Genomic DNA, 57,671 nt, shown 5'->3' with positions numbered 1-57,671 from the left:
CGGAAACACTGGGCGATTCTGGCTGTCGTTGGCGTGCTGCTGATCGTCGGCGGCCGTGTTGCCGCCACGCGGTTCGCCGCGACCGATCACCTCGCTGACGTCCAGCGGATCCAGCGCGCTGTCTCCGCCGTTCCGGGCGTGCTCCAGAGCGGTGTCTGGATCGGCAACATGCGCGCGGCTACACCGGCGGGCGACACGTCGACCACCCTCACCACCATCACCGTGAGCGCGAGCACGCCAACGCTGCTGAACAAGACCGGCACCACCGCCGTCGCGCATGCGGCGCTTGCCGCATCGCCATGGCTGAAGACGCAGGATCGGGTCACCGTGGTGAGCGTGCGCGCGGTCAGCCTCGGTATCGCGACGTGGCGAAAGCAGTTTTTCATGAGCCGGTCACCTGCCGAATGGGCCGCGACGCCCGGCGCCGCTGAGGAGCCCGCCCAATGAGCGACATCAGCATCGACCTGCCGTTCTGGATCTTCCCGGTGATCTATGGCGCCATCTACTGGCCACTGACGCTTTTTTTCGGATTGCTCTGCCTGTATGTCGGCGCGATGCGCGTGCGCGGCATCGGTCGCGCCGCGTTTATCGTCATCGGGCTCCTGCTCGTCAGCGATGCGGCCATCGGGATCTACCACGCCTTTTTCGTCAGTTGAGCAGCGTCGGTGCTGCCGTACCCGCGGCCGGCATTGCATGCCATCCGGTCCGCGGGTCCGCCGTCGCTCCTGCACGGTGACGGCAAACTCGTGCGGCTGCGTTGTCTGCCGCATTGAGAGCGGCATCGGCGCGCATGCCGGACGCCGCGGCATGACCGTCAGCCGCAAGCGTCCGAAGGTTAAATGAAAGAAAAGGAAGCGGTTCGCTGTATCGCCATCACGCTGTCTGCCCGACCTCGGCCCGGCGCATGGTTACGATTCGCGCGGGCGGAATGTTGGCCCACACGATGCGGCTGTCGGCGGCGGCCAAGCCCGAATTGCCCAGCGGGTGGCGATCGGGCGGTCGCAAGTCGTAGGTGAACTGGATCATCGCACCGTCGTCCGACAGCACGCGCCGGCACTGCTCGACGATCGCCGTCACGGCGTCACGCGGCAGCGTGCGCAACGGCAGGCACGATACGATCGCGTCGACCCGCGCGGCCGGCGGCAGCAGCCGCTCGAGCTGCCGCGCATCGCCCGACACGATCGTGATGCCCGGAAAGCGCGTGCGCAGGTGCCGCACGAACGCGGGCGACCGCTCGACCACGACCAGCCGCCTCGGCGCGATGCCGCGTTCGAGCAACGCGGCCGTCACCGCGCCGGTTCCGCCGCCGAGTTCGACGACGAGCCCGTCGCCGTCCGGCACGGCATCGGCCATCTCGCGCGCAAGATGCCGCGAACTGGGACATAACGCGCCCACCGAGGCAGGACGGCCAACCCACTCGCGCACGAACAGCGCCGAGACACGCAACGCGTTCGGCCAGGTCATCGAACCTCCGTGCCCTGTCGCGCGTCCTGCGTCGACGTGCCGACGACTTCGCCGCGCCATGCAACGGCCATACGGGTCTTCTTCATGCGCATCCTCCCGACGAATCGTTCCGCCGCAGGAAGCGCGACGATGAAACGATTCTAGGAAACGCGAACTTAAGATGACGTGAAGATTGCCGGCCGATCCGGCCCGCCGCCCGCTGCGGGCCGCACCGCCGCCGACTCAGCGATCGACGCGCTGCTGAAAATGCGCGGGGTAGCGCTCGCCGACGATCGTGATCTGCCGCAGCGTCACCTCGATCGCCGACAACTCGTCGGTCGTCAGCGCAACCGCGGCCGCACCCACGTTCTCGTCGAGCCGATGCAGCTTCGTCGTGCCCGGAATCGGCACGATCCACGGCTTGCGGGTCAGCAGCCACGCGAGCGCGATCTGCGCACGCGTCACGCCCTTGTCGGCGGCGATCCGGCCGAGCAGGTCGACGAGGCCCGCATTGGCCTTGCGGTTTTCCTCCGAGAAGCGCGGCACGACGTTGCGGAAGTCGGTCGCGTCGAACGTGGTGTTCGCATCGATCGCCCCCGTCAGGAAGCCCTTGCCGAGCGGGCTGAACGGCACGAAGCCGATGCCGAGTTCCTCGAGCGTCGGCAGGATCCGCTCTTCGGGCTCGCGCCACCACAGCGAGTACTCGCTTTGCAGCGCCGCCACCGGCTGCACCGCATGTGCGCGGCGAATCGTCTTCTCGCCGGCCTCCGACAGCCCGAAGTGAGCGACCTTGCCCTCGCCGATCAGATCCTTGACCGTGCCCGCGACGTCCTCGATCGGCACGTTCGGATCGACGCGATGCTGGTAGAACAGGTCGATGCGATCGACCTTCAATCGCTTGAGCGCCGCATCGGCCACTTCGCGGATATGCGACGGACGGCTATCGACGCCCTTCATCGCCTCGCCGTTCTCGAAACCGAACTTGGTCGCAATCACGACCTGGTCGCGAAACGGTGCAACCGCCTCGCCGACCAGTTCCTCGTTGACGAACGGGCCATACGCTTCGGCCGTATCGAAGAACGTCACGCCGCGCTCGAACGCCGCGCGAATCAGTGCGATGCCGCTCGCCTTGTCGGTCGCCGGGCCGTAGCCGTAGCTCAATCCCATGCAGCCGAGCCCGATTGCCGAGACTTCGAGGCCGCTCTTCCCGAGCTTGCGTGTTTGCATGAATCTCTCCTGCTGAAAGTGAATGACGATCGACGGATGCTGTGGAAACCAGTGTAGGTCGATGTATTCCACTCAACAATCGGCGTACAATTTCATGCGTTACTGAGGAAATTTCATCAATGTTGCGCACTGGCCTCGGCGAACTGACCACCTTCATCACGATCGCGGAACAGCGCAGCTTCAGCGGCGCCGCCCGCATCCTCGGCGTGTCGCCGTCGGCGCTCAGTCATGCGATCCGCCATCTCGAAGCGCGGCTCGGCGTGCGCCTGTTCAATCGCACGACCCGCTCGGTCGCGCTGACCGAAGCCGGCGAGCAATTGCTGCTGCGCGTACGGCCTGCCGTCGCCGATCTCGAAGACGCGATGAACGACGCCGCGACCGCCCGCAACCGGCCGTCAGGCCAGATCCGGATCAGCGCGTCGGAATCCGCGGCGCGGCCGCTGATCCGCCATGTGCTGCCCGGTTTCGTCGCGCGCTACCCGGACATTCACGTCGAGTTCGTCGTCGACTCGCGGCTGATCGACATCGTCGAACACGGTTTCGACGCGGGCATCCGCGTACGCGAGGATGTGCCGCGCGACATGATCGCGGTGCGCTACGGCGACGCGGTCCGCTTCGTCGCCGTAGCGTCACCCGACTACCTGGCCCGGCACGCGGCGCCGGCCACCCCGCAGGACCTGACGCACCATCGATGCATCCGGTTCCGGTTCGAAAGCGGCGCGCTCTATCGATGGGACCTGACGCGCGACGGCAAGCGCGTCAGCGTCGACGTCGACGGGCCGATGACGCTCGGCAACCTGAGCCTGATGGTCGAAGCGGCGCTCGCCGGCATCGGGATTGCATGGGTCACGCAATCGCGGGTCGCCGAACATCTGGCCGCCGGCCGGCTGGTGCGCGTGCTGCCGGAATGGGCGCAGGCATTCGACAGCCTGTGTCTGTACTATCCGGCGAACCGGCATCCGCCGACCGCGCTGCGGCTGTTCGTGGAAGCCGTGCGCGAATGGGCGGCCGGCGCAGGCGACGCGTTGCACGACTGACGCGCCGCCGCCCTGCTATCTCACCGCAGATTGGTCTTCGCCAGTTCGACGATCTCGTCGCCGCGCCCGCTCAGGATCGCGCGCAGCATGAACAGGCTGAAGCCCTTCGCGTGCGCGATCTCGATCTTCGGCGGCATCGCGAGTTCGTACTTCGACGTGACGACGTCGACGACCGCCGGCCCGTCATGCGCGAACGCGGTACGCAATGCCTGTTCGACGTTCTCCGAATGCTCGACGCGCACGCTGAAAATCCCCGCGCCCTTCGCGATTGCCGCGAAATCGGTCGGGCTCAGGTCGACGTTCGTGTCGAGATAGCCGGCCGCCTTCAGCTCCATCGACACGAAGCCGAGCAGGCTGTTGTTGTAGACGACGATCTTGATCGGCAGGTTGAGCTGGCGTGCGCTCAGCAGATCGCCGAGCAGCATCGACAGGCCGCCGTCGCCCGACAGCGACACGACCTGGCGCCCCGGGTGCGCGCCTTGCGCACCGAGCGCCTGCGGCATCGCGTTCGCCATCGAGCCGTGATTGAACGAGCCGTGCAACTGGCGCTTGCCGTTCATCGTCAGGTAGCGCGCGGCCCATAGCGTCGGCGTGCCGACGTCCGCCGTGAAGATCGCATCCTCCGCCGCGACTTCGTCGACGATCTTCGTCAGGTACTGCGGATGAATTGCGCGGCCGGGCGGCGCGGCCACCGCGAGATCGTCGAGTCCCTTGCGGGCGGCGGCATAGTGCTTCAGCGCGTTCTCCAGGAAGCGCCGCTGCGTCTTGCGCGTGAGGCGCGGCAGCAGCGCCGCGATCGTTTCCTTCACGGTGCCGACGAGCCCGAGCGCGAGCGGCGCGCGATGGCCGAGCTGCGACCCCTTCCAGTCGATCTGCGCGACCTTCGCATTGGCTGGATAGAACGGCCGGTACGGGAAGTCCGTGCCGAGCATCAGCAGCGTATCGCACGACTCCATCGCGTGATAGCCCGAGCTGAAGCCGATCAGCCCGGTCATCCCGACGTCGAACGGGTTGTCCCATTCGACGAACTGCTTGCCGCGCAGCGCATGCACGACCGGCGCGCCGAGCGTGTCGGCCAGCGCGACCACTTCGTCGTGCGCGCCCTGCGTGCCGCTGCCGCACAGCAGCGTGACCGCATCGGAACCGTTGAGCAGCGCCGCGAGCCGGTCGAGGTCGGCATCCGCCGGCAGGATCGACGGCGGCGCCGATTCGCTCCACGCCGGCGTTTCTTCCGGGCCGTCGCCGAGCGCAATGTCGCCCGGCAGCACGATCACCGCGACGCCACGCGCCTCGATCGCGGTGCGCATCGCGCGCGCGAGCACGCGCGGAAATTGCGACGCGTTGGTCACGAGTTCCGCGAAATGGCTGCATTCGCGGAACAGCGCCTGCGGATGGGTTTCCTGGAAATAGCCGAGGCCGATCTCGGTCGACGGGATGTGCGCGGCGATCGCGAGCACCGGCTGGTGATTGCGGTGACAGTCGTACAGCCCGTTGATCAGGTGCAGGTTGCCGGGGCCGCAGCTGCCCGCGCATACGGCGAGCCGCCCGGTCGATGCGGCATCCGCGCCGGCCGCGAACGCAGCGCTTTCCTCATGCCGCGTATGCATCCAGCGGATCGTGCCGAGCTGGCTCAGGCTGAACGACAGGCCGTTCAGGCTGTCGCCCGTCACGCCCCAGATCCGTTCGATGCCCGCTGCCGCCAGCGTCTTCGCCAGGTATTCCGCCATCGTCTGTCGTGCCATGATGCCCTCGCTCGTCGATGCGTCGTCACGCGACTGATCCGGCAACGGCCGCCGCCGCCGCCGCCGCCGCTGACGGGACGAGCATACGCGATCGCGCCGCGCGGTGTCGCGACGACGCAGACATCATGTGCCGCCATGCGGTCGCGCCCCGCCGCGCGACCGTTTGCCCCTTACGCTCCTTTCGGCACTGTCGGGCAATCGTCGCCGTTTCGTCGGCGCTTGGTCCGAAATCTGAAACCCGCCCGCCGTTCAGCTCCAGTCGGACGCCGACTCGTCCGGGTCGACCAGCGTGAGCCCCGCCGCCGGCAGCGGCAGCGCGGTCTTGTAGCGCACCTGTTTCAGCGCGAAGCTCGACCGGATGTTCGACACGCCGGGAATCGTCGTCAGCCGCTCGATGATGAAGCGCTCGAGCGTGCGCATGTCGGGCATCACGACGCGCAGCAGGTAGTCGGCGTCGCCCGACATCAGGTAGCACTCCATCACCTCGGGACGCTGCGAGATCGCTTCCTCGAACCGCTGCAGCGCGTCCTCGACCTGTTTCTCGAGGCTGACCTGGATGAACACGTTGATCCGCAGCCCGAGTGGCTCGGGATCCAGCAGCGTGACCTGCTGGCGGAACAGCCCGAGCTTCTCCAGCGCGCGCACGCGGTTGAAGCACGGCGTGGCCGACAGGTTCACCGCGCGCGCGAGTTCCGCGTTCGTGATCCGCGCGTTCTGCTGAAGCTGGTTCAGGATGCCGATGTCGATGCGGTCGAGCCGCCTGGGGTTGCTGCTCATGGTCGAAATATTCCGCAAGAGTGGCCACAACCGGAATATTTACACTATCCACGCACAAAATACCAATGAAATCAGACGCATATTTTGCAGATCGGCGGGTAACATGATTCGACCGATTGCCACTGATTGCGCGCCGCCCCGAAGCGGTGTGCGGGAGACCTGCGATGACGGACCTGTCCAACGGTATCGATGCCACGCGGCGCGCGGGCCTCGCCCACGCCCACGCCCACGCCGACGCCGACCCGGAAGAAACCGCCGAATGGCTGGAGTCGCTCGACGCCGTCGTCGCGCACGTGGGCAAGGAACGCGCGCAATACCTGCTCGACCGGCTCGCCGCGCATGCGCGCGGCCGCGGGCTCGCGGCGCCGCGCGGCCCCGTCACGCCGTACGTGAACACGATCGCCGCGCACGAACAGCCGCCCTATCCGGGCGACGTCGAGCTCGAAGAGCGGCTGTCCGCCGCGCTGCGCTGGAACGCGCTCGCGATGGTCGTGCGCGCGAACCGCGCGTATGGCGAACTGGGCGGCCACATTGCGAGCTATGCATCCGCGTCCGACCTGTTCGAAACCGGCTTCAACCATTTCTTCCGCGCGGCAACGGCCGACAGCCACGATGCAGGCGGCTCGGGCGGCGACCTCGTGTACTTCCAGCCGCATTCGTCGCCGGGCGTCTATGCGCGTGCGTTTCTCGAAGGCTTTCTCGACGAAGCGCATCTCACGCACTACCGCCGCGAAATCGCCGGCCCCGGGCTGTGTTCGTATCCGCATCCGTGGCTGATGCCCGACTTCTGGCAGTTCCCGACCGGCTCGATGGGCATCGGCCCGATCAACGCGATCTATCAGGCGCGCTTCATGCGCTACCTGCAGCATCGCGGGCTCGCGAACACCGGCGGTCGCACCGTGTGGGGCTTTTTCGGCGACGGCGAAATGGACGAACCCGAGTCGCTCGGCGCGCTGTCGCTCGCCGCGCGCGACGGGCTCGACAATCTCGTGTTCGTGATCAACTGCAACCTGCAGCGGCTCGACGGCCCCGTGCGCGGCAACGGCCGCGTGATCGACGAGCTCGAGGCGCTGTTCGCCGGCGCCGGCTGGAACACGATCAAGGTGCTGTGGGGCTCCGACTGGGATCCGCTGTTCGCGCACGACCACGCCGGCGCGCTCGCGCGCGCGTTCGCCGGCACCGTCGACGGCCAGTTCCAGACTTTCTCCGCGAACGACGGCGCATACAACCGCGCGCGCTTCTTCAGCCGCGACCCGGCGCTCGAAGCGCTCGCCGCGCAGCTCACCGACGCTCAGATCGACCGCCTGCGCCGCGGCGGCCACGACGCACGCAAGCTGCACGCCGCGTATGCACGCGCGCTCGCGCATCGCGGCCAGCCGACCGTGATCCTCGCGAAAACGATGAAGGGTTACGGGATGGGCGCGGCCGGTCAGGGGCGGATGACGACCCATCAGCAGAAGAAGCTCGACGTCGACGACCTGAAGGCGTTCCGCGACCGCTTCCGGTTGCCGCTGTCGGATCTCGACGTCGAGCAGCTAACGTTCTACAAACCAGCCGAAGACAGTCCGGAGATGCGTTACCTGCATGCTCGCCGGGCTGCCCTGGGCGGCTATCTGCCCAGAAGGCGGATGGCGGCGTCGAAGGGGCTGACCGTCCCGCCGACGCCTGCCTGGGGTGCGTTCGCGCTGGACGCGGCGGGCCGCGAGATGTCGACGACGATGGCGCTGGTGCGCATGCTCGGTGCGCTACTGAAGGATCCCGAGCTCGGCCCGCGCGTCGTGCCGATCGTCGCAGACGAAGCGCGCACGTTCGGGATGGCGAACCTGTTCCGGCAGGTCGGCATCTACTCGCCGGTCGGACAGCGCTACGAACCCGAGGATCTCGGCTCGATGCTCTACTACCGCGAGGACACGCGCGGGCAGATTCTCGAGGAAGGGATTTCGGAAGCGGGCGCGGTGTCGTCGTGGATCGCCGCCGCGACCGCGTACAGCGTGCACGACCTGCCGATGCTGCCGTTCTACATCTACTACTCGATGTTCGGCTTCCAGCGCATCGGCGACCTGATCTGGGCCGCCGCCGACCAGCGCTCGCGCGGCTTTCTCGTCGGCGCGACGTCGGGCCGCACGACGCTCGGCGGCGAGGGCCTGCAGCATCAGGACGGCAGCAGCCATCTCGCCGCATCGACGATTCCGAACTGCCGCGCGTACGATCCGGCGTTTGCCTACGAAGTCGCGACCATCGTCGATGCCGGCATGCGCGAGATGGTCGAGCAGCAGCACGACGTGTTCTATTACGTGACCGTCATGAACGAGAACTACGCGCAGCCGTCGATGCCCGACGACGATCCGGCCGCACGACGCGCCGGTATCCTGAAGGGCATGCACCGGCTGCCGTCCACGTCGAGCGCGACCGCACACGTGCAGTTGCTCGGCGCGGGCGCGATCCTCGGCGAAGTGCTTGCCGCGCAGCGGATGCTGAAGGACGACTGGGGCATCGATGCAGACGTGTGGAGCGTCACGAGCTTCAGCGAACTGCAGCGCGACGGGATGGAAGCCGAGCGGCTGTCACGGCTCGGTGCGACGGCGGAGGCGTCGTACGTCACACGGCTGCTTGAAGCAACGCAAGGCCCGGTGATCGCCGCGACCGACTATGTTCGCGCGGTGCCCGAACTGATCCGCGCGTACGTGCCGCGCCGCTACGTGACGCTCGGCACCGACGGGTTCGGCCGCAGCGACACGCGCGATGCACTGCGCGCGTTCTTCGAAGTGGATCGCGCGAGCATCGTGCTCACCGCGCTGAAGGCGCTCGCGGATGACGGCGAACTCGATGCGGCCATCCTGCGCACAGCGCGCGAGCGGCTCGGCAAGACGGCGCAGCAGCAGCCGGGGGCGGCGCCGTGGCAACGTTGACGGCGCGCCAGGCGCTGCTTGCATCCTGTCTTTTGCGTATACGGGATGGGACGATTCGAACACGGCGACGCGCGGGGCCATGCCTGTACTGCCGCATTCGAACGCGTTGAGACTCGCGCCGGATCACACCGACGCGCCCCGCTTGCCGATCGCGCGAAGCCGTTGCGCGAAGCCGTTGCGCGAAGCCGTTGCGCGAATCCTGTGCGATGAGTCGTCGACAAAGCGCCCGGATCCTGTTGCGAGCGCCGCCCGCGCGGCACATGCGGAAGGTTGGCGCAATACCGCCTTCGCATGTGGTAAATAAAACTACACGAGTCATCACGGGCCGCGCCGCCCACCACGTCTAACACGCTCTGCTCCATCACCATGCGCTACAACGGCAGCGCATGCGTCGACAGAATCTCCTTGAGCACCATGAACGAACGCACCTGCCGCACCCCGGGCAGGTACAGCAGTTGATCGGCGTGCAGCCGGTTGAAGCTCTCGTTGTCGCGCGTGCGCACCAGCATGAAGTAGTCGAACTCGCCGGTCACCACGTGGCATTCGACGCACCCCGACACTTTCTGCGCGGCCTTCTCGAATTCGGCGAACGCCTCCGGCGTCGAACGATCGAGCACGAAGCCGATCACGACCAGCATCCCCGCACCGAGCGGCTTCGGATCGAGCAGCGCGACGATGCCGCGGATCAACCCTATTTCCTTCAATCGCTCGACGCGCCTCAGGCACGCCGGCGCGCTCAGCTTCACCTTCGCGGCGAGACTCACGTTCGAGATCGACGCGTCCTGCTGCAACTGCCGCAGGATCGCACGGTCGATGCGATCGAGCGCCGGCGCGGCGTCGACCGGCACTGCGTTACCGCGATCTAATTTCATTGCGTCTCCTGTTGATTTCACGAATCAAAATTATTTCAATCATTCATATCTCATCGATAACGTAGGTCTTCACGATTTATTTCGCAAGCTCATTTCTCGCGGTCCTGCCTATCATTTTTCCATCGGGACACGGGCCGCGCACCGCGCCCCACCGATCCGGTTTCCCGCCCACCGCCCTTCGGAGCTTGTCGATGAATCTGCACCGTTTTCCCCGTTATCCGCTCACGTTCGGCCCGACGCCGATCCAGCCGCTCAAGCGCCTGAGCGCGCATCTCGGCGGCAAGGTCGAGCTGTATGCGAAGCGCGAGGACTGCAACAGCGGCCTCGCGTTCGGCGGCAACAAGACGCGCAAGCTCGAATACCTCGTCCCCGACGCGCTCGCGCAAGGCGCCGACACGCTCGTGTCGATCGGCGGCGTGCAGTCGAACCAGACCCGCCAGGTCGCGGCCGTCGCCGCCCATCTCGGGATGAAGTGCGTGCTCGTGCAGGAGCACTGGGTCAACTACGAAGATCCGGTGTACGACCGCGTCGGCAATATCCAGTTGTCGCGGATGATGGGCGCCGACGTACGGCTCGTGTCGGACGGCTTCGACATCGGCATTCGCCGCAGCTGGGAAGAAGCGATGGAGAGCGTGCGGCAGGCCGGCGGCAAGCCGTATCCGGTTCCGGCCGGGTGTTCCGAACATCCGCTCGGCGGCCTCGGGTTCGTCGGCTTCGCGGAAGAAGTACGCGAGCAGGAAGCGCAACTCGGGTTCAGGTTCGATTACGTCGTGGTCTGCTCGGTCACGGGCAGCACGCAAGCAGGGATGGTCGTCGGCTTCGCTGCCGACGGGCGCGCGGATCGCGTGATCGGCATCGACGCGTCGGCAACCCCCGAGCGCACGCACGAACAGATCACGCGCATCGCACGGCATACGGCCGAACTGGTGAGCCTCGGTCGCGATATCGACGAAAAGGATGTGGTACTCGACACGCGCTATGCCGGACCCGAATACGGGCTACCGAACGACGGCACGCTGGACGCGATTCGTCTGTGCGCACGGCTGGAAGGCATGCTGACCGACCCAGTCTACGAAGGGAAATCGATGCACGGAATGATCGACAAGGTGCGCCGCGGCGAATTCGAGCCGGGATCGAAAGTGCTCTATGCGCATCTCGGCGGGGTGCCCGCGTTGAGCGCGTATGCGGAGATCTTCCGCAACGGCTGATGTCCGGTCGATGTCGGTCCGGCGCGCGTCGGTGCGCGCCATGAGATGGAACCGGCCCGGGCGGTGATTGTCCGCATCGGGCCGCGGTCATTTTGCGATTCGGCGCATCCCGCGCCGCCGCTTCCCATCCCTTCCAGCGCCCCTTCCCACTACGTTCGAGCGCTCGCGCCAAACTCGGTGCATGCTCGCAGCGATTCGAACTTTCTCGTAAAAAAAATTCAACGATGCGGATCGATTCGAAATCATTCGTACGTGTACGAACATCTGTCCGCCCTATTTAGTAGACGTTCTATTTAAATCGGTACCCCACTTACCGAAAATTGACCCGGTCAATTCGATCGCAACGTTTCGCAAACATTCGCGCCATGCGAATGCGAATCTCAAAACGTCGGCGCAACGCATCCGCCCGGCGGCAAGTCAGGCAGCGTCACCGTCCATCGATTGTCAATTCCGCGCAATAGAACCGCCGCATCCGGCATTCGCCGTTTGCACGATCTTGTGCGCCGAATCCGGGCGACAGCCGACGGGAGATCAAACAGAAGGTAGCAACTGGGTATATGGATACGTCTTTCGAAGTACGACGCGCCCGCGCGCCGCAGAACGCCGGGGGATCAATGGCACGGGCATCCGACGTCGCGCTGATTTCGGCTTGCGCGCTGGCCGCGACACTGGTTCTGCCCGCACCGGAAGGCGACGGGGCGGCTGAACTCGCAAACGTGGCCTGCGCGGCGACGTTCGCGCTGGTGCTGTTCCCCGCATTCCGCCTTTACCACGTGCGGCCGGGCCAGTCGGCATGCCGCGCCGCGGCCGTCACGGCGTTCGCATGGCTGCTCGCCCAGGCATGCGCCGCGCTCGTGATGCGGGCCCTGCCTCCCGCGCTGAGCGTTTCGCCGTACTGGCATCTGCTGTGGACCACCACGAGCGGCATTGCCCTGGTCGGATCGCGGCTCGTCGCCCGCACGACGCTCGACCGGATCGCACGCACCCACGACGGCGCTCGCCTGGTCGCCGTCGTCGGCGCCGGCACGCATCGCGACGCGCTGCTCGAGCGCATCGACCGGTTGCCCGCGGCCGGCTTTCGTGCGGCCGCGGCACTCGACTTCGGTGTCGAGACATACGGCAACAGCGTCGATGTGCCGTCGTTTCGCTCGCTCGACGCGTTCGCGCGGCATGTACGCGAACGCGGGATTCCGGAAATCTGGCTTGCGTTGCCGATCGACGACGCACGCACCGTGATGGCCGTGCTCGACGCGTTTCGCGACGATCTCGTCAGCATCCGGCTCGTACCGGACGTCAGCAAGCTCGCGATGTTCGACGGCGACGTGATCGATCTGGTCGGCGCACCGGCGATCAATCTCGTCGCATCGCCGCTGTCGTCGCGCGCGCTGCTGCACAAAGCCGTCTTCGACCGGCTGTTCGCGGCCGCCGTCCTGACCTTTACCGCACCGCTGCTGCTCGCGATCGCGCTGGCGATCCGGCTGTCGTCGAACGGGCCCGTGCTGTTCCGGCAGCAGCGCAAGGGCGCCAACGGCCAGACATTCACGATCCTCAAGTTCCGCACGATGCGGCTTCACGACGGCGGCGGCCCGGTCAGGCAGGCCACGCGCGACGATCCGCGCATTACGCGAGTCGGCGCATTCCTGCGCCGCACGAGCCTCGACGAGCTCCCGCAGTTCATCAACGTGCTGCGCGGCGAGATGTCCGTCGTCGGGCCGCGTCCGCATGCGCTCGAACACGACGACCTGTACCGGAAGATCGTCGACGGCTACATCCATCGCTATCGCGTGAAGCCCGGCATCACTGGGTGGGCGCAGGTCAACGGCCTGCGCGGCGAAACCGATCGTATCGAGAAGATGCAGCGCCGCATCGAAGCCGACCTCTACTACCTGCGCAACTGGTCCTTCGCACTCGACATGCGCATCGTCATGGCCACCGCGCTGCACGGCTGGACCCACCGCAACGCGTACTGACTCGCACGCGGCACGCAATCGCACGGCCCTCCATCAACGATAAGGATTGCAAATGAAAACCGCACTGAACGCGCGGAGCGGCTCCGCGTCTGCGTCCGTCTCGCGCGGGCTGCTGACCGCGACGCTCTGCATCGCGCTGTCGGCCTGCGCATTCGCGCCCGGCATGCGCATGAGCACCGCGCCCGACCCGAGCGGCGACACGGCCGCCGACGGCGCGCCGCCGTTCCGCATGACGCGGATCGACGCCGGCCTGATCCGCGATCTTGACGCCCGGGCCGCGCGCCAGCAGGACATCCAGTCCGGCCAGCTCGCCGCACCGGCCGGCCCGTACCGGATCGGCGCCGGTGACGTGCTGCAGGTCACCGTCTGGGATCACCCCGAACTCGCCGCCGCCCAAGGTGCCGCGCCGCAGGGAACGCCGCGCGCGGCCGACCCCGTTGCCGGCTTCGTCGTCGATCCGCACGGCAAGCTGTCGTTTCCGTTCGCGGGCGACGTGCAGGTGGCCGGCCTGACCGTCGACGCGGCCCAGGCCCGGATTGCCGCGGCGCTGGCACGCGTCTATCGCGATCCACAGGTGACGCTGCGCGTCGCATCGTTTCGTTCGCAGCAGGTCTACATCGACGGCGAGGTACGCACGCCGGGCGCGCAGCCCGTCAACGACGTGCCGATGACGCTCTACGAAGCGCTTGGCCGCGCGGGTGGCCTGAGCCCGAGCGCCGACCAGAGCCGCATGACGCTCGTGCGCAACGGCGAGACCCATTCGCTCGACCTGAGCCGGATGCTGCGACAAGGCGTCAACCCGGCCGACGTCGTTCTCGCGGCCGGCGATCTGCTGCACGTCCCCGCCCGCAGCGACTACGGCGTGTACGTGATGGGCGAAGTCAACAAGCCCGCGCTCGCGGTACCGCTGCGCGACGGCCGCCTGACGCTCTCCGACGCGCTGTCGCAAGCCGGCAGCATCAACGCCGGCACGGCCGACGCGGCCCAGATGTTCGTGATCCGCGGCTCCGGCACCGACCACCCGCAGGTGTTCCACCTCGACGCGCGCTCGCCGGTGTCGATGGTGCTCGCCAACGAGTTCGAGCTGCAGCCGAAGGACATCGTCTATGTCGACGGCAACGGCCTCGTGCGCTTCAGCCGCGTGCTCAGCCTGCTGCTGCCGGGCGTCAATACCAGCGCGGCCGCCGCGCTCGCCGTCAAATGACGCCCGTCGCCACCCTGCTCGTCGTATGCATCGGCAACCTGTGCCGCAGCCCGATGGCCGAGGCGCTCTTTCGCGTGCGCCTGCCCGGTATCGACGTGCAGTCGGCCGGCATCGGCGCGCGCGACGGTCAGCCGGCCGATCCGCACGCCGTTCACCTGATGCGCGAGCACGGCTTCGACCTTGCCGCGCATCGCGCACGCCGCCTGCCGCCGGCGCTCGGCGCGCGCGCCGACCTGATCCTGACGATGGACCTCGCGCAGAAGCGCTGGCTCGAGCAGTGCGTGCCGGCGCTGCGCGGCCGCGTGTTCAGGCTCGGCCTGCCCGACCCGGCGGCCGGTCTGCCGACCGGCTTCGACGTACCGGACCCGTATCTCGGCCCGCGTGCGGCGTTCGAGCACAGCCTGCGGCTCATCGAACGCGGCGTCGACGCGTGGTGCGCGCGCATCGCATCGCCGCCTTCCCTCCCTTCCTCGCATTCCGAGTCGAACCGATGACCTCCACTCCCTCTCGCGAGCGCGAGCACGCTCGCGACGCCGAACTCGACCTCGCTGGCGCGATCGACGTGCTCGTTTCCCGGCGCTGGCTGATCGCCGTCGTTACCGCCGCCTGCGTCGGCGCCGGTGCGCTGTACGCCTTCCTTGCGCATCGCCAGTACCAGACCGACATCATGGTGCAGGTCGAGGACAGCGGCGACACGTCCGCCGCCAAAAGCATGCTCGGCGACGTGTCGTCGCTGTTCGACATCAAGTCGAGCGCGTCGGCGGAAGCGCAGATTCTCGCGTCGCGGCTCGTCGTCACGCGCGCGGTCGACGAATTGCGCAGCTACATCGTCGTGCAGCCCAAGCGCTTCCCCGTCGTCGGCGAATTCGTGTCGCGCTTCCATCCCGGCCTTGCACGCCCCGGCGTGTTCGGCCTGGGCGGCTACGCGTGGGGTCGCGAGTCGGCCGAGCTCACGCGCTTCGACGTGCCGAAGTCGCTCGAAGGCGAACGCTTCGAGTTGTCGATGCTCGACGCCGGCCGCTACCGGCTCGCCGGCGCCGCGCTGCCCGCGCCCGTCACCGGCACGATCGGCCACCCGCAGGCGTTCGACACCACCGACGGTCCGGTCGCGATCGACGTCGCGCGCATCGATGCGCTGCCGGGCGCCCGCTTCACGCTCGTGCGGGAATCGCGCGCCGGGACGATCGACACGCTGCGCCGCGGGCTCGATGTCCAGGAGAAGCTCAAGCAGTCGGGCGTCATCGTCGCGACGCTGCGCGGCACCGATCCGCAGCGCGTCCAGGCACAGCTCCAGGCGATCGCGAATCACTACATCCGCCAGCATATTGAGCGCAAGTCCGCCGATGCCGCACAGTCCCTCGCGTTCCTCAATGCGCAGTTGCCGGTGCTCAAGAAGCAGCTTCAGGATGCCGAGCAGCGCTATACCGACCTGCGCAACGCGAACGGCACGATCGATCTCGACGCGGAGGCCACGCTGCTCCTGAAGCAATCGGCCGACGCGACGACACGCCGGCTCGAATTGCAGCAAAAACGCGACGAAATGGCGTCGCGCTTCGCGGCAGGCCATCCCGCCATGATCGCGCTCGACGCACAGATCGCGACGCTCGCGCGCGAGCGGCAGGCGTTCGAACACCGCATGCGCAGCCTGCCCGACCTGCAGCAGGACGCCGTGCGACTGATGCTCGACGTGAAGGTCGACACCGATCTCTACACGGCACTGCTCGCCAACGCACAGCAGCTCGAACTGGTCAGGGCCGGCAAGACCGGCAGCGTGCGGATCGTCGACATGCCGGTCGTGCCGGAGGACGCCGTTCGCCCGAACCGGCCCGTCGTGATCGCCGCGGCGGCGCTGATCGGCCTCGTGCTCGGCGTCGCGCTGGCGTTCGCTCGCGACTATCTGTTCGGCGGCGTGCGCGATGCCGACGAGATCGAGCGGCATCTCGGTATCGACGTTTACGCGACCGTCCCCGAATCGGTCGGCCAGCGGCGCATCGCACGACACATCGCGCAACACCTGCCCGCACCGCACCTGCTGAGCGCCCTCGATCCGCACGACCCCGCGGTCGAAAGCCTGCGCAGCCTGCACACCGCGCTGCGCTTCGCGATGCAGGGCGCGCGTAACAACGTACTCATGCTGACGGGCCCCGTGCCGGGCGCGGGCAAGTCGTTCGTCGCGGCGAATTTCGCCGCGCTGCTGGCCGCGGGCCGCGAACGCGTGCTGCTCGTCGACGGCGATCTCCGCAAGGGCTATCTTCACGAATCGCTGGGCGTCCCGCGCGAAGCGGGTTTCGCCGAGCTGCTGTCCGGGGCCATGCCCCCGGCGGACGCGATCCACCGAGACGTGCTCCCGAATCTCGACTTCATCGCGACCGGCACGCTTGCCGAGCATCCGGCGCAATGGCTCGCCGACCATCGCGTCGCGGCGCTGCTCGCCACGCTGTCGTCGCGTTACGACCGCGTCGTGATCGACGCGGCGCCGATTCTCGCCGTCAGCGACGCAGTCGCGCTCGGCCGGCATGCGGGCACCGTACTGCTCGTCGCGCGCGCCGCATCGACGCGCATCGCCGAACTCGGCGAAGCCGGCCGCCGCCTCGCGCACAACGGTGTCGCGGCAAGCGGCGTGGTGCTCAACGGCGTCGACCCGCGCACCGGCCGCTACGGTTCGCGCTACGGCGCGTATCGCTATTCGCAGTACCGCTACGGGCCGCCGGGCGACGGCGCCGGGTCGTCGGTCCGGCGCGCGCTGCGGGCCTGCCGCTCCCGATTCCATCGCGGAGGCGCGCGATGAGCGAAATCCGCAGCCTCGAACGCGCCGCCCCCAGCGAAACCCGTCACGCGGCGGTTCCGCACACCGCCGACACGCGCACCCAAGGCTCGCCGCGACTGCGCATCGCGTTCGTCGTGGAAGCCGCCGGCGGCGGCGTGGCCGTTCATCTCGCCGACCTGATCGACGGGCTGGGCGCTTCCGACGGTGTCGAATTGCACCTGATCGTGCCCGACGGCGCGCGCTTCGACGAACGCATCCTCGACGAACGCGTACTGTCCCGTTGCGCGAGCGTGCATCGCATCCCGATGCAGCGGGCCGTGGGCTGGCGCGACGCGCTGGCTGTCGCGCGCGTATACCGCCGCCTGCTGCATATCCGGCCGGATATCGTGCACAGCCACAGCTCGAAGGCCGGTGCGATCGCGCGCCTGTGTGTCGGGCCATGGCGGCAGGTCTATACGCCGCATGCCGTCTACACGCTCAATCCGTCACTAACCGATACGCAGCGCCGCTTCTACGGCACGATCGAGCGGCTGCTCGGCCGGCTGTGCACGCACCGGATCATCGCGGTATCGCGTGACGAGGCACGGCATCTTCACGACGCGCTCGGCATCCCCGCTCACCGCGTGACGACGATCGTCAACGGCGTCAAGCCGCCGGACACGATGCCGCGACGCAACGCGCGGCATGCGCTCGGCCTCCCGGACGACGCGATCGTCGTCGGCTTCGTCGGTCGCTTCGACCACCAGAAAGGCGTCGACCGGCTCGTGCGGATCGCACGCGGCGTCTATCGACAGTGCGGGCGCGGCGTGCAGTTCGTCGCGATCGGTCCCGGCGATTTCAATGCAGCGGCCGGCCCCGAGGCCGAGTATCTGCCGCCGAACCTCCACGTCGCGGGCGCCGTCGAGCGCGCAAGCCGCTACTTCTCCGCATTCAACCTGTTCGCGCTGCCGAGCCGCTACGAAGGATTTCCGTACGTATGCCTCGAAGCGATGGCCGCGCGCGTGCCGATCGTCGCGTCGCGCGTTGCCGGCGCGGCCGAGCTGATCGATGCGTACGGCATCGGCATCGTCGTGCCGAACGAGGACGACACGACGTCGTTCGCGCGCACCGTCGTGGCGCTCGCCGACGAAGCGGCGCAACGCGATCGCATGCGCGCCAACTGCGCGGCGGCGCTCGCTCCGTTCTCGGCCGCGACGATGGTCCGACGCACGCTCGATCTCTATCGCGCACTTGTCGCACAAGGAAAAACCGCATGACGTCATCTCCCCATATCGCATTGCTGCATGCGTACAGCACGCGCAACTCGGGCGACGGCCTGCTCGTCGACCTGTCCGTCGGACTGCTGCGCGAGGCCTTCGGCAACGCGACCCGCGTGTCGATCGTCGCAGCCGACCCCGCATCGTTCCCCGCCTACGACGACGTGCGCGCGGCGCCCGTGCTCGCGGATCGCGGCTGGCGCCGGCTGACCGCCGCGGCCGGCGCCGTGCTGCACGGGCGCGCCAACGGCCGGCTGCGCCCGCTCGGCGAACTCCTCGGCGAGGTCGATCTGGTCGTCGGCGTCGGCGGCGGCTACCTGCGTGCACGCAACACCCTCGAAGCGATCAAGCTGGAAGCGGGCCATCTACTGCAGATGCGCGCCGCCCGTGCGTCCGGCAAGCCGGCCGTCTACCTGCCGCAGAGCATCGGCCCGGTGATGTCGGCACGCACTGTCGACGCGCACCTGCAAGCGCTGCTCGCGTCCTTCGACACGGTGTTCGTTCGCGACGATCGTTCCGCGGCGTGCCTTGCCGCGCATCCGAACGTGCGGCGAGCACCCGACCTCGCGGTGCTCGATTTCGCGCATCGCCACGGTGCGCTCGCGCCGCCCGCCGACGGCCCGATACGCCATGTCGCCTTCGTGTTGCGCCATGCCCCCGCGTGGAGCAAGGCGCGGCGCAACCTTTACGATGCGTCGATCGCGCAGCTCGTCGAGCGGGTGCGCGGATCGTGCCGCGTCAGCTTCGCGGTCCAGAGCACCGGGCGCGGCAACGACGACCCCTCCTACTACCGCAGCCTGGGCATCGAGGACGCCCTCGTTCCGTTCAAGACGCTACTGGCGCACGACCGGCCCGACGCAGCGGTATCGGTCCGGCTGCATGGCGCGCTCGAATCGATCCTGCATGGCGTGCCGGCCTTCCACATCGCCTACGAACGCAAGGGATTCGGCGCGTATGCAGACCTTCGGCTCGACGACTGGGTCGTCAACGGCGCCGACTTCGATCCGTCCCGCGTGACCGGAACACTGCTCGCCGACGGCGCGGCGAAAGCGTTCTGGTGCGCCGCGTACTCCGGCCTCGCGCCGATCCGTGCGGCGCGCGCCCGCGTGATCGACGCACTGCGCGCCGCCCTCGACACCGGTCGGACGTCCCGATGCTGACGCGCCTCCTGCTCCGGTTCTCAGCACTCGGCCTGAAGTTCGCGCTCGCGATCGTCATCGCGCATGCCCTCGGCTTCGCCGCGCTCGCCACCTACGGGCTCGCGGTCGCGGTATCCGTGATCGCGTCGAAAGCGCTCGGGCTCGGCTTCAGCCCCGAACTGAACCGCAGACTGAGCGAAATCAACCCGCTGGCCGCGATCGGCGACGCACGCGCGCTGAGCGTCGGATACGGCGCGTTGTATCTGCTGATCGCCGCGTCGTTCGCCGTCTCGACGACGAACGGCGCCGTCGTCGCGCTGCTCGACCGGCTCTCGCTGTCGACGCCGCTCGCGTGGTGCGCGCTCCTCGTCGCGCTGTCCGAGCACGCGGCGTTCGAGGTCAACGGGTGGCTGTTCTCACTGCACCGGCCGCGTGCCGGATCGGCCTTGCTGTTCGTGCGTACCGGCGTCTGGTCCGGCCTCGCGTGCGCCGGCCTGCTCACCGGCGTGCTGGATTCGATCGAGACGGTATTCGCGCTATGGATCGCGGCAAACGCAACGGTCGTCGCCATCGCGTGGCGCAAGATCGATTCGCTCTCGCGACAGATGCGCCGCACCGGGCTGCTCGCCCCCGAGCGACACCCGCGACGCATGTGGACCGTCTGGCGGCACGGCCTGCCGTTCTATGGGGCGGCCGTGATCCTGGCGTCGCTGCAATACGCGGAACGCTTCATCGCCGGCAGCGACATCGGCGCGGACGCGCTCGGCCAGTATGTCTTCGCGTGGTCGATCGCGAATGCCGTACAGACGATCGCATTCGCGACGGTGGCGGCCACGGCCGGCCCGCGCCTCGTGCGCACGCTCGCCGACGCGCCCGACGCCTTCCTGCGTCGCACGCTGCGCGCGGTCGCGGCAAGCGCCGCCGTGACGGTGCCCGTGTCGGCCGGCATCGTCGCGGCGCATCGCGAGCTGTTCGCGCTCGCGCACGCGCCCGCCGATCGGGGCCATCTCGCGTTGCTCGCGGTGCTGCTCGTGTCATTCGTGCTGCGCGCGGCCGCCGACGTTCTGTGGAGCGCCGCGATCGCGCTGCGTGCCGGCGGCATCGTGCTGACGGCGATTGCCGCGCTCGCGCTGCTCTACGTGCCGGCCGCCCGGTATCTGATCGGCGCGGCGGGCATCGAGGGCGCGGCACTCGCCCATCTCGCGACCAGTATCGGCGTCGTCGCCGCGCTCGCGCTTATCGTCGCGCGCCACGGCGGCGATCGGCATGCCGCACGCGCGCTGGAGGGGCCGTCGCATGCTGGATAAGCTGCTTCACGCGGGCCCTCGGCTAGGCAAGGGGCTAACACGCACCATCGCCACGCTGGCCGTGGCCGCGTACTGGATCATCTATGCAAAGGCCGGCGCGTTCCTGCCGGAATTCGTGTTTCGGGACGCGGAGAAAATCCAGACCCAGATCGGTGGCGCGAACACCTACGACGGCACGTCGTTCGATGCGGTGGCCAGGTTCTACGCCGCGCTCGGCACAACGGGCACGCACCTGTTCGTCGCCGCCGTCGGCGCGCTGTGCATCTGGCGCATGCTCGGCCACGGCAGGCGCGCAGGCGCGCTGGCGGCATCCATGGTCCTGCTCGCGCCCTGCATGTTCTTCAACCTGTTCGTCGCGAGCAAGGACACGCTCGTCGTGCTGATGGCGCTCGCGCTGACCGGTGTCGCGCAACGCCGCTCGACGATTGCAACGCTCGCCGCGGCCGTCGCGCTGTACGGCGGCTACGCGCTGTTCGTGCGGCACTATTTCGCGCTGATTCTCGCGCTGGCGGTCGCCGCGCTGCTGTTTAGGCGCGCGTCGTGGCGCGGCAGGGCGTTGCTGGCGCTTGCCGTGCCGGCCGCGCTGTTCCTGTTGCCGAACGATGTGTACTACCTGCTGCAACATCCGCGCGACATGGCCGCCGACTATCTCGCGTACGGTTCGCCGTTCGGCGCGCGCACGAGCTTTCGCAACCCGTTCCCCCCGGAATCGTTCATCGCTTTCTGCGCGAACTATGCATATGGCGTGTTGCGCCTGAACCTGCCGGTGCTTTTCATGCCGGGGCTCAAGGAATTCGCGATGCAGGCGTTCGTGTGGATCGCGCTGGCCGCCGTATGGCGACGCCCGCGCGGCAGCGCGCGACCGGCTGCCGACCTGCCCGCCTGTCTCGTCATCGGCCATGTCGCCGTGTCGATGCTGTTCGAGCCCGATCTCGGCAGCTATACGCGTCACCTGTCGAGCGTCGCGCTGTTCTGCGCGATGCAGTTCGACGCCCGCCTGCCGCGCCGCTTGCGGCCCGGCGGCGCGCCCGCTTCCGCCGCCGACCGGCGTCGCCCCTCGTCACCGCCCCGCTACCATCCATGACCACGCTCGACCGGCCACGCGCTTTCTTTCCGAATCTCCAGTGCGCGCGCGCCTGCGCGGCGCTCGCGGTCGTCGGCTATCACATGAACGTGCTGCCGTTCGGGCAGGCCGGCGTCGACGTGTTCTTCGTGATCAGCGGCTTCATCATGTCGGAGGTCGCGCCGCGCGAAGGCCGCGCGTTCCTGCGCAGGCGGCTGATCCGCATCGTGCCGCTGTACTGGCTGACGACGCTCGGCGTGTACGCGATCGCGACATGGCGGCCGCAGTGGCTCAATTCGACGACCGCACGCGTCGACTATCTCGTCAAGTCGCTGCTGTTCGTACCGTACGTGAAGGAAAACGGTCATTGGGGGCCGCTGAACCTGAACGGCTGGACGCTCGAGTACGAAATGCTGTTCTACGTCGTCGTTGCGCTTGCGCTCCTGCTGGTCCGCCCCCGCCGTGCAACCGTCTGCACGGCGCTGCTGCTCGCGCTGTTCTGTCTGTACGTCGCCGCCTGCGGTACGGGCAGCGCCACTGCCGATCATCTCGGGCAGCCGTTCCTGCTCGAATTCGGTCTCGGCGTGCTCGCCCATCGCGCGCTCGCAGCGGGAATCGCCGGCCGGGTCGCGCCACACGCATGGTTCGCGCTCGTTGCCGCAGGCGTCGCGGCGATCGCGCTGCTTCAGCTCGCCTGCGGCACCCCCGCCGGCTTCGTCCGTGTCGCGGCATGGGGCGTGCCGGCGTGCATGCTGATCGTCGCACTGGTCGCACTCGACCTGAACGGCCGCTCGGTCACGAACGCGCCGAGCGCGGCGCTCGGCGCGGCCAGCTATTCGATCTATCTGCTGCATCCGTACGTGATCGGCATCGGGACCCGAATCGCGGGTGCGCAAGCCGGCCTCGATACGCCGGCTGGCATCGTGACTGCACTCGCCATCCTGGGCGCCGTATGCGGAGCGGGATACGCCTGCCACGTCATGATCGAAAAACCGATGCTGGCGATGTTGAACAGGCTCGGCAGGCAGCCGCGGCGCGAGCGGACGGCGACCTGAATGCCGCGTGGCCGCCGTGCGACGCACGGGTGGCCGGCGCGATCCGTCGCACGGGACACGCTTCGCTCGCGTCGTGCCGACACCCGAAACCGCGCACGATCCGGGCGGGCAGAAATTGCCGATCTTGACGCCAATCGCCGATTTTGCGCGGCGCTCCGATACCGCAATTCATGCAACAAATGCACATCGGACCCAAAATCGTGCAAGACAGAGTGTTCTCGCATGCGCACTCGTACTTGTTCAATATCCACACCCGCAATCGTTTCGTAATATCCACGGCTATATCGACGAACCGGCACGAATGCTTGAGACCGGTCCACATTTTCCGATCCGGGGTGGAATATTCAGTTCATCCGTCGCACTGAAGCGCCGGCGATCGCCGGCATGTCGAGCGCCCTCTCCAGGTTGCCGGTCATGCCGCGGCCGGCAAACCCCGCTGCGTCGCGCGCACCTCGCGACCCGCACACCGGCGCTCGCGCACGGTGGGCCGTATCGCTGCACCCCTGGCGCTTCGCCGCGGCGCTGCTCCTGCCCGGCCTGGTCCATGCGCAGCAAATACCCAGCGCCGGGCAATCGATGCGCGACATCGAGACCGCGCGGCCGTCGCTGCCCGCCGTCACCGCCCCGAAGATCGACATCGCGCCCGCCGAACCCGAGCCTGCGTCGAACGACGATGCGGGCCCGCGCGTCACGGTCAGCGCCTTCGCCATCGAAGGCAATGCGGCCATACCCGCCGCCCGGCTCGCCCCGCTGCTCGGCGATCTCGTCGGACGCGACCTGAGCTTCGCCGATCTGCAGCGGGCCGCCAACCGGATCACGACGTACTACCGCGAACACGGCTACGTCCTTGCCCGCGCCTATCTCCCCGGCCAGGACATCGAACATGGCGTCGTGCGCATCGCCGTCGTCGAAGGTCGCTACGGACGGATCGAATTGCACAACGGCACGCGTGTATTCGACCGCGCCCTGCGTCAACCGCTGGCGTCGCTGCAACCCGGCGAGGTCGCGCACGGCAACCGCCTCGAACGCAGCCTCATCCTGTTGAACGAGATGCCCGGCGTCGTGGCGAAGAGCACGCTGCGGCCCGGCGCCGAACCGGGCACGACCGATCTCGTGATCGATGCCGAACGCGATCGCTTCGCCGCCGGCTCGATCGAACTCGACAACTTCGGTGATCCGCTGACCGGCCGCTACCGCGCGACCGGCAGCATCGACGTCAATGCACCGTTGCGCGTCGGCGACCGCTTCTCGCTGCGCGGACTGACGAGCAACACCAATCAGCGCTATTACCGCACGTCGTATCAACTGCCCGTCGGCCCGCTATCGACCCGCGTCGGCATCGCCTATTCGGACATGGACTACCGGATCGGCCGCGACCTCAAGGACCTGCGCTTCCACGGCGGCGCCGACGTTCGCTCGGCATTCGTCACGCAGCCGCTGCTGCGCAGCAGGCGCGCGAGCCTCGACGCGCAGTTCGTCTACGAAAACAAGCATCTGCGCGACGTGTACGGGGCATTCGACGTGGTCAACGACAAGACCGTCGATCTGTGGTCGTTCGGCGTGAGCGGCAACCAGCAGGATGCCTTCGGCGGCGGCGGCAGGAGCGGCTTCTCCGCCACGCTCGGCATCGGCCATCTGAGCGGCAACGATCCGCTCGACATGGACTACTACGTTCATACCCAAGGCCAGTTCGCGAAGCTGAACGTCAGCGCGCTGCGGCTCCAGGCGCTCGGCTCGCGATTCCAGCTCTATACCCAGTTCAGCGCGCAGCTGTCGTCGCGCAATCTCGATGCTTCGGAAAAATTCAACCTCGGCGGCCCGTACGGCGTGCGTGCATTCGCGCTCGGCGCCGGCAGCGGCGATCAGGGTTGGCAGGCCACGGCCGAACTGCGCTATCTCGTCGCGCCCGGCTGGCAATTGAGCGCATTCGTCGACACGGGACGCATTCAGCTCAGCAAGCAGCGATGGTCGCGCGAGCGCAACACCGTGCAGTTGTCGTCGCTCGGCGTCGGGGCGAGCTGGTTCGGCACGCGCCACCAAGTCAGCGTGACCGCCGCGCTGCCGGTCGGTTACGCCGATCCGGTAGCGTCGGCCACACGTTCGCCGAGCGTCTGGCTTCAGGCCGCGCAGTATTTCTGAGCGGCGGTCGACGTGCGGCCCGCCAGACAGGGGCGGGCTGCAAGTAATGCGGGCGGCATAGCCGCCCGCATCATCGGGATTCGCACTTTTTGCGTCTCTTCGATTTCTCCATTTCGTTAGGTATACATACCAATACGAAGCGGCCACCCTGTATTTTTTTCAGAGGAACACAACTCCATGAACAAGACCTACGCACTGGTATGGAACCCGACTCAGGGATGCTGGCGCGCCGTTGGGGAAACCGCGCGCCGGCGCGCCAAGCCCGGTAGCGCCAAGCGCGCCGCCGCCGCCCTCTCCCTGCTCGGCTTCACCGCCCTGCCCGCCTTCGCACTGCCCACCGGCGAGAACATCACCGCCGGCAAGGCCGACATCATCCGCGAGAACGACGGCAAGTCGATGTCGATCAACCAGCACACCGACAAGCTCATCACCAACTGGAACGACTTCAGCATCGCCGGCAACGAGCGCGTAGCGTTCCATCAGCCCGGCAAGCAGTCGATCGCGCTGAACCGCGTCGTCGGCAACAACGGCAGCCAGATCCACGGCCAGCTCGACGCCAACGGCAAGGTCTTCCTCGTCAACCCGAACGGCGTGCTGTTCGGCTCCGGCGCGCAGATCAACGTCGGCGGCCTCGTCGCATCCACCCAGAACATCGCCGACGCCGACTTCCTCGCCGGCAACTATCGCTTCTCCGGCAACTCCACCGCCTCCGTCGTCAACGACGGCCACATCACCGCCGCCGACGGCGGCAGCGTCGCGCTGCTCGGCGCGCGCGTATCCAACAACGGCGTGATCCAGGCGAAGATGGGCCGCATCGCGCTCGGCGCAGGCAACACCTTCAAGGTCAACTTCGACGGCAACGACCTGCTCAGCCTCCAGGTCGAAGGCGGCGCGGTCGACGCGCAAGCCAGCAACGGCGGCCTGCTCAAGGCCGACGGCGGCGAAGTGCTGATGACCGCGCGTGCGGCAGGCAACCTGCTGAACGCCGTCGTCAACAACACCGGCACCATCGAGGCCAAGGGCCTCGCCAGCCGCGCCGGCAAGATCACGCTCGACGGCGGCACCGTCAAGGTCGCCGGCACGCTCGACACGAGCGCGGCCGAAACCGGCGCGCCGGCCGGCTCCATCGTCACACGCGGCGAACGCGTCGACGTCGCCGCCGACACGCGCGTCGACACGCGCGCGGGCGACACCGCCGGCACCTGGACCATCGAAGCCGCCAATGCGGGCGTGAACGGCGATCGCTCGATCGGTGCCGACACGCTGTCGCGCAACCTCGGCACGACCAGCGTCGCATTGACGAACACGCAAGGCGACCTGACGGTCGGCGGCCCGGTGTCATGGAACAGCGATCGCTCGCTCACGCTCACGTCGCAGAAGGGCAACGTCGATCTGCAGCAGACGGTGTCGTCGACCGGTGCGAACGCGAGCCTGACCGTCAACGCCGCCGACAAAATCCGCATCAACGACGCGGTAAAGCTCACCGGCCGCAACGCGCACCTCGAGCTCAACTCGAAGAACGGCCACACGCTTTCCAACCGCAACGCCGTCGTCACGCTGTCCGGCGAGAACGCGTCGTTCCGCTCGAACGGCGAGGACTACAAAGTGCTGCACACGGTTGCCGACCTGCGCAGTGTCGATGCGAACCGGGGTGGCCGCTACGTGATCGGCAACACGATCGACGGCGCGAACACGAACTTCCGCAGCATCGGCGGCGACCAATCGTTCTACGGCAAATTTGACGGCCTCGGCAACACGATCACGCGTCTGCGGATCTCCAATCCGGGCAAGTTGGCCGTCGGCCTGTTCTCGCACAACGCAGGCAGCATCGCCAACCTCAACCTGAACGACATCGTGACGACCGCGTCGGGTCTGCCGTATGGCTGGCCGATTTCGGTCGGCACGCTCGCCGGCAGCAACTCGGGCCTGATCTCGAACGTGACGGCCACGAACGTGTCGGTCTCGGCCACGGGGCCGGCGATCATCGGCGGCCTCGTCGGCTCGAACTACGGCGGCACGATCGAGCGCGCCAGCGTGTCCGGCCGCATCGACGGCGATCGCTACGCGCAGGCGATCGGCGGCCTCGTGGGCGAGAACCTGACGCTGCTGAACAAGCCGCCGGTATCGGCAACGATCCGCGACAGCCATGCCGACGTCCGCATCAGCGCCGCGCACGATGGCGCCACCGGCGGCCTGGTCGGTCACAACACGGGCATGATCGAGCGCTCGTCGAGTGCGGGCTCCATCAACGCGACGGGCGCCAATTCGATGGTCGGCGGACTCGTCGGCTTCAACGACGGCAACGGCATCGTCAAGCAGTCGTCGTCGACCGCGAGCGTGACCGCGCGCAACAACGCCATCGCGGCCGGGCTCGTCGGCCTGAACCTGGGCACCATCGCGCAGTCGCGCTCCAGCGGCAAGGTGAGCGTCGGCGAGCGCAGCGTCGCCGGCGGCCTCGCAGGCGTGAACCTGGGCGAAATCGACGATTCCACATCCGACAGCGACGTGTTCGCAGCCGCGTCGAGCACGGTCGGCGGTCTCGTCGGCACGAACAGCGGCCGTATCCTGAAGTCGCAGGCCAACGGAACCGTGACGGCGGGCAACAAGACGGTGGCCGGCGGCCTGGTCGGCTACAACGACGGCGACATCGACCAGTCGACCTCGACGGGCAACGTCATTGCTGGCACCGAGAGCGTTGCCGGCGGCTTCGTCGGGCGCAACGGCACGGCGGGCCGCATCCATGCATCCAACGCGCAAGGCCATGTCCGCGCCACGGGCAAATCGACGCTCGGCGGCTTCGCGGGCGCGAACGACGGTTTCATCGAGACATCCCTGGCCAGCGGCAACGTGGCCGGCGACGACAACAGCACGGTCGGCGGTTTCGTCGGCGCGAATGCCGGCACCATCGAGGCATCCGACGCATCCGGCGACGTGGCCGCGGGCCACAACAGCACGGCGGGCGGCTTTGCCGGGACCAATGCCGGCACGCTCGACTCCTCCAACGCGTCGGGAAGCGTCACCGTTCTGAACGGCAGCACGGCAGGCGGCCTCGTCGGGCTCAACCAGGGCATCGTCCGCACGTCGAGCGCCAACGGCAAGGTCCGGGCCGGTCAATCCAGCTACGCGGGCGGGCTCGCAGGCCGTAACACGGGGACGATCGCCGATTCCCGCGCCACGGGCGAGGTAAAGGCAGGCGACTTCTCGTCGGCCGGCGGCCTCGTCGGCAGCAACGAGAACGGCACCGTCGCACGGTCGACGGCGTCGGGCAACGTCGAAGCCGGCATGCAGAGCAAGGTCGGCGGCCTCGTCGGCATCCTGACGGGGAAAGTCGATCAGTCGCGCGCGACGGGCTCCGTCAAGGGCGGCGACGCGAGCTACGTCGGCGGCCTCGTTGGCAGCAACGGCGGCACCATCACCGCCTCGTCGTCGAGCGGCACGGTATCCGGCGGCCGGTACGCGCGACTGGGCGGGCTCGTCGGCGGCAATTTCGGCTTCGTCTACGGCTCGTCGAGTACCAGCGTCGTCGATGTGAAGGCGGGCTATGACCAGTCCTACGGCGCGCTGGTCGGCGTGAACTATGGTCAGGTGAAGCCCTGACGTGAACCCGAACGGTTCCGGCTGCGCCGCCTGAACGGCAGACTGGATCCGTCGCCTGATACGAGCGGTCCGACCGCTCGTCGCCGGCGGCCGCGAGGCCGCCGGTTGCCTGCCTCCGGCCGATCTGCCGTCAAGATCGGCCGGACTTCCCGCAAATCAACCAGGAAGACCAAACGATGAACAAGACCTACGCACTGGTGTGGAACCCGACTCAGGGATGCTGGCGCGCCGTTGGGGAAACCGCGCGCCGGCGCGCCAAGCCCGGTAGCGCCAAGCGCGCTGCCGCCGCCCTCTCCCTGCTCGGCTTCACCGCCCTGCCCGCCTTCGCACTGCCCACCGGCGAGAACATCACCGCCGGCAAGGCCGACATCGTCCGCGAGAACGACGGCAAGTCGATGTCGATCAACCAGCACACCGACAAGCTCATCACCAACTGGAACGACTTCAGCATCGCCGGCAACGAGCGCGTAGCGTTCCATCAGCCCGGCAAGCAGTCGATCGCGCTGAACCGCGTCGTCGGCAACAACGGCAGCCAGATCCACGGCCAGCTCGACGCCAACGGCAAGGTCTTCCTCGTCAACCCGAACGGCGTGCTGTTCGGCTCCGGCGCGCAGATCAACGTCGGCGGCCTCGTCGCGTCCACCCAGAACATCGCCGACGCCGACTTCCTCGCCGGCAACTATCGCTTCTCCGGCAACTCCACCGCCTCCGTCGTCAACGACGGCCACATCACCGCCGCCGACGGCGGCAGCGTCGCGCTGCTCGGCGCGCGCGTATCCAACAACGGCGTGATCCAGGCGAAGATGGGCCGCATCGCGCTCGGCGCAGGCAACACCTTCAAGGTCAACTTCGACGGCAACGACCTGCTCAGCCTCCAGGTCGAAGGCGGCGCGGTCGACGCGCAAGCCAGCAACGGCGGCCTGCTCAAGGCCGACGGCGGCGAAGTGCTGATGACCGCGCGTGCGGCAGGCAACCTGCTGAACGCCGTCGTCAACAACACCGGCACCATCGAGGCCAAGGGCCTCGCCAGCCGCGCCGGCAAGATCACGCTCGACGGCGGCACCGTCAAGGTCGCCGGCACGCTCGACACGAGCGCGGCCGAAGCCGGCGCGCCGGCCGGCTCCATCGTCACACGCGGCGAACAGGTTCGTGTCGCACGCGGCACCACGGTCGACACGCGTGCAGGCGACACCGCGGGCACCTGGACCATCGAAGCCGCCAATGCCGGCGTCGCAAACAACAACGCCGACAGCCTCTATCCGGCCGACGCGTCGATCGATGGCGACACGCTGTCACGCAACCTCGGCACGACCGACGTCGCACTGACCAACACGCGAGGCGACCTGACGGTCGGCGCCCCGGTGTCGTGGAACAGCGATCGCTCGCTCACGCTCACGTCGCAGAACGGCAACGTGGATCTTCGGCAAACGTTGTCGTCGACCGGCGCGAATGCGCGCCTGACCGTCAACGCCGCCGACAAAATCCGCATCAACGACGCATTGAAGCTCACCGGCCGTAACGCACACCTCGAGCTCAATTCGAAGAACGGCCATACGCTGAACAACCAGGCTGTCGTCACGCTGTCCGGCGAGAACGCGTCGTTCCGCTCGAACGGCGAGGACTACAAGGTGCTGCACACGGTTGCCGACCTGCGCAGTATCGATGCGAACCTCGGCGGCCGCTACGTGATCGGCAATACGATCGACGGCGCGAACGCGAGCTTCCGCAGCATCGGCGGCGACCGCGCGTTCTACGGCGTATTCGACGGCCTCGGCAACACGATCAGCCGGCTGTCGATCACCAATACCGGGCCGAACATCGGCCTGTTCGGGCAAAGCAGCGGCACGCTCGCGAACCTGACGCTCGATTCGCTCACCGTCGACGGCACGTCGGCCGCGCGCGCCGCGTACGTCGGCGGTCTGGTCGGCGACAACCTGGGCGGACGCATCACCAACGTCACCGCGAAAAACATGAGCGTCTCGTACCACGGCAGGAGCGCGGTCCTGATGGGCGGCCTCGTCGGCCGGAACCTCGGCGCGATCGACCGCGCGAGCTTCACCGGGCGGGTATCGGGCAGCAACAACACCGTCTCCGTAGGTGGCCTGGTCGGCAGCAACGCCGGCACGATCGCCGACAGCCAGGCTTTCGCCGACGTCACGTTGTCCGGCCGCCCCGGCACGCCGCTCGACGAATCGTTCAACCCCGAGGTCCAGAGCGCGGGCGGACTCGTCGGCATCAACCATGGGCTGATCGTTCGCTCATCGAGCAGCGGGCGCGTGTCCGGCCGCGACAATACGAGCACCGGCGGCTTCGTCGGTGTCAACGCCGGCACGATTCGCGACGCGTCGGCCAACGCCACGGTCACGGCAGGCAAAGGCGGGTACGTGGGTGGCTTCGTCGGCAAGAACCGCGACGGCGGCAGGATCGCGAACGCATCCGCATCCGGTCCGGTCTCGGCCAACGGTGCAATCGCCATCGGCGGCTTCGTCGGCGACAACGCGAGCGGCACGCTGGACGACGTGCAGTCGAACGGCGACGTAACGGATCTTGCCAGCGCCCATGTCGGCGGTCTGGCAGGCAGGAACGGCGCCACGATTCGGAACGCGCAGGCCAGGAGCACGGTAACGGCAGGCCGCCACAGCCACGCCGGCGGGCTCGTCGGCACAAACGACGGGACCGTGTCGAACGCAAGCGCGACCGGCAAGGTCAGCGCGGGCGATGGAAGCGATGCCGGCGGACTCGTCGGCCTGAATGCCGGCGTGCTGGATACCGTACGCGCCGCCGTCGACGTGACGGCCGGCAACGGCAGCCGCGCCGGCGGACTGGTCGGCGCGAACCGCGGCAACCGAGCGATCGTGCGCCATGCGTCCGCGTCCGGCAATGTCACGGCGAACGACTCGAACGTCGGCGGCCTGGTGGGGCTGAACGATCAGGGTGCCGTCATCGACGACGCGTCGTCCACCGGCACGATCGCGGGCCTGCGTTCGAACCTGGGCGGCCTCGTCGGCGAGAACGCCGGCACGATCCGCGCGTCGAAGTCGAGCAGCCGTCTCGACCTGGTATCGCCGATATACGGCCCGTTCTACTGGGGTACCCTGGTCGGGCTGAATACGAACACCGGCAACATCGAAACCAGTTCGGCCGAAGGTGCCGCCCAACCCTACACCACGGTCGGCATGAGTTTCGGCAAGATCGACGGGCAGTGGCGTTTCGGTCCGGTCAACTGGTAATGACGCGTTGAACCCGTCGGGTTCGGCATGACGACTCCCGCTCGCCGAACGAGCGGGAGCCGGAAAGACGATGGCGCTCGGCCAAGGCCGAACGGGGAAGCCCCATCTTGCCGATCGCCGCCCAATTCCGCGCGAACCGTTCAGATCTGGTCGCGCGACGTTCCCGAGCCGCTTCCGGCAAGCCGGTCGAGGGCGTCCTCGATCGCCGCCCGGCATGCGGGCCACGCCGGCATCAGTGCGTGCGCCCCGTCTCGCGACAACGCATGCTCGACTTGCGCACAGGCGTCGCACGCGTCGGTGTCGCCCACCAGCGCGAAACCTCCGCGCATCGAATGCAGTTCGATCCTGACCGGATCGATATCGCCGCGCGGCAGCGCGTCGTCGATCAAGGCGAGTGAGCGCAGCGTCGCGGTTCGCAACTTCTCGTGCATCTCGTCCGTGATCGCCGGGGCCGGCGATGCCCCGCGGCCGGCCGAAGGCAGCGCAGCAGCCGCCCCGCGCGGCGCGTGCCGCCGCAACACCGCATCGAGCGCATCGATCGACAGCGGCTTGAGCACCACCTCCACCGCCCCCACCTGCGCACAGCGGTGCCGGTCCTGGTCGGTCGCATGCGCGGTCATCGCGATCACCGGCACGTTCGCGCCCTGCTCGCGCAGGAAATTCGCGAGCGCGAAACCGTCGAGTTCCGGCATGCCGAGATCGGTCAGCACGACGTCGAACGGCTGAGTAAAGAATGCGCGCATCGCTTCGATCCCGTTCGCGACGAGCGTCGCGCTGCAATGCAGCACCTCGAGCTGATCGCGCAGCAATGCGCGGCTCGCCGGATGATCCTCGGCAACGAGCACGCGTAGCGGCGTATCGCCGGCATCGCACGCCTGCGGCGCCGGGATCCCGGATTCCGGCTCGTCGAGCGCGGCCCGCCACGCGGACGGCGCCTCGGGCATCGGCAGCGATGCCACCAGCGTCGTGCCCGCGCCCGGCTGGCTCTCGACCGTCAGATCGCCATGCATCAATCGCGCGAGGCGCCGGCACAGCGGCAGCCCGAGCCCCGTGCCGCCGAAGCGCCGATAGATCGACGCATCGGTCTGGACATACACGTCGAACAGCGTCGGCAGGCTCTCCGGCGCGATACCGATACCGGTATCGCGCACCGCGATTTTGACGCCGCGCGCGCGATCCCCGGCAACAGACTGCCGCGCTTCGATCGTCACGCTGCCGCGTTCGGTAAACTTGATCGCGTTGCTGACGAGATTCGACAGGATCTGGCGCAGGCGGGTCGGGTCGCCGACGTAACCGTCGGCGAGTTCGGGTGCGATCCGGCATTCGAGTACGAGTTGCTTCGCGTCGGCGAGCGGGTGGAAGATCGCCGCGACGTCGTGCAGCACCGCACGCAAGTCGAACGGTACGGCCTCCAGCACCATCTGGTTGGATTCCGCCTTCGACAGATCGAGAACGTCGTTGATCACGCGCAGCAGCGCGTCCGACGACGACACGACCGTCTGCAGCCGGCGCTGTTCCACCGCGGGCAACGCCGCCCGCGCCATCAGTTCGAGATTGCCGACGATCGCGTTCAGCGGCGTGCGGATCTCGTGGCTCATCGTCGCAAGGAACGTCGATTTCGCCTTGTTCGCATCGTCTGCCGCCTCCCGGGCCTCGCGCAACTTGTCTTCCATCTGCTTGCGTGCGGTGATGTCGGTGAGCGTACAGAGCAGCACGTCGACGCCGCGATAGCGGGTGCGGACGATATCCGCAGCGAGATAGGTCGTGCCGCCGTCGGTGCGCTCGAGCGACAACTCGTGCGTAACGACACGTGGCACCGTCCCGCTCGCGATACTGCCCTGCCAAGCCTGCCAGATGCGTTTGCCGAACGACGGCGCCGTTCCGGTGTCGCCATAGGCCTGCGCGGCCTCGTTGCGCACCATGATTTCGCCGTTGGCCAGCGACAGCAGCATGATCCCGGCCGGCGCCGTGCGAATCAACGTGCGGTTCAGCGCCTCGCTTTCGATCAGCCGGATTGCGCGGCGGTTGGCGGGCCGCAGCGCGCGCCGGTCGAATACAACGATCGCGCACCACACTGTGCCGATGGCGAGCAACGCGAGACCGGCGGTAATGCTCAACCGCACCGCCATGTCGTCAAACAGGGCGCGCCACGTGATCGTCGCCGTCAGCACCTCGTCGAACCCCGGCATCCGGTCGCCGATCACGATGCTCGTGCCGACCCGATGTGCGACCGCACGCGCACCGCCCGCAGCCCGCGCATAATCGACCCCGCGGGCAATCATCGCGGCATCCGACTGACCACCGCTCAGCACGTTCGCGTGTGCATCGACCAGCGCGTACTCCATGCCGGCCGATGCCGGCGCGAGGATGGCGTCGATCTCCGGCCGGCTGACGACGACGAGCCACGCGACCAGCTTGCCGTGTGCGTCCCGGATCGATTGCACGAATCGCAGCACGGACCGTCCGGCGAGCGGATCGTCGCGTCTCTCGAGCAGAACCGTACGGTTGTCGGCGGTCGCGGATACCGGATACAGATCGGCCGGCGGCTGCAATTTCCGGATCAATGCTTTCACGTCGAAGCCTGCCGGCAGCGCGCGCGACTGCTTGACCAACGGATATCCGGTCACGATGACGAACGTCCCGTGCGGATCGATCAGATATCCGCCCATCCCCGGGTCGCCGGGTTGCCGCGGCGGCATCCTCCCCGTCACCTCGACGTGCTGAAGAAACTCGCCGAGAAACGGCGGATAATCACCCGCCGACCGCACGGACGGGGCGACCGCGAAAGCGGCAATCGCCACGCGCCCCATCCGACCCAGTATGTCCAGCCTGCCATGACCGTCGTCGAAGCGCTTCAGCGCATCCGGAGGCACGGCCGGCTGCTGGTTCGCCATCAGTTCCAGGGTCTCGGTATAACGGTTCTGGAGCGCCTTGATCACCTCCATTTCCGCCAACATATCGGCCTTGCGCACCAGAAATTCCGAGCGGTATTGCGCAACCGATTCGTGTATGTCGAGGCGCGCGACGAGTGCCGCACAGACGAGTACGAATATCGTGATCGCCACGCCGCTCCCGTATAACAGCCATTGCTGCTGCCGTCGAACGCGGCCAGGCTCGAACGGCTTGCGGCCCGCGGCGGTGGCGTGCGCGATCAGCGTTTTCAGTTTGGTCGGCATACGTATCGTCGAAATCGGATCGGCGCCGGCACGACGTCATGCGCCGTGCAACTCACCGAGTTCAGGCCCCGGGGCGTCCGTCTACGCCTCGGCCTCCGGCAATTCGGGCAATTGGCCCTCGCTCGCATAGCGGATCAGGTCTGCATCGCGCACGATGCCGAGCTTCTTCATCGCGCTCGACTTCTGCGAACTGATCGTCTGCTTGCTGCGATGAAGCTGGACGGCGATCTCGCCGACCGTCAGGCCCGCCCCGTAAAGCCGCACGACCTCGATCTCGCGGGCAGTCAGCGTACGGGTACCTGCCGACGGCCGGCAGTCCTCCAGCAGCTTCTTGACGAATGGAGACAGATAATTCGCGCCGACGAACGCCGCATGAACCGCGCCGACCAGGTGCGAAATCGCATCGGACTTGCTCAGGATGCACCCGACACCCTGCTTCTGGATCGCGAACAGCACGCTCGGATTGTCGATCATCGTGATCGTCACGAGACGAAGCGCCGGATAGCGCCGCTGGAGAAACGACAGCAGTGAAAGACCGTCGCCATACTTGCCGCCGGGCATGACATAGTCGACGACGAGCACATCGCTCTGCTGCTCGTCGAGCACCGCGACGAGGTCGGTCGAATTCGAGACGGTGCCGAGCAGCTTGATCGTGCTGCTGCCCGCGAGCGCCTGCGACATCCCGAGTGCGGACGAAGGATGATCGTCCGCCACCATCACCCGCACAAAAAATTCATCCATCTCTATTCTTCTCCCGATACACGCGGCCCGACGTGCCATGTTGTGCGACGCGCCGGGATTCGAATCGATCCCGCAACACGGTCGCGTTGCGGCGTCCAGCGAACCGGGCGGTGCGCAGTGTAATTTTAAGATGATAGACAGGTTCTGCGTCGCGGTGGTGGAGTCCAGGCTGCCTGCGCCCGTCCCGGTCCGGCGCACCTGCCTCGCGCCAGCCGAGGCGCGCGACACGGCGTTGCGGCACGAACCCTCGATGGTGCGCCGCCCACGCACATCCGATCGGCGGCGCTCCCGACGCCGTCGATCCATCCGGTCCCGCTGAGCGGCGGAAGCCGCTGCCTAACGCTTGACCGCGGATTTGTCCGGCTCGCCCGGCCCGTCATCCGCGGCGTGCTGCCACTCGGTGATGGCCCGTCGCTTCTGCGACGGCGACATCATCATGAATTCGTTCAGCTTCGTCAGGAAATCCCGTCTGGATTTCTCCGGCAACGTCGCGAATCCAAGCAGCAGCCCGAACACCTTTCCCATATAGCGCACGGCCTTACCCTTCCTTCTTCAGTCGAAATCACGCGACACCGGAGCGATGCGGCGTGTCTGCCTTCCCCGCTTTGACACCGCCGATCGACGTCGTCGTGGTGTCGCTTTTCTTTTATCGTCCCTGCCCGTGCACCGCCGCGGCCGCCATCGCTCTCGACGTCGACCGCTCGCCCTCCGCACCCGCAGGAAACGCGATTCCGCGCCGCCGCGCGATGCGCGCGACACTCTGGCGCAGGTCCGCCAGCGTCACGGGCTTGGTCAGCACGCATTCCACGTTCGATGCCGCGTAACGCCGGGCGTCGTCGGGCGCGAGATGCGATGCCACGACGATCATGTCGCACGGCACGGCGCGCGCACGAACCGCTTCCGCCAGTTCACGGGCCGACATGTCGGGCAGGTCGGCGCCGAGCAGCAGCGCGTCCCACTCGCCGGTCACGAGCGTGTCGAGCGCCGCGCCGCCGGACGACACGCATCGGACCATGCAGCCGAGCACCTCCAACTGCTCGCGGAAAATCGAGCCGTTGACGGCCGCATCGTCGGCAATCAGCACACGCGGCACACGCGTACCGGAAACCGCTCCGGGTCGACCGTCATCGGCTTCGCCGGTCGCCTGGCGCCGCTGTCCGACGCTCACGACGCGCGCCTGCTCGATCGCCGTGCGCAGCCCGTTCAGCGAATAGCTCGACACGCGGATCGTGCGGCCCGCGACGTCCGGCTGCAGCGGGCCGTCCGGCGTCGCCAGCACAATCGGCGCACCGCCGCCGAGGCTGTCGAGTTCCTCTCGCCGCCATTGATCGGAATCGCCGAAGAGCACGACCGCGTGGGCACGCGCGAGGCACCCGGCTGCAATTCCGATCGGATTCGGATGCATCACGACGTCGAAACCCCATGCGCGCAGGTGCGGAAATGCGAACGCACGCCAGGCGTCCTCCGGCGACACGACGATCAGTGTCCTGCCGGCGCCGGCACGCGCACCGACCGGAAGTTTCGGCGCAATACCCATGCGCAACGGCAAGCGTACGGTGAACAGGCTGCCGACGCGCGGCGCACTTTCGACAGAGATCGTCCCGCCCATCGCCTCGACCAGCCGATCGCACAGCGCGAGCCCGAGCCCCGTGCCGCCATAGCGTCGCGTGATCGAAGCGTCGACCTGCGAGAACGGCTTGAACAGCCTGGCCTGCTGCGCGACGTCGATCCCGATGCCCGTATCCTCGATGCCGATCGCGAGCTCGAGTGCACCGCGCGCATTGCGCCCGACCGCCACGCGCGCGACGATGCGACCTTCGCTCGTGAACTTGATCGCGTTGCTCAACAGGTTGCCGACCACCTGTGCGAGCCGCGTCGGATCGCCGCGCATCTGCTGGCTGCCGCTCGCATCGATATCGGCGAATAGCGGCAGCCCTTTCGCCCTGGCGACGGGCGCGAACGCCGCAAGCTCGCGCTCGATCACCGCGATCACGTCGAACTCGATCGACTCGACCGACATCGCACCAGCTTCGATCTTCGAGAAATCGAGAATATCGCTGACGATCGCGAGCAGACCTTCGGCCGATGCGCGCAGTGTCCGCACGCGGCTCTGCTGCGACGCATCGAGCGCCGTGCGTTCAAGTAGTTCGAGATTGCCGAGGATCACGTTCAGCGGCGTGCGGATCTCGTGGCTCGTCGCGGCGAGAAACGACGACTTGGCCGCATTCGCAGAATCGGCCGCGCGCACCGCCTCCTCGAGCTGATGCACGAGCCGGTGTTGCGCGCTCGTGTCGGCGAACGCCGCGATCAGCACGTCTTCGCCCTGGTAGCGCGCGCTGTGCGCGATGACCTCCAGATGCAGCGGCGCATCGCCGTGTGCATCGAGTGCGAACTCGGTCATCATCGTCCGGCCGGCACCCCCGTTCGCGACAAACGCGTCGTACTTCTCGAGCACCTGTGCGGACAGCGCATGGTGATCGCCGCCGTGCGGTACGAGCATCTGCGTCAGTGCGTCGCTCGCGAGCATCACGCGCCGGTCGGACAACGATACGAGACCGATGCCGACCGGCGCCATCGCGATCACGCTGCGACACAGCTCCTCGCTGTCGAACACGCGGGCCGAGCGCGCATAGACCGGCACGAGCACGCGCCGGTGAAAGCACACGAGCAACAGCCACATCACGACGATCGCGACGAGCGTCGCCCCCGCGAGCGCGCCGGCCTGCGCGCCGATGCCGGCCATGACGTCGGCCCAAGACAGCGCATAGGCGATCGTCCAGCCGGTTGCCGCGAGCTTGCTGCCGAACACGATCGCGCCATCGCGAAAGAACGGCTCGCCGGACGCGTGGCCATCGCGCGCGACGTCGAGACTCAACAAGCGCTCGGTCAGCGCGTTCGTGCGCTCGACGCCGGGATCGATTGCGATCAGACGGTTCTCCGTCGACACGATGAAGAACGTGCCGGCCGGCGCACGTCCCGACAGCCATGACAGCAGGTATTCCGGTGCGTATTCGGTGACCAGCACCGCAAACGGGTGGCCGCCGGCACGCGCCTCGGCGGCCACGCGGATGCGCGCCTGTCCGGTGACGGGATTCACGTAGGGCGGCAACCAGCGGACGTTCGGCCGCCCGTCGTTCGCGGCCGGCGGCGGCCCGTCGAAATCGATGCGGAGCGCGTCGAGCACATGCGCACGCGCGTCGGTCGACGCGAGCGCCGGATTGTCGCGCGCCAGGTGCGGCACGAAGCCGAACATCCCCGTGCGCGTGCTGTAGTGATAGCCCTCGAGCGTACGCCCGCGATTGATCGAACTCGCCGCGCAGATGCGCGACAGCAGGAACGACAGCGCGAGATAGCGCGCGACCTCGTCGCGCTGTGCGGTTTGCCCCGGCACGCCGACCACGAGCGACGGATACGGCTTGATCGCGAGCTGCTGGCCGTGGGCGAAGAATGCATTCGTGACGTCGGCCGGCGCCGGGCCGATCTCGCGCCAGATGAGTTGCGTGTTCGTGACGCCGTTGCGGAACGACGTCTCGGCCATCTGCACCTCGTCGGCGGCTTCCTCGAGGCCGTTCAGGAAATTGCGCCGCTCGCCGTCCAGGTAGCCGTATACGATCGACGTGATCCCGAGCCCGCAGGCGATCAGGATCAGGATCGTGACGACGATGCCGCCCCCGAACATCGAGATGCTCTGATAACGGCGAATCGACTGAAGCGTGCTGTATGGCATGGCTCGGCGTGACGGCGCCCGGCGCACGAACATGCAGCGGATTCCCTGCCGAACCGGCCGTCACGATGGAAACATTCGGGATAGTGATATCCCGATCATGCCAAACGGCACTGCGAAAATCAGGCGTGCATTACCCTTTTAGTACACGTCCGATTTGTTTGAAAGATTGTTTTGAACTTGAACGAAGGTTGTCGGCTAAATCGGGGGACGGGCGCCTCCCCTGCCGGACAAGTCGCTTCGTCCAATCGCCACGGTCGCGCACGCGCACGCATACGAAACGCCATCCCGCCGGCGAAAGATGCGTCCGCGAACGAGACGGGCGCATCGCACGCACCCGATTCGGCATGCACCGGGCATCCGGACAGGATCGGCCCGCGCACCATCGTCGTGCCGGCAGCGCCAGCTCAGTTCTGCGTGAGCGGATTCAGCGCCGTGCACAGAAAGCCCGTGCAGTTCGTCGGCTTGAAATAGAACGACGCCGTCGCGAGCGGCGGCGTCGTACCGAACTCGATGTCGCTCAGGTAAGCCGAGCCCTGCGCACCGAAATCGTTCGCCTGCTGCACGTAGTTCGCGCCGGTCGACTGGATCGCGGCCGACTGGTACGTGAAGGTCGGCGATTGCGTCTGATCCTTCACGTAGATCCACGACATCGTGCTGCCGAACACCTGCCCGCCCTTCGCTCGATACCCTTTCGCGCCTTCGCTATTGGCCTGCGCGATGAAATCGTTGATGGTCGTCGCCGGGGCCAGCGCATCGTACGTATAGGTCGCGCTCGATGCGTTGTTCTTCATGTACACATTCGCCTGCACCGATCCGACGACCATCGCGCTGAAGAACCAGTAACCCGACTGGCCCTGCGCGTTCGCCTGGGTGAGGAACGCGTTCGGGTCGCCCGGAAGGCCCGTCGTCGTATACGTGTAGGTATCCGAAGAGCCGCCGTCCTTGCGATACAGATAGCCGAAACCGTACGGCCCTTCGTAACGGTAGCCGTTCGCGCCTTCCCCGTTGGCCTGGCTGAGGAAGCCCGACCAGTCTTTCGGCGGCGATTGCAGCTGATACGTATAAGTCTGCGCCGTGCCGTCGTTCACGAAGATCGAGCGCGTCCCGCCGTTGGTCGGGTCGTAGTAGACGTCGCCCAGATAGCGATAGCCCTTCGCACCTTCGCTGTTGAGAAGCGTCAGGAAGCCCGGGCCGTCCGTCGCAGGCGTCTGCGCGTCGTAACGCCACGTCAGCGTGCTGCCGCCCGAACCACCGGATTCGCCCGAGCCACCGGATCCGCCGTTGCCGCTGCCGTTACCGCCACTGCCGCCGTTGTTGCTCGTCCCCGATCCGCCGTCCGCGGCGGGCGAGGAATTGTCGTCGCCGCCGCCGCAAGCGGTCAGTGCGAGACAGGTCAGTGCGATCAATGCGGCAGCTTTCATCGGAATCACCTCGAAGCGAAAAGGACGAACGAAGCCGGTACGCGCGGACGGCGCCGCGCGCACGGACAGTCATGTATCGGAAATCGGCCGGCGGCACGCACCGCCGGCCCGGCAGCGTCAGTTGACCTGCAGCTGACCGCCGCGGCCAAGGCCGCCCTTGACGTCCTGCGCCTTGTAGCTGCGCAGGGCGACGACCATCTTGTTGTACGCGTCGATGAATGCGACGACGGTCGCCTTGCCTTCCGGCGTCGACGAGAAACCGGCGAGCGCACCGCCCACGCCGCCGCCGAAGCCGCCGAGCGCCGCACCGTAGTTGGTCGCCGTCGAACTGCCTTCAGACGCCGCGATCTGCACGGCCGAGCGCACGTCGAACAGCGTCAGCGTCACGACCGATGCCTTCGTCTGCAGGTGGCCGGCCACCGCCGCCACCGCGCTGTTGCCGATCAGCCCGCCGATCATGCTGCCGATACCGCCGATCGGCGAATCGTTGATGACGATCTGCGGTTCCATGTAGTAGTCGGCCGCGACGCGCTGGCCCTTCTGCTGCTTCGAACCCGCGCGGTATTCGCCCGAGTTGCGCTGCAGTTGCGTGATGCGCGACAGGCGTGCGTCGCTCTTCTGGTTGCCGATCGACGTGATCACGAAGCAGTTCGACTGCTGAACGGCCAGCCGCAGCAGCGGGTCGATGGTGGTCATCTTGGTCGCGCTGCCGAACGGGCCCCACCAGTCGGCATTGCGGCCGTCGTCGACGGCGATCGTGCCGAGCGGCGAAGTGCAGCGCTGCAGGCCCGAATCGGCACCGGCGCTGGTGCCGCCCGCGGCGGCGCCCGTCACACCGGCATTCTGGCCGCCGGGCATCACCATGCCGCCGCAGCCGGCGACGGACGCGCAAAGCGCTGCAACCAGCGCACCTTGAGTAAGACGTTGGGAAAGGATGGTCTTCATGTCGTTGTCGATCGATAGAGTCGTTGTTCGGCTTATGTGTCCGTGCGAACTTCGATAAGCCCCCCGGCGTGGCGCGCGATGGTGGTCTCCCCGCTGCAGCCCCCGTTGCTGTCGGTCCGGTCAGTAGTACCAGTACGTCTGATGCCAGACGCCATAGTACGGATAGCCCGAATACCAGTAGCCGTAATAGACATCACGCCACTGCGTGCGCCATTTCCAGTCTTCTTCGTCTTCCTTCCTGGCCTTGCGGGCAAGCTCGAGCAGCTTCTTCGATTCCTTGTCGCCGCGGGCTGCCGCGATCGACAGCCACTTGTCCGCTTCGCGCGGATCGGAGCCCATCTCCTCGAGGCCGAACAGATAGAAACTGCCGAGCGCCTTCTGCGCCTGCAGGTCGCCCCGCTCGGCTGCGTCACGCATCCACTTGAGTGCCTGGTAGCTGTCCTGACGTACGCCGTCGCCGCGGAAATAACGCAGGCCGAGGTCGTAGGCAGCCTTCGGCTGGGTCTTCGCGGCCTGCTTCAGCGATACGATGCGCGGGTCTTCACGGTCGTCCGAATCGTCCCTTTTTTGATAGGAGACCTGATCTTTTGGACGATCAGAACAACCGGTTTCGTCGCAGATCCGCACCGTGTTGCTCGTGACGGACGGATCCTGCGCGCACGCGGCCAATAGCAACAGCAGCCCCGGTGCAAGTAAACGGCGAACCATCTTCTTTGCCTTCCCAACGTTTTATCTGCGCCGCACTGCCTCGCGCCCCATTCACCCCCGCGAGCGCTCACCCGGTTTGCGCGCGGCGAGGCGAATACAATTCGCCAACGCCGACACGCAGTCCAAGGCTCTCTCAGGTTCTCTTTCGAATCGTTCAGTCACTTCGTCGCAGCCGCTTTTCGCTGTGCCGACCAGTGTCGACATCGGCCTCCAAACCTGACGCAGCAAACAATAGTGACGTGGTGAGCAATAATAATGGAGAAATATGGCATGTCAAGGTGATTTGCGATTTCGAAGTTTGCGTATCGCGTCACTTTTGAATATCCTCTTCGTCGCTGAAACCCGGGAGACCCCTTCAAGATGTCCAATAGCGAGCAGGCCAACGTCGATCTCATCACCGCCACCAAGGTGCGCGATCTGCTGACGCGCAACGGCATTCCGCCGCGAAGTCACAACACGACGATCGCGAACGTGCTCGGCCTGAGTTTCTCGGTCGTCACGCGCAAGATGAAAGGCCTGATCCCGTGGAACCTGTCGCAACTGCAGGACATCGCGACGCACTTCGGCGTGCCGCCCGCGTTCCTGCTCGACGACAAGGGCGCGCAGCCCGCCGCCGCCGAGATGATCGACGCGACGCTCGTGATCGAGTCGCGCCGCTTTCGCTGCCGCGCGGCGATCTCGACGAAGGCCAGCAGCCAGATCGAAACGGACTTCGTCGCGCTGCAGTGGCAGGGCGAATGGATCGTCACCGAACGCGAGCATGCGCGCGAAGGGCGCACGTACCCGGTCGACGTCATCGAGCTGCGCTCGAGCCAGCCGAACGTGTATGCGGCGCGCATCGCGGTGGTCGACGATTCGCGGGACGTCGCCGAAACCCTATGCGAATACTTCATCGAAAAAGGCGTGAACGCGATCCCGTACCATGACGGCGCATCGTTCCGCAAGGCGCTGGAGGTCGAGGATTTCGACGGCTACATCCTAGACTGGATGCTTGGCGACCAGACGGCCGCCGATCTGGTGCGCGGCATCCGCTCGAGCGAGAACGGCGGTGCCCCGATCTTCCTGCTGACCGGCAAGATCTCGACCGGCGAAGCGAGCGAGGACGAGATCGCGCATATCGTGTCGCACTACAACACGCGCTGCGAGGAAAAACCCGTGCGCCTGCCGATCCTGTTCGCCGAAGTGGCGCGCGAACTGAAGATCGCGCTGCCGGCCGTCGCCGCGGCGAACTGACGCCGCAACGAAAACCTACCATTACACCAACGAGGAAAAGACATGCGAGTTTCGACGATGTGGATAAAGAGCGTGGCCGCCGCGGCCCTGCTCGGCATGGCCGCCGCGAGCTGGGCCGCGTCCTTCACGTTCACCGTCGACGGCAACATCGGCCGCAGCAACCAGCCCGACAAAACGTCGTTCGTCTTTTCCGAGCAGGCGCTGATGGCACTGCCGCAGCACACGATCGTCACGTCGACGAGCTGGACCCCGACGGCGACCTTCACCGGCCCGAGCCTGTCCGACGTGCTGAAGACGGTCGACGCGCACGGCACCGAGATCGAATTCCGCTGCATCGACGAATACACGTTCACGATCCCCGTCTCGGACGCCGACAAGTACGGCGTCATCCTCGCGCGCACGATGAACGGCAAGGTGCTCGACAACGACAACTACGGTCCGCTGTGGGTCATGTATCCGCGCGACCAGTATCCCGACGAGCTGAAGACGCCGCTCGGCGAAGCGAAGTTCGCGTGGCAGATCATCGGCCTGACCGTGAAGTAAGCGCACGACATGAGGCTGAGGCGCGGACGATGGAAAAACCAGAAAATCATCGTGGTTCTGGGAACGCTGTGGATCATGGGATTCGCGGCGTGGGCGTTCCTGCTGTCGGACCTGCTCGCGACATCGGTCAACGAAGGAGTGCTCGAAGGGCCGCGTGAAGGCGTGTTCTGGACCGCCGCGCAATACCGGAACGTCTATACGCGCTTCGACCGCCAGCTGATCCTCTACGCGACACGCGTGGACGACAACTTCGATCACGTGCAGATGCAGCTCGACAGCCTGTCGGTGTCGTTCGGGTTCCTGCAGCGGCCTTCCGAGGTGTCCGAATACTGGCTGCGCATCCCGCGCGCGCGCGACGAAATCGCTGTGCTCGGCGAATTCATGACGCGCCTGAAGCATGACGTGGCCTCGCTGCGCGACGCGCCGAACGGCGCGCCGCGCGTGATCGACGAGGTCGACCGGTACTGGCCGAAGGTCAACGGCCTCGCGAACTACTTCCGCGCGATCGAGATGGCGCAGCGCGACTTCACGTTCCATCAGCTGAAGGAAAAGCAGCGGGCGATCCTGTCGCTCGGCATCATCCTCGGCGTGATCCTGTGTGCGCTGTTCCTGCTGCTGTTCTATACGATGCGCACGCGCGACGATCTGCTCGAGCGGCAGGACGCGGCGCTCGACGCGGAACGCAAGGCGTCCGATCGCGCGTTCGAGATGATCGAGGCAAAGAACGCGTTCCTCGGAATGGTCAGCCACGAACTGCGCACGCCGCTGCAGGCAATCTGCGGGTCGATCGAGATCCTGCTCGCGCGGCCGCAGTCCGACGCGAACCTGAAGACGATCCGGCGGCTGCAGAATTCCGCGTCGTCGCTCGAAGCACTGGTCAAGGACCTGACCGACTACATCAAGCTGCGCTCCACCAAGCGCCACGCCAAATCGGAGACGGTCGGCATGGCGTCGCTGCTCGCCGAGGTGCTCGATCCGCTGCGCGAGAAGATCGCGGCCAGGCGGATCGAGGTCGTGCAGCAGGTCGAGCCGCATGATCTCGCGATCCGCTCCGATCGCAAGCTGTTGCGGCAGGTGTTGTCGAACCTGATCGAGAATTCGGTCAAGTACACCATCGACGGATCGGTCCACATATCGATCGCGCTCGCCGATGCGCCAGCCGGCCGGCAACTGAAGCTCGCCGTGCGCGACACCGGCGCCGGCATCGCAAAGCAGCATCTGCCGAAAATCTTCGAGCCGTTCTATCGCGCGAACGATGCGGTGGGCCTGCATGTGGACGGGATCGGCATGGGCCTCGCCGTCGTGCGCGAGATCGTGACGACGCTGCGCGGTCATGTGGACGTGCGCAGTGTCGTCGGCGAAGGCAGCGAGTTCGTCGTGACGCTGCCGGCCGACGCGCCCGATGCCGCCGAAACGGCCGGCGACGCGCCCGCATGGACCGCGGTCGCCACGCATCGCGAACGGCGTGCGCTCGTCGTCGACGACAACGACAACGCGCGCGAGACGCTCGGCGCGATGCTGTCCGCGCTGGGCCTCGACGCCGATCTGTGCGGCACCGGGCACGCGGGCGTCGCGCGCTTCAACGATGCGCATTACGACCTCGTCGTGCTCGATCTCGAACTGCCGGACCTGAGCGGCTTCGAAGTCGCGCGGCGGATCCGCATGGCCGCCCAGCCGAACGACGACGGGAAGTTCCCGGCGCTCCTGGGCGTCAGCGCGTACGAATCGGCCGCGCTGCGCGAGAACCAGCGGGTGTTCGACGCATTCCTGCCGAAGCCGGTTCACTTGAGCGAACTCGGCGCACTCGTCGAGAAGCTGCTCGGCTGATCGAGGCGGGCATGGCTGCGTGCGGCGTTGGCCGCCCCGCTTCAGCCCGGCGCCCGCGCCTACTCGCCGATCAGATGCAGCACGATGTCGCGCCGGTGCGGCGCGCGGCGATGCTCGAACAGGTAGATGCCCTGCCAGGTGCCGAGCACCATGCGTCCGTGCTCGACCGGGATCGACAGCTGCACCTGCGTGAGCGCCGTGCGCAGATGCGCGGGCATGTCGTCGGCACCTTCGGTGTCGTGCTCGTAGCGCGTATCGTCCTCGGGCGCGAGTGCCGCGAAGTAGCGTTCGAGATCGCGCTGCACCGACGGATCGGCGTTCTCCTGGATCAGCAGCGACGCGGACGTATGGCGGCAGAACACGGTCAGCAGGCCGGTGCGGATCGCATGCTGGTCGACGAATGCCCGCACCTGCGGCGTGAACTCGACGAGGCCGCTGCCGCGCGTATCGACACCGACGTGCGTGATGGCCTGTTGCATGATCGCGACCTCAGGCGAGCGCGGCGAAGCCGTCGGCTTCGATCTGCTTCGCGTCGGCCGGGCGCACCACGCGCGCGACTTCGACTCCGTCGCGCAGGAACACCAGCGTCGGCCACAGCTTCACGCCGAACGAGCGACCGAGCGGACGGCCCGGGCCGTCCTCGATCTTCAGGTGCCGCACGGCCGGATGCGCGGAGAACGATGCGACGATCGCGGGCTGCGTGCCCGCGCAGATGCTGCACCAGTTCGCGCCGAATTCGATGACGGTGGCACCGGTCAGTGCGTCGACTTCCGCGCGTGTCGGTGCGTTGGCGGTGTAGCGTTGCTCAATGTCCATCGGGCCCTCGTGTGCAATGGCGGCGTGGCCGCTGCACGCCCGTGCGGGCTGCGTTCGCGGCCGGCGGTCTCCCACTCTAGCGGAAAAGCGCGCGCGATGCCGAGGGCGCGCGTGCCGTGCCGTCCGGGCGGCACGACCGGAATCCGGAGCGCCGCGCGGACGGGCCAGGATGCGCGCCGACACGAACCAGACCCGCCGGACCGCCGGCGAAACGCCGCGCGGCACGGTCCGCCACGCCATCGGATAAGATACGGCCGGCCATGCTGATTGGCCCATGACCGAACCGACGGAGTGTTTCCAGTGATTCAACCGACCCAAGTATTCAAGGACAATCTCGCGCAACTGCCGGCCATCGACGGCGTCGCGCGCATCGATCTCGTCGGCGCGAACGGCGACGTGGTCGCCAGCATCGAGAACCAGCCGGGCAAGCAAGGCTCGCTCGCGGTGTACAACTATCTGAAGCAGGCGTTCGGCACGCTCGACGCGAAGGCCGCGGAGCACGGCCTCGCCGTGTTCGCGGAACACACCGCCGACGCACGCAACCGCCCCGGCGCGCACCCGAACGTCGATCGACTGCTGGCGATCGTCGACGGCGGCGAAGCGCTGCGGATCGACGTGGTCGCGAAGGACTGAGCCGCGCGCGACGGGCAGGCACCCTGCCACCCTCTTTTCCCGGAGATCACGTGCCCCGCATTCATGCCCAGCCGTTTGCCCGCCGCTTCGCATCGATCGCGGCACTCGCGTGCATTGCGGTCAGCGGCGCGGCGGCGGCCGATACGCTGCGGACGGCGTCCGATATCGCCGGCGCGTCGCTGGTTCCGCTCGGCGCACTGCCGCGCTCGCCGGAGAACGGCTCGCTCGACGAATTTTGCGCGCGATATCGCGTGAAGGCCGCTACCGCGGCCGGCCGCGACGTCGCGAAGCTCGGCTGGCTCGTGACGTCCGAGGCGCCGCTCGGCCGCTACACGGTCGTCACGTTCGCGAGCGGGTTCAAACCGGGAACGAGCGCGATCTGTTATGCGCGCAACGCCAACATCGGCGTGTTCGACGGCACGGCGCTCGTCGCGCTCGGCTACACGGCACGGGCGGCCCACTGGCAACTCGGCTCGGTCGATCAGCTCGAAAGCGGCGCGCTGCTGGTCTGGGGCGGCGACGGCCCGGCGCCGCCCGTCGGCGAGCTGCGCGAAGAGAACGGCGGCTTGCGGCTGACCGCGGTCTCCGCCGAACGCACGTACTGTCACGGGCGTGCGGTCGTGCCCAACGTGTACGGCAAGCCGCTCGATGCGGCACGCAAGATCCTGATCTCGCATGGCTGGCAGCCGCTGCGCCCGCATGAGACGCCGGACTCGATGGACGGCGCGGCAACGCTCGCGAAACACGGGATCATCGAAGCCGAAGCATGCTCGGGCACCGGCATGGGCTATTGCGCGCTGCGGTATCGAAGCACGGCCGGCGTGCTCGGCGTGACCACGGTCGGCGGCGAGCCGGACACGCCGTCCGCGAATACCGTGATCGATTACCAGGTGGCTTGCCGGAAGCGGTAACCGGCGCGGACGATCGAGCCGGCGTCGTGCGGGCACCGTCCCGGCAATCAGCGGAATCCATCGGACACCCGCCGTGCCGGGGTGTCGAACCATCGACCGCTCGGTCGATTGACCCTCGTCACCGACGCTCCTAAACTGACCTCCCTTTCACGCCTCTCCAGCCAAAAGGGACTCCGATGCTCGACCTCTCCACGCTCGCGCTGTTCTCCGGCGCGTGTCTCGCGCTGACCGCCACACCGGGCCCCGACATGCTCCTGATCGCATCGCGCAGCGTCAGCCAGGGCCGCCGAGCGGGATTCGCCACGCTCGCCGGCATCCAGGCCGGCACGTACTGCCATGCCCTCGCGGCCGCGCTCGGGCTGTCGCAGCTCTTCGTCGCGGTGCCGATCGCCTATGACGCCGTGCGCTTCGCGGGCGCGGCCTATCTGCTGTATCTCGCATGGAAGACGTTCCGCTCGGATGCGACCGCGCTGTCCCCCGTTGCGTCGAAACGCCGCCGCTCGACCGTCGCGATTTTCCGTCAGGGGCTGACGACGAACCTGCTGAATCCGAAGATGGCGCTGTTCGTGCTCGCGTTGTTCCCGCAGTTCGTGCGGCCGGAGCACGGGTCGATCGCCGTGCAGATTCTCGTGCTCGCGACGGTGCTCAACCTGATCGGAATCGTCGTCAACGGTGCGGTGATTCTGTCCGCGAGCCGGCTGAGCCAGCGGATCGGCGCGCGCCGCCGGCCGTCGAAGCTGCCGCAGTATCTGCTCGGCACGGTGTTCGTGGGGTTGGCCGCGCGGCTCGCGGTGGCCGGGCGGCACTGACGCTGTCGCCGGCTGCAATCGCCCCGGGGCGGTTCTTTCAACAGGCGTTGTCCGCGCTGACACCGCATCGCGCCTCGCGCGCTTCGGTCCGCACGAATGCAGCCGGGCCTTTCCCCTTTTAGTCGAGCCCCCCGAGCGACCTAATAACGTCTGGAACGCGACCGGCCGCCTGCATTCGCAGTCGCGGCCGGAAATCGCGCTTGCGCCTGCATAACATATTTGTTACTGCGCTGGCTACTGCGTATGAGATTCAGTTCTTCAATGCGCGCGTAGAAACGGGCGTTATCACGTTACCGAAGACACTGCTCGCCCGTTTTTTCGCGCTCGCCGACCGCATGGAGCAGTACGGCCCGAACCTCCGCGAGCCGCACACCCAGTCGATGGGCAACGGGCTGTACGAAATGCGACTCAAGGGCGCCGAAGGCATCGCCAGAGTGTTCTACTGCGCGATCGTCGACCGGCGTATCGTCATGCTTCATTGTTTCGTGAAGAAGACGCAAAAGACGCCACGGAAAAAACTGGAAACCGCGCGCCGCCGACTGAAGGAGGTTCAAGATGGCAACGTATAAGGCACTGCGCGAGCGCGCTTTGTCCGACCCCGAGGTGCACGCCGAATACGAACGACTGAACCGCGAAGACCTCACACTGCTCGACGCGATGCTGGCTGCGCGGCGCGACGCCGGGCTGTCGCAAGCCGATGTGGCCAAGCGCATGGGCACGAAGGCACCGGCGGTGACGCGCCTCGAGCGCGCGCTCGCAACGGGCCAGCATTCACCGTCCATCGATACGTTGCGCAAGTACGCAACCGCTTGCGGCAAGAAACTCGTGATCTCGTTCGCTTGAGTCGCCGCACCCGGCCGGCGGATCATGAACGACGAAGCATCCGGGTCGACAAGCAAGCGCACCTCGCGCGAGTGGTGATGGCCGCGAGCATGTCAGCCGCCGTGTCGCACATCCGCTGCATGCGGGAGAGGATCGATCCGCGTCGCCGGGTAGCGGATTCCGATGCCGGCGCACGACAAGCAACAGGCAACGAGCGAACGGCGTTCAGCGATTTGCGCCGAGCGCGACGCGCAGCCGCTCCATCAACCGCGTGTAATGCTCCAGCACGTCGGCCTTGTCGGTCACGTTCGCGGTCGAGAAACGCTCGGCCCATGCCGGCTTCCATTCATACGTGCCGTGCACGCTGCGGTCGCCGTCCGGCGCCTGGATCAGCGAACGGATCCGCGCATCGCGGCCCGGCCCCGTGTGCATCTCGAACAGCGCGTGAATGAACGTGTGATACGCGTCGTACACGTCGTCGTCGAACAGGTAGCGATAGATGTGAAACGTGCGGTCGAGCTCGCGCTTCGCGCGAATCACGTCGTCCGGCGAGATGTCCTTCCAGTAGCCGATCCACGTGTAGAAGCACAGCAGCGCATTGAGCTGTGGCGCGACCGTGTCGTACAGCGTGAGCCGCTTCTCGATCAGCCGCTGGTTGGTCCACTGCACGAGTTCGAGCCGCTTCAGCCGGCGCGCGACGAGCCAGCCGAGACACGCGACCGACAACGGCGTCAGCACGCCGAGCACGAGCTTGACGATTTCCAGCGAATTCCACGGACTGTTGAATGGCTGCATGCGCGACCCGACGAGAAAACGCACCGACCTGCGAAGAACGTCGCGCATCGCGCCCGTCCGATCGCTACGCGGTTGACCGTTAGTTGCTTGCGCGCGGAACGCCGGAGAGCGATGCATCCGGTGTGCGGCGAAGCGGCTTGTCCCGCCAGTTTATCGGGCGATTGTCACCGGCCGATGACCATGCTTGCCGCCTTCGCCATCCGCCCGCAGCGCGTTACGTCGGCAGCGCCGACGTGAGTTTGATCTTCTGCATCGGGATGTCGGTCTTAACGCTCAGCACGCCCGGAATGCGCGTCAGGTATTCCATCTGGAAGCGCCGATAGTCGTCGATGTCGGCCGCCACCACGCGCAGCAGGAAATCGCAGTCGCCGGCCATCAGATGACACTCGACGACTTCCGGCATCTGCTGGACGGCCTCGGCGAAGCGGTTCACGGTTCCCGCGTCCTGCCCCTTCAGCCAGACGCGCGTGAAAATCGTCAACCCCTTGCCGACCTTCGCCGGGTTCAGCACGGCCACGTATTTCTCGATCACGCCCGCTTCCTCGAGCAGCCGCACGCGGCGCAGGCACGGCGACGGCGACAGCCCGACCTCGTGCGCGAGTTCCACGTTCTGCATGCGGCCGTCGCGCTGCAGCGCGCTCAGGATCCGGCGGTCGATAGCGTCAAGCTTCATTGGCACCAAATTCCAAAAAAATCTCGAATTACACATTCAATGCCAAATTCTCCGGAATATCTGGCCACAACGCAATCCGATTCGAGTCAAAAAAGCAGACAATCCTCCCCCCAAGGAGGAGTAATGAGCAGTAGCGTTTCAACGTCGTCCGGGCTTCGCGACAAGCCCGCCTATGTCGCCGAGATGGGTCGCGGATTGCGCGCCGCGCTGCCCGTCATGCTGGGTTTCGTGCCGTTCGCGCTGGTGCTCGGCGCGCAGGCCGCGCAAAAAGGGCTGAGCCTGTTCGAAGTGCCGATGATGACGGGCCTGAACTTCGGTGGCGGCTCCGAATTCGCGGCGATCCATCTGTGGACCTCGCCGCCGCACATCGCGCTGATCGTCGCGATGTCGTTCCTCGTGAATTCGCGCCACATCCTGATGGGCGCGGCGTTCGCACCTTACATCCGGCGCCTGCCGCGCCGCCGCGCGTTCGCCGCGCTGTTCTTCATGTGCGACGAGAGCTGGGCGATGTCGCTCGCCGACGCGCGCTCGCGCTCCGCCACGCATATCAGCGTCCCGTATTACGCCGGCGTGTGTTCCGGGCTGTACCTGACGTGGATCTCGATGACGACGCTCGGCGCGGCGGTCGGCCCGACGATCGGCAACGTCGAGCAGTACGGCTTCGACATGGCGTTCACGGCCGTGTTTCTGGTGCTGCTGCGCGGGATGTGGAAGGGCCTGCGCGCGAGCCGTCCGTGGTTCGTGAGCCTCGTCGTCGCGGCGGCCACGCATCTGGCCGTGCCCGGTGCGTGGTACGTCGCGGCCGGCGCATGCGCGGGCCTGATCGCCGCGCTGCTGTGGGAGCCGCGCGATGCTGCCTGATTTCGCGACGGTGGCGACCATCGTGCTGATGGCGTCGACGACCTACCTGTCGCGCGTGCTCGGCTACGTGCTGCTGCGCAACCGCACGCTGAGCCCGCGGATGGCGTCGGTGATGGAGAACGTGCCGGGCTGCGTGCTGATCTCGGTGATCGCGCCGGCCTTCGTGTCGACGCGTCCGGCCGACCTGCTCGCGCTCGCCATCACGCTGCTCGCGGCGACGCGCCTGTCGATCCTGCCGACCGTGATCGTCGGCGTCGCATCGGCCGGCCTGCTGCGGCATGTGCTCGGGTAACGCGCGAAACGCGGTTCCGACCCGCCGGACGGGCGGTTTTTCGAATCGGGGAACGGGCGCGCCATGCGCCCGTTTTCGCATGCAGGTGCCGCGTGCGGCCGCGCTCGACACGACACGCGTCGCGACGGGATGCTAGCCTTGCGGATGTACCCGCGATGCCTTTCCCCTCTCACTGCCTATCTCACTGCCTATCCGCGAGGATCGTCCCGATGCAAGAAACCCGCCCGCTGTTCGACCGCGTCCTGCTCACCAACGACGACGGATTCGACGCCCCCGGCCTTGAAGTGCTCGAGCAAGTCGCCACGCAACTGGCACGCGAAGTCTGGATCGTCGCACCGGCCGAGGACCAGAGCGGCACGTCGCATTCGCTGAGCCTGCACGAGCCGCTGCGCGTGCATCGCAAGGACGAGCGCCGCTTCGCGGTGCGCGGCACGCCGGGCGATTGCGTCGCGATCGCGGTCAGCCACCTGATGAAGGACGCACGGCCCGACTTCGTGCTGTCCGGCGTGAATCGCGGCGCAAACCTCGGCACCGAAACAGTGTTCTCCGGCACGGTCGGCGCCGCGATGACGAGCATGCTGGTCGGCGTGCCGGCGATCGCACTGAGCCAGGCGTTCAGCGACCGCAACGCGGTGCCGTGGAATACGGCGCTCACGCATGCGCCGGACGTGATTCGCCGGCTCGTCGCGGCCGGCTGGGACAGCGACGCGTGCCTGAACGTGAACTTCCCGCCGCGGCCGGCCGACGACGTGCGCGGCCTGAAGGCGACGAATCAGGGCGCCGGCACGCTGCAGGGCGTCGAGATCGTGTCGGGGCGCGATCCGCGCGACATCGAATACCACTGGCTGAAACTGGCCCGCGGGCCGCGCGACGACGATGCGAATTCGGAAACGGTCGCACTCGGCGAAGGCTACATCGCCGTCACGCCGCTGAAGTTCGAACGCACGCACGACCAGGCGCTCGCGCGGCTGCGGTCGAATCTCGGCTGACCCCGGGACCTGCGATCGGTGAAACCGCCCGGCGGCTCCGCCGCCGGCGGTGACGCGGGCACGAGGCGGCCGCGTCGCATCAACCGCCCTGATCGCGCCGACCGCCTCAACCCTCGGTCACGTCAGGTTCATTCCCCCGTCGAGCATCACGATCTCGCCCGTCACGTAATCGGACGCGACGAGCATCGCAACCGTCTGCGCGACGTCGTCCGGCGTCGCCGCGCGGCGCATCGGTGCCCGCTCGCGCCAGAGTTGCTGCGCTTCAGTCCAGTCGGCGGTCAGCGGCGTATCGACGAGCCCCGGCGCGACCGCATTGACGCGAATCGCCGGCGCGAGCGTGCGCGCCAGCAAGCGTGTCGTGTGATTGAGCGCGGCCTTGGCCGCCGCATACGGAATCGACGCGCCCTTCGGCCGCACGCCCGCATGCGAGCTGACGTTCACGACGCAACCGGCACGCCCGCTCGACGCCGCTTCGAGCAGCGCAGGCTGCGCTTCGGCGACGAGCCGGAATGGCGCGATCACGTTGATCTCGTGCATCTCGCGCCATACGTCGGGCGTCGCGGCGGCGAGATCGTCGTGCGGAATCACGCGGCTGACGCCCGCATTGTTGACGAGCACGTCGAGGCGGCCGTGCACGGCGAGCGCGTCGCGGATCAGCCGCACGCGTTCCGCATCGTCCGCGAGATCGGCCTGCACGTAGGCTGCACCGAGTTCGCGCGCCATCGCGTGGCCCGTGTCGGCAGAACCGCGCGAATGCAGGATCACAGCGTAACCGTCCGCCGCCAGGCGGCGCGCGATGGCCGCGCCGATCCCGGACGTCGATCCGGTGACGAGCGCGACGGGCCGCTGCACGCGCGCCGCACGCGGCTCGGCGACGGTTTCGGTGTCAGGTTCCGTTTCGGGAATCGGTGCGTTCATCGGCGGGTGCGGCGCGTCCATGGCATGAAATCCTGTCGGTGGCGTTCCCGCATCATAAGCGCGACGCCGCGAGCGCGAGCGAACGTGCCGGCAACTGCCATCCGGATCGCGCGGAAGGGATCGCGCGGGAAACGGTGCGCGCCCGGCGGGCAAGCGAACGCGCGCTCAGGACTGCGCAGGCAGTTCGACGAAGTCTTCGAGTTCGCCAGCGATATGCAGCCGCTTGCCGATTCGCGGGTATTCGCACACGTCGTGTTCGAGACGCTGCCCCACGATCAGCAGTTCGAGCGGCGCATCGCCCGTGTTCTCGAGCATGTGTGCTTCGCCGCCGCGCGGGAAGCCGAGGAAGTCGCCCGCGCCGATGTCGTGACGGCGCTCGCCGATCGTGACGACGCCCGTGCCGGACAGCACGTAGGCGCATTCCTCTTCGTACAGGTGACGGTGATACTCGGACGACTCGCTGCCCGGCATCAGTGTGAGCAGATGGGTACCGATCTGCGTGAGACCGGTCAGGTCGCTGAGCGGTCTTTTGAGGAGAACGGCATTGGGATTCAGCGAATGCACTGCGCGCGTCGGCTCCATCTTCGCGATGTCAGCAGCTTTCAGCAGTTCCCGGGGAGGTGTCGTGGACATGGGGATCTCGCCAGCGTGAATGCAGCGGTTGAACGCGCCGCCCGGGCGGGCACGGCACACATGCCGCGCCATTGTCCGACATTTTCACGCAGACGAGAAACGCGTCCGCACGCGTTGCCGCGCCCCGCTACCGCGCGCAATCGGCCAGCAGGTTCGCGAGCACCGACGCGCCTTGCGCGAGGTGCCGCGGATCGGCATCCTCGGCCTCGTTGTGGCTCAGGCCCGCCTTGCACGGGACGAACACCATCGCGCTCGGCGCGACGTACGACAGGTTCACCGCATCGTGCCCCGCGCCGCTGCACATCTCCAGATACGGATAACCGGCGGTCACCGTCGCCTGCCGCACGCGCTCGACGCAATCGGCATCGAACACCACCGGCTCGTATTCGGCGATGGTCTGCACCTGAACCTGCGTGCCGCGCAGTGGGATGCGCTCGCGGCAGATCGCCTCGATATCGGCGACGAGCCGCTGCAACGCCGGCTGCGACGGATGGCGTACGTCGACGCTGAAGCGCACCAGCCCGGGAATCGTGCTCGGCGAATTCGGCTGACACGCGACGTGGCCGACGGTCACGCGCGCATCGGCATCGAACGCGTGCCCATGCTCGACGATCGCGGCGATCATCGCGGCCGCCACGCCCATCGCGTCCCGGCGCACGCTCATCGGCGTCGTGCCCGCATGCGACTCGAAGCCGGTCACCGTGACGTCGAGTTCGTAGATGCCCTGCACGCCGGTCACGACGCCGATCGGCACACCGGCATTCTCCAGCACCGGGCCTTGTTCGATGTGCGCTTCGAAATAGGCCTTCGGCATCTGCCGCTCGCGCTCGCAGCCGGCGAAACCGGTGCGCGAGAGTTCGTCCCCCAGCAGCACGCCAGTCTGCATGCACGGCCGGGCCAGCGCGTAGTCGAGATCGAGCGTGCCCGCATAAACGGCCGAGCCCATCATGCCCGGCGTGAAGCGCGAGCCCTCTTCGTTGGTCCACGCGACGACGTCGATCGGATGGCGCGTGACGACACCATGCTCGTTCAGCGTGCGAATCGCTTCGAGCCCGGCCAGCACGCCATAGACGCCGTCGAAGCGGCCGCCGAGAGGCTGCGTGTCCAGATGGCTGCCGCACATCACGGCCGGCGCGTCGGGCTGCGTGCCGGGCCGGCGCGCGAACACGTTGCCGATCGGATCGATGCGGATTTCACACCCGGCTTCCTCGCACCAGCGGATGAAGCGTTGCCGGCCGAGCACCTCGTCGGTACTCAGCGCCAGCCGGCAACTGCCGCCGCGCGCGGTCGCACCGATCGTCGCCATCTCCATCAGCGAATCCCACAGCCGTTGCTGGTTAACGAGAATCATCGTGGCCGCTCCTGAAAAGCTCCGAGCATATACACTCGATTCGATAAGAAAAATCCAAGATTTCGTTGTGTGCGATAACTTCCTCTTGTCACCCCATGAAGCTCAAGCAGCTCAATGCGTTTCTCGCGGTCGCGGAACACCGCACCATCCGCGGCGCGGCCCGCGTGCTCGGCGTTACGCAGCCGGCCGTCAGCAGCATCGTGCGCGAGCTCGAAGCGGAGCTCGGCGTGCCGCTCGTGATGCGCAGCGTCAAGGGCGTCGCGCTGACCGACTACGGCAGCGCGTTTGCGATTCGCGCGCGGCTGATCGTCGAGGAGATCCAGCGCACGCACGACGAAATCGAGCAGTTGCGCCTCGGCACGAGCGGATCGGTGGCGATCGCGGTCAGCCCGACCGTCGCGCTCACCATCCTGCCGCGTGCGTTCGACGCGTTCACGCGCAAGCTGCCCGGCGCGACCGTGAACGTCGACGATGCGCTGACCGCGACCGATCTCGCGCGGCTGCGTGACGGTTCGCTCGATTTCATCGTTACCCATCAATTGTCGAACGCGCTGCCGGATCCCGACGAATTCGCGAGCATCGCGCTGTTTCGCACGGCGTTCGTGGTCGTCGCCCGAGCCCGGCATCGGCTCGCGCGTGCGCGTTCGCTGCGCGAGCTGGGCGACGCGCAATGGTGTGTGCCGCGTTACGGGGAAGGCGGCGACGATCTGGTGCACTCGATCTTCACGCCGCACGGGCTCGAAATACCGAAGCGGGTGCTGCACTGTCCGTCGTTTGCCGCGACGCTCGGGCTCGTGTCGCAGACGGACGCGCTCGGCGTGTTCGCTCGGCCGCTGGCGGACGTCGAGCGCAAGTCGCGCGGCAGCGTGCGCGCCGGTCCCGCCGCGCCACTGCCGGGCTTCACC

48 protein-coding genes (1 of these 48 running past the window's edge) are annotated in these 57,671 nt (G+C 67.3%); 29 read left to right on the top strand and 19 right to left on the bottom strand.

What is annotated here, in order from left to right; genetic code table 11:
• Both J7024_RS19900 and J7024_RS19895 read left to right on the top strand, forming a co-directional pair.
• Positions 1-447, top strand: partial view of an RDD family protein gene (locus tag J7024_RS19900; protein ID WP_175796227.1) — the end only. 552 nt of this gene lie to the left of the window's left edge; 447 of the gene's 999 nt are visible here — the last part of the coding sequence; its start codon lies off the left edge, out of view; it ends in the stop codon at positions 445-447.
• Positions 444-656, top strand: coding sequence for a hypothetical protein (locus J7024_RS19895; RefSeq protein ID WP_175751151.1), 213 nt, complete (start codon positions 444-446; stop codon positions 654-656). Before J7024_RS19900 ends, J7024_RS19895 begins: the two co-directional genes overlap by 4 nt.
• 217 nt (positions 657-873) lie before the next feature.
• Here J7024_RS19895 and J7024_RS19890 read toward each other — a convergent pair whose 3' ends face one another.
• Both J7024_RS19890 and J7024_RS19885 read right to left on the bottom strand, forming a co-directional pair.
• Positions 874-1,464, bottom strand: coding sequence for a class I SAM-dependent methyltransferase (locus J7024_RS19890; RefSeq protein ID WP_124830556.1), 591 nt, complete (start codon positions 1,462-1,464; stop codon positions 874-876).
• A 222-nt stretch (positions 1,465-1,686) separates the two neighbouring features.
• Complete coding sequence (locus J7024_RS19885) at positions 1,687-2,670, bottom strand: aldo/keto reductase (protein ID WP_175751150.1); 984 nt, start codon at positions 2,668-2,670, stop codon at positions 1,687-1,689.
• A 119-nt stretch (positions 2,671-2,789) separates the two neighbouring features.
• On the opposite strand from J7024_RS19885, the gene J7024_RS19880 reads away from it, so the two are divergent.
• Positions 2,790-3,707, top strand: coding sequence for a LysR family transcriptional regulator (locus J7024_RS19880; RefSeq protein WP_124830558.1), 918 nt, complete (start codon positions 2,790-2,792; stop codon positions 3,705-3,707).
• A 20-nt stretch (positions 3,708-3,727) separates the two neighbouring features.
• On the opposite strand, the gene poxB is transcribed toward J7024_RS19880, so the two are convergent.
• A complete protein-coding gene (gene poxB, locus J7024_RS19875) occupies positions 3,728-5,449 on the bottom strand; it encodes a ubiquinone-dependent pyruvate dehydrogenase (protein WP_124830559.1) in 1,722 nt (573 codons plus the stop codon).
• A gap of 249 nt (positions 5,450-5,698) precedes the next feature.
• Positions 5,699-6,226: an Lrp/AsnC family transcriptional regulator gene (locus J7024_RS19870; protein WP_098554607.1), complete on the bottom strand. Its 528-nt coding sequence runs from the start codon at positions 6,224-6,226 to the stop codon at positions 5,699-5,701.
• A 164-nt stretch (positions 6,227-6,390) separates the two neighbouring features.
• Here J7024_RS19870 and mdeB point away from each other — a divergent pair, with 164 nt between their 5' ends.
• A complete protein-coding gene (gene mdeB / locus J7024_RS19865) occupies positions 6,391-9,135 on the top strand; it encodes an alpha-ketoglutarate dehydrogenase (RefSeq protein WP_234745387.1) in 2,745 nt (914 codons plus the stop codon).
• 371 nt (positions 9,136-9,506) lie between these two features.
• Here the strand turns inward: mdeB and J7024_RS19860 are convergent, their stop codons facing one another.
• Positions 9,507-10,007: an Lrp/AsnC family transcriptional regulator gene (locus J7024_RS19860; RefSeq protein WP_124830561.1), complete on the bottom strand. Its 501-nt coding sequence runs from the start codon at positions 10,005-10,007 to the stop codon at positions 9,507-9,509.
• A gap of 191 nt (positions 10,008-10,198) precedes the next feature.
• Here J7024_RS19860 and J7024_RS19855 point away from each other — a divergent pair, with 191 nt between their 5' ends.
• The 13 genes from J7024_RS19855 to J7024_RS19795 all read left to right on the top strand — a co-directional run bounded on the left by J7024_RS19855 (position 10,199) and on the right by J7024_RS19795 (position 31,942).
• A complete protein-coding gene (locus J7024_RS19855; RefSeq protein WP_124830562.1) occupies positions 10,199-11,215 on the top strand; it encodes a 1-aminocyclopropane-1-carboxylate deaminase in 1,017 nt (338 codons plus the stop codon).
• Positions 11,216-11,829: 614 nt separating this feature from the next.
• Positions 11,830-13,185: an undecaprenyl-phosphate glucose phosphotransferase gene (locus J7024_RS19850; protein ID WP_233410067.1), complete on the top strand. Its 1,356-nt coding sequence runs from the start codon at positions 11,830-11,832 to the stop codon at positions 13,183-13,185.
• Between the two features lie 52 nt (positions 13,186-13,237).
• On the top strand, positions 13,238-14,389 hold the full coding sequence (locus tag J7024_RS19845; RefSeq protein WP_124830564.1) for a polysaccharide biosynthesis/export family protein: 1,152 nt from the start codon (positions 13,238-13,240) through the stop codon (positions 14,387-14,389).
• Positions 14,386-14,883 (top strand): low molecular weight protein-tyrosine-phosphatase, encoded by a 498-nt coding sequence (locus tag J7024_RS19840; protein ID WP_124830565.1) that lies wholly within the window; start codon positions 14,386-14,388, stop codon positions 14,881-14,883. The genes J7024_RS19845 and J7024_RS19840 overlap by 4 nt, the downstream gene beginning before the upstream one ends.
• Complete coding sequence (locus J7024_RS19835; RefSeq protein ID WP_234745385.1) at positions 14,880-17,177, top strand: GNVR domain-containing protein; 2,298 nt, start codon at positions 14,880-14,882, stop codon at positions 17,175-17,177. The genes J7024_RS19840 and J7024_RS19835 overlap by 4 nt, the downstream gene beginning before the upstream one ends.
• Positions 17,174-18,412, top strand: a complete 1,239-nt coding sequence (locus J7024_RS19830) for a glycosyltransferase (RefSeq protein WP_234745383.1) — start codon at positions 17,174-17,176, stop codon at positions 18,410-18,412. The genes J7024_RS19835 and J7024_RS19830 overlap by 4 nt, the downstream gene beginning before the upstream one ends.
• Positions 18,409-19,572, top strand: a complete 1,164-nt coding sequence (locus J7024_RS19825) for a polysaccharide pyruvyl transferase family protein (protein ID WP_124830568.1) — start codon at positions 18,409-18,411, stop codon at positions 19,570-19,572. Before J7024_RS19830 ends, J7024_RS19825 begins: the two co-directional genes overlap by 4 nt.
• Complete coding sequence (locus J7024_RS19820; RefSeq protein WP_175751148.1) at positions 19,566-20,858, top strand: polysaccharide biosynthesis protein; 1,293 nt, start codon at positions 19,566-19,568, stop codon at positions 20,856-20,858. The genes J7024_RS19825 and J7024_RS19820 overlap by 7 nt, the downstream gene beginning before the upstream one ends.
• Positions 20,848-21,942 (top strand): hypothetical protein, encoded by a 1,095-nt coding sequence (locus J7024_RS19815; RefSeq protein ID WP_233410066.1) that lies wholly within the window; start codon positions 20,848-20,850, stop codon positions 21,940-21,942. The genes J7024_RS19820 and J7024_RS19815 overlap by 11 nt, the downstream gene beginning before the upstream one ends.
• Entirely contained in the window at positions 21,939-22,976 is a 1,038-nt protein-coding gene (locus tag J7024_RS19810) for an acyltransferase family protein (protein ID WP_175761415.1), read from the top strand. The genes J7024_RS19815 and J7024_RS19810 overlap by 4 nt, the downstream gene beginning before the upstream one ends.
• Positions 22,977-23,552: 576 nt before the next feature.
• Complete coding sequence (locus J7024_RS19805; RefSeq protein WP_124830571.1) at positions 23,553-25,115, top strand: ShlB/FhaC/HecB family hemolysin secretion/activation protein; 1,563 nt, start codon at positions 23,553-23,555, stop codon at positions 25,113-25,115.
• 177 nt (positions 25,116-25,292) lie between these two features.
• Positions 25,293-28,712: a GLUG motif-containing protein gene (locus J7024_RS19800; protein ID WP_175761417.1), complete on the top strand. Its 3,420-nt coding sequence runs from the start codon at positions 25,293-25,295 to the stop codon at positions 28,710-28,712.
• Positions 28,713-28,888: 176 nt separating this feature from the next.
• Positions 28,889-31,942, top strand: a complete 3,054-nt coding sequence (locus tag J7024_RS19795) for a GLUG motif-containing protein (protein ID WP_124829665.1) — start codon at positions 28,889-28,891, stop codon at positions 31,940-31,942.
• Positions 31,943-32,082: 140 nt separating this feature from the next.
• Here the strand turns inward: J7024_RS19795 and J7024_RS19790 are convergent, their stop codons facing one another.
• The 7 genes from J7024_RS19790 to J7024_RS19760 form a co-directional block, all read right to left on the bottom strand.
• Positions 32,083-35,118: a hybrid sensor histidine kinase/response regulator gene (locus J7024_RS19790; protein ID WP_124829666.1), complete on the bottom strand. Its 3,036-nt coding sequence runs from the start codon at positions 35,116-35,118 to the stop codon at positions 32,083-32,085.
• Between the two features lie 81 nt (positions 35,119-35,199).
• Positions 35,200-35,859, bottom strand: coding sequence for a response regulator (locus J7024_RS19785; RefSeq protein WP_124829667.1), 660 nt, complete (start codon positions 35,857-35,859; stop codon positions 35,200-35,202).
• A 336-nt stretch (positions 35,860-36,195) separates the two neighbouring features.
• Entirely contained in the window at positions 36,196-36,384 is a 189-nt protein-coding gene (locus J7024_RS19780; protein WP_124829755.1) for a hypothetical protein, read from the bottom strand.
• A 121-nt stretch (positions 36,385-36,505) separates the two neighbouring features.
• Complete coding sequence (locus J7024_RS19775; RefSeq protein WP_124829668.1) at positions 36,506-39,586, bottom strand: ATP-binding protein; 3,081 nt, start codon at positions 39,584-39,586, stop codon at positions 36,506-36,508.
• Between the two features lie 404 nt (positions 39,587-39,990).
• On the bottom strand, positions 39,991-41,007 hold the full coding sequence (locus J7024_RS19770) for a hypothetical protein (RefSeq protein WP_175751144.1): 1,017 nt from the start codon (positions 41,005-41,007) through the stop codon (positions 39,991-39,993).
• Positions 41,008-41,124: 117 nt separating this feature from the next.
• Positions 41,125-41,952 carry a hypothetical protein gene (locus tag J7024_RS19765; RefSeq protein ID WP_124829670.1) on the bottom strand — a complete coding sequence of 276 codons (828 nt, stop codon included), beginning with the start codon at positions 41,950-41,952 and terminating at the stop codon, positions 41,125-41,127.
• A gap of 120 nt (positions 41,953-42,072) precedes the next feature.
• A complete protein-coding gene (locus J7024_RS19760; RefSeq protein WP_124829671.1) occupies positions 42,073-42,660 on the bottom strand; it encodes a tetratricopeptide repeat protein in 588 nt (195 codons plus the stop codon).
• 360 nt (positions 42,661-43,020) lie between these two features.
• Between J7024_RS19760 and J7024_RS19755 the strand changes: the two genes are divergently transcribed.
• Genes J7024_RS19755 through atsR form a run of 3 tightly spaced genes read left to right on the top strand, consistent with a single transcriptional unit; the run spans position 43,021 to position 46,263 of the window.
• Positions 43,021-43,893, top strand: a complete 873-nt coding sequence (locus J7024_RS19755) for a helix-turn-helix domain-containing protein (RefSeq protein ID WP_124829672.1) — start codon at positions 43,021-43,023, stop codon at positions 43,891-43,893.
• A gap of 42 nt (positions 43,894-43,935) precedes the next feature.
• Positions 43,936-44,436, top strand: a complete 501-nt coding sequence (locus tag J7024_RS19750) for a molybdopterin-dependent oxidoreductase (protein WP_124829673.1) — start codon at positions 43,936-43,938, stop codon at positions 44,434-44,436.
• A gap of 15 nt (positions 44,437-44,451) precedes the next feature.
• Positions 44,452-46,263, top strand: coding sequence for a hybrid sensor histidine kinase/response regulator AtsR (atsR, locus tag J7024_RS19745; RefSeq protein WP_124829756.1), 1,812 nt, complete (start codon positions 44,452-44,454; stop codon positions 46,261-46,263).
• 59 nt (positions 46,264-46,322) lie between these two features.
• On the opposite strand, the gene J7024_RS19740 is transcribed toward atsR, so the two are convergent.
• Positions 46,323-46,742 (bottom strand): secondary thiamine-phosphate synthase enzyme YjbQ, encoded by a 420-nt coding sequence (locus tag J7024_RS19740; RefSeq protein WP_124829674.1) that lies wholly within the window; start codon positions 46,740-46,742, stop codon positions 46,323-46,325.
• A 10-nt stretch (positions 46,743-46,752) separates the two neighbouring features.
• Complete coding sequence (locus tag J7024_RS19735) at positions 46,753-47,079, bottom strand: thioredoxin family protein (RefSeq protein WP_124829675.1); 327 nt, start codon at positions 47,077-47,079, stop codon at positions 46,753-46,755.
• Between the two features lie 300 nt (positions 47,080-47,379).
• On the opposite strand from J7024_RS19735, the gene J7024_RS19730 reads away from it, so the two are divergent.
• The 5 genes from J7024_RS19730 to J7024_RS19710 all read left to right on the top strand — a co-directional run bounded on the left by J7024_RS19730 (position 47,380) and on the right by J7024_RS19710 (position 50,275).
• Entirely contained in the window at positions 47,380-47,712 is a 333-nt protein-coding gene (locus J7024_RS19730) for a DUF2322 family protein (protein WP_124829676.1), read from the top strand.
• A 50-nt stretch (positions 47,713-47,762) separates the two neighbouring features.
• Positions 47,763-48,623, top strand: coding sequence for a PASTA domain-containing protein (locus J7024_RS19725; protein WP_124829677.1), 861 nt, complete (start codon positions 47,763-47,765; stop codon positions 48,621-48,623).
• Positions 48,624-48,799: 176 nt separating this feature from the next.
• Entirely contained in the window at positions 48,800-49,432 is a 633-nt protein-coding gene (locus tag J7024_RS19720; RefSeq protein ID WP_124829678.1) for a LysE family translocator, read from the top strand.
• Between the two features lie 200 nt (positions 49,433-49,632).
• Entirely contained in the window at positions 49,633-50,001 is a 369-nt protein-coding gene (locus J7024_RS19715) for a type II toxin-antitoxin system RelE/ParE family toxin (protein ID WP_233410065.1), read from the top strand.
• A complete protein-coding gene (locus J7024_RS19710) occupies positions 49,988-50,275 on the top strand; it encodes a helix-turn-helix domain-containing protein (protein WP_124829679.1) in 288 nt (95 codons plus the stop codon). The genes J7024_RS19715 and J7024_RS19710 overlap by 14 nt, the downstream gene beginning before the upstream one ends.
• Before the next feature lie 204 nt (positions 50,276-50,479).
• On the opposite strand, the gene J7024_RS19705 is transcribed toward J7024_RS19710, so the two are convergent.
• Together J7024_RS19705 and J7024_RS19700 are read right to left on the bottom strand one after the other, a co-directional pair.
• Entirely contained in the window at positions 50,480-51,049 is a 570-nt protein-coding gene (locus tag J7024_RS19705) for a hypothetical protein (protein WP_124829680.1), read from the bottom strand.
• A 214-nt stretch (positions 51,050-51,263) separates the two neighbouring features.
• Entirely contained in the window at positions 51,264-51,722 is a 459-nt protein-coding gene (locus tag J7024_RS19700) for an Lrp/AsnC family transcriptional regulator (RefSeq protein WP_098554569.1), read from the bottom strand.
• A gap of 123 nt (positions 51,723-51,845) precedes the next feature.
• On the opposite strand from J7024_RS19700, the gene J7024_RS19695 reads away from it, so the two are divergent.
• From J7024_RS19695 to surE, 3 genes are all read left to right on the top strand, one after another.
• Positions 51,846-52,583, top strand: coding sequence for an AzlC family ABC transporter permease (locus J7024_RS19695; protein ID WP_124829681.1), 738 nt, complete (start codon positions 51,846-51,848; stop codon positions 52,581-52,583).
• Positions 52,573-52,875, top strand: coding sequence for an AzlD family protein (locus J7024_RS19690; protein WP_390679495.1), 303 nt, complete (start codon positions 52,573-52,575; stop codon positions 52,873-52,875). Before J7024_RS19695 ends, J7024_RS19690 begins: the two co-directional genes overlap by 11 nt.
• Before the next feature lie 209 nt (positions 52,876-53,084).
• The gene (gene surE / locus J7024_RS19685; RefSeq protein ID WP_175751142.1) at positions 53,085-53,864 is read left to right on the top strand and encodes a 5'/3'-nucleotidase SurE; all 780 of its coding nucleotides are present in this window, start codon (positions 53,085-53,087) and stop codon (positions 53,862-53,864) included.
• Between the two features lie 117 nt (positions 53,865-53,981).
• Here surE and J7024_RS19680 read toward each other — a convergent pair whose 3' ends face one another.
• The 3 genes from J7024_RS19680 to J7024_RS19670 form a co-directional block, all read right to left on the bottom strand.
• Positions 53,982-54,803 carry an SDR family NAD(P)-dependent oxidoreductase gene (locus J7024_RS19680; RefSeq protein WP_234745381.1) on the bottom strand — a complete coding sequence of 274 codons (822 nt, stop codon included), beginning with the start codon at positions 54,801-54,803 and terminating at the stop codon, positions 53,982-53,984.
• A gap of 144 nt (positions 54,804-54,947) precedes the next feature.
• Positions 54,948-55,415, bottom strand: a complete 468-nt coding sequence (locus tag J7024_RS19675; protein ID WP_124829684.1) for a cupin domain-containing protein — start codon at positions 55,413-55,415, stop codon at positions 54,948-54,950.
• 127 nt (positions 55,416-55,542) lie between these two features.
• A complete protein-coding gene (locus tag J7024_RS19670) occupies positions 55,543-56,766 on the bottom strand; it encodes a Zn-dependent hydrolase (RefSeq protein WP_124829685.1) in 1,224 nt (407 codons plus the stop codon).
• Positions 56,767-56,861: 95 nt separating this feature from the next.
• Between J7024_RS19670 and J7024_RS19665 the strand changes: the two genes are divergently transcribed.
• A partial coding sequence (locus tag J7024_RS19665; RefSeq protein WP_234745379.1) for a LysR family transcriptional regulator occupies positions 56,862-57,671 on the top strand: 810 nt, incomplete at its 3' end.

It is taken from the genome of Burkholderia sp. WTPI3 (assembly GCF_021483755.1).
GTDB lineage: Bacteria > Pseudomonadota > Gammaproteobacteria > Burkholderiales > Burkholderiaceae > Burkholderia.
The sequence above is the reverse complement of the archived record's forward strand: the minus strand, read 5'-3'. Positions and strand labels throughout refer to the sequence as shown.

Bases quoted from the DNA above. Each gene is read 5' to 3' on its own strand.
- J7024_RS19895 (WP_175751151.1), top strand. From the start codon at position 444: ATGAGCGACATCAGCATCGACCTGCCGTTCTGGATCTTCCCGGTGATC.
- J7024_RS19890 (WP_124830556.1), bottom strand. From the start codon at position 1,464: ATGACCTGGCCGAACGCGTTGCGTGTCTCGGCGCTGTTCGTGCGCGAG.
- J7024_RS19885 (WP_175751150.1), bottom strand. From the start codon at position 2,670: ATGCAAACACGCAAGCTCGGGAAGAGCGGCCTCGAAGTCTCGGCAATC.
- J7024_RS19880 (WP_124830558.1), top strand. From the start codon at position 2,790: ATGTTGCGCACTGGCCTCGGCGAACTGACCACCTTCATCACGATCGCG.
- poxB (WP_124830559.1), bottom strand. From the start codon at position 5,449: ATGGCACGACAGACGATGGCGGAATACCTGGCGAAGACGCTGGCGGCA.
- J7024_RS19870 (WP_098554607.1), bottom strand. From the start codon at position 6,226: ATGAGCAGCAACCCCAGGCGGCTCGACCGCATCGACATCGGCATCCTG.
- mdeB (WP_234745387.1), top strand. From the start codon at position 6,391: ATGACGGACCTGTCCAACGGTATCGATGCCACGCGGCGCGCGGGCCTC.
- J7024_RS19860 (WP_124830561.1), bottom strand. From the start codon at position 10,007: ATGAAATTAGATCGCGGTAACGCAGTGCCGGTCGACGCCGCGCCGGCG.
- J7024_RS19855 (WP_124830562.1), top strand. From the start codon at position 10,199: ATGAATCTGCACCGTTTTCCCCGTTATCCGCTCACGTTCGGCCCGACG.
- J7024_RS19850 (WP_233410067.1), top strand. From the start codon at position 11,830: ATGGCACGGGCATCCGACGTCGCGCTGATTTCGGCTTGCGCGCTGGCC.
- J7024_RS19845 (WP_124830564.1), top strand. From the start codon at position 13,238: ATGAAAACCGCACTGAACGCGCGGAGCGGCTCCGCGTCTGCGTCCGTC.
- J7024_RS19840 (WP_124830565.1), top strand. From the start codon at position 14,386: ATGACGCCCGTCGCCACCCTGCTCGTCGTATGCATCGGCAACCTGTGC.
- J7024_RS19835 (WP_234745385.1), top strand. From the start codon at position 14,880: ATGACCTCCACTCCCTCTCGCGAGCGCGAGCACGCTCGCGACGCCGAA.
- J7024_RS19830 (WP_234745383.1), top strand. From the start codon at position 17,174: ATGAGCGAAATCCGCAGCCTCGAACGCGCCGCCCCCAGCGAAACCCGT.
- J7024_RS19825 (WP_124830568.1), top strand. From the start codon at position 18,409: ATGACGTCATCTCCCCATATCGCATTGCTGCATGCGTACAGCACGCGC.
- J7024_RS19820 (WP_175751148.1), top strand. From the start codon at position 19,566: ATGCTGACGCGCCTCCTGCTCCGGTTCTCAGCACTCGGCCTGAAGTTC.
- J7024_RS19815 (WP_233410066.1), top strand. From the start codon at position 20,848: ATGCTGGATAAGCTGCTTCACGCGGGCCCTCGGCTAGGCAAGGGGCTA.
- J7024_RS19810 (WP_175761415.1), top strand. From the start codon at position 21,939: ATGACCACGCTCGACCGGCCACGCGCTTTCTTTCCGAATCTCCAGTGC.
- J7024_RS19805 (WP_124830571.1), top strand. From the start codon at position 23,553: ATGCGCGACATCGAGACCGCGCGGCCGTCGCTGCCCGCCGTCACCGCC.
- J7024_RS19800 (WP_175761417.1), top strand. From the start codon at position 25,293: ATGAACAAGACCTACGCACTGGTATGGAACCCGACTCAGGGATGCTGG.
- J7024_RS19795 (WP_124829665.1), top strand. From the start codon at position 28,889: ATGAACAAGACCTACGCACTGGTGTGGAACCCGACTCAGGGATGCTGG.
- J7024_RS19790 (WP_124829666.1), bottom strand. From the start codon at position 35,118: ATGCCGACCAAACTGAAAACGCTGATCGCGCACGCCACCGCCGCGGGC.
- J7024_RS19785 (WP_124829667.1), bottom strand. From the start codon at position 35,859: ATGGATGAATTTTTTGTGCGGGTGATGGTGGCGGACGATCATCCTTCG.
- J7024_RS19780 (WP_124829755.1), bottom strand. From the start codon at position 36,384: ATGGGAAAGGTGTTCGGGCTGCTGCTTGGATTCGCGACGTTGCCGGAG.
- J7024_RS19775 (WP_124829668.1), bottom strand. From the start codon at position 39,586: ATGCCATACAGCACGCTTCAGTCGATTCGCCGTTATCAGAGCATCTCG.
- J7024_RS19770 (WP_175751144.1), bottom strand. From the start codon at position 41,007: ATGAAAGCTGCCGCATTGATCGCACTGACCTGTCTCGCACTGACCGCT.
- J7024_RS19765 (WP_124829670.1), bottom strand. From the start codon at position 41,952: ATGAAGACCATCCTTTCCCAACGTCTTACTCAAGGTGCGCTGGTTGCA.
- J7024_RS19760 (WP_124829671.1), bottom strand. From the start codon at position 42,660: ATGGTTCGCCGTTTACTTGCACCGGGGCTGCTGTTGCTATTGGCCGCG.
- J7024_RS19755 (WP_124829672.1), top strand. From the start codon at position 43,021: ATGTCCAATAGCGAGCAGGCCAACGTCGATCTCATCACCGCCACCAAG.
- J7024_RS19750 (WP_124829673.1), top strand. From the start codon at position 43,936: ATGCGAGTTTCGACGATGTGGATAAAGAGCGTGGCCGCCGCGGCCCTG.
- J7024_RS19740 (WP_124829674.1), bottom strand. From the start codon at position 46,742: ATGCAACAGGCCATCACGCACGTCGGTGTCGATACGCGCGGCAGCGGC.
- J7024_RS19735 (WP_124829675.1), bottom strand. From the start codon at position 47,079: ATGGACATTGAGCAACGCTACACCGCCAACGCACCGACACGCGCGGAA.
- J7024_RS19720 (WP_124829678.1), top strand. From the start codon at position 48,800: ATGCTCGACCTCTCCACGCTCGCGCTGTTCTCCGGCGCGTGTCTCGCG.
- J7024_RS19710 (WP_124829679.1), top strand. From the start codon at position 49,988: ATGGCAACGTATAAGGCACTGCGCGAGCGCGCTTTGTCCGACCCCGAG.
- J7024_RS19705 (WP_124829680.1), bottom strand. From the start codon at position 51,049: ATGCAGCCATTCAACAGTCCGTGGAATTCGCTGGAAATCGTCAAGCTC.
- J7024_RS19700 (WP_098554569.1), bottom strand. From the start codon at position 51,722: ATGAAGCTTGACGCTATCGACCGCCGGATCCTGAGCGCGCTGCAGCGC.
- J7024_RS19695 (WP_124829681.1), top strand. From the start codon at position 51,846: ATGAGCAGTAGCGTTTCAACGTCGTCCGGGCTTCGCGACAAGCCCGCC.
- J7024_RS19690 (WP_390679495.1), top strand. From the start codon at position 52,573: ATGCTGCCTGATTTCGCGACGGTGGCGACCATCGTGCTGATGGCGTCG.
- surE (WP_175751142.1), top strand. From the start codon at position 53,085: ATGCAAGAAACCCGCCCGCTGTTCGACCGCGTCCTGCTCACCAACGAC.
- J7024_RS19680 (WP_234745381.1), bottom strand. From the start codon at position 54,803: ATGGACGCGCCGCACCCGCCGATGAACGCACCGATTCCCGAAACGGAA.
- J7024_RS19675 (WP_124829684.1), bottom strand. From the start codon at position 55,415: ATGTCCACGACACCTCCCCGGGAACTGCTGAAAGCTGCTGACATCGCG.
- J7024_RS19670 (WP_124829685.1), bottom strand. From the start codon at position 56,766: ATGATTCTCGTTAACCAGCAACGGCTGTGGGATTCGCTGATGGAGATG.